The organism is Paraburkholderia sp. NPDC080076 (assembly GCF_050281145.1).
GTDB lineage: Bacteria > Pseudomonadota > Gammaproteobacteria > Burkholderiales > Burkholderiaceae > Paraburkholderia.
This window is the reverse complement of sequence record NZ_JBNNWQ010000018.1, coordinates 1-57,671: the sequence shown is the minus strand read 5'-3', so window position 1 is coordinate 57,671 and position 57,671 is coordinate 1. Positions and strand designations below refer to the sequence as shown.

At 60.9% G+C, this 57,671-nt stretch carries 49 protein-coding genes and 4 pseudogenes (1 of these 53 running past the window's edge); 8 read left to right on the top strand and 45 right to left on the bottom strand.

The genetic code is table 11. The features are described from left to right. The 6 genes and pseudogenes from ACQKRQ_RS40390 to ACQKRQ_RS40365 form a co-directional block, all read right to left on the bottom strand. Positions 1-213, bottom strand: the 5' portion of a protein-coding gene (locus ACQKRQ_RS40390; RefSeq protein WP_427483321.1) for a glycogen/starch/alpha-glucan phosphorylase. The gene continues 2,283 nt to the left of window position 1, outside the view; only the first 213 of its 2,496 coding nucleotides appear in the window; the start codon lies at positions 211-213; its stop codon lies beyond the left edge, outside the window. Between the two features lie 44 nt (positions 214-257). After that, positions 258-2,654: a phosphoketolase family protein gene (locus tag ACQKRQ_RS40385; RefSeq protein WP_427483319.1), complete on the bottom strand. Its 2,397-nt coding sequence runs from the start codon at positions 2,652-2,654 to the stop codon at positions 258-260. Positions 2,655-2,686: 32 nt separating this feature from the next. Beyond that, a pseudogene (locus tag ACQKRQ_RS40380) lies at positions 2,687-2,944 on the bottom strand (arginine deiminase family protein); the annotation flags it as partial. An 880-nt stretch (positions 2,945-3,824) separates the two neighbouring features. Continuing rightward, on the bottom strand, positions 3,825-6,215 hold the full coding sequence (locus tag ACQKRQ_RS40375; protein WP_427483317.1) for a mechanosensitive ion channel family protein: 2,391 nt from the start codon (positions 6,213-6,215) through the stop codon (positions 3,825-3,827). A 260-nt stretch (positions 6,216-6,475) separates the two neighbouring features. Next, positions 6,476-6,598: pseudogene (locus tag ACQKRQ_RS40370) on the bottom strand (IS6 family transposase); the annotation flags it as partial. Between the two features lie 123 nt (positions 6,599-6,721). Next, positions 6,722-6,934, bottom strand: coding sequence for a DUF2964 family protein (locus ACQKRQ_RS40365; protein WP_427483315.1), 213 nt, complete (start codon positions 6,932-6,934; stop codon positions 6,722-6,724). Positions 6,935-7,091: 157 nt separating this feature from the next. Here ACQKRQ_RS40365 and ACQKRQ_RS40360 point away from each other — a divergent pair. Next, positions 7,092-7,411 (top strand): annotated as a pseudogene (locus ACQKRQ_RS40360) (IS3 family transposase); the annotation flags it as partial. 349 nt (positions 7,412-7,760) lie between these two features. Here the strand turns inward: ACQKRQ_RS40360 and ACQKRQ_RS40355 are convergent. The 9 genes from ACQKRQ_RS40355 to ACQKRQ_RS40315 form a co-directional block, all read right to left on the bottom strand. Then, positions 7,761-8,129: a BON domain-containing protein gene (locus tag ACQKRQ_RS40355; RefSeq protein ID WP_427483313.1), complete on the bottom strand. Its 369-nt coding sequence runs from the start codon at positions 8,127-8,129 to the stop codon at positions 7,761-7,763. Positions 8,130-8,159: 30 nt separating this feature from the next. Further along, positions 8,160-9,305, bottom strand: a complete 1,146-nt coding sequence (locus tag ACQKRQ_RS40350; protein WP_132383181.1) for a porin — start codon at positions 9,303-9,305, stop codon at positions 8,160-8,162. Positions 9,306-9,349: 44 nt separating this feature from the next. After that, positions 9,350-11,026, bottom strand: coding sequence for a 3-(methylthio)propionyl-CoA ligase (locus ACQKRQ_RS40345; protein WP_427483311.1), 1,677 nt, complete (start codon positions 11,024-11,026; stop codon positions 9,350-9,352). Between the two features lie 41 nt (positions 11,027-11,067). Beyond that, entirely contained in the window at positions 11,068-11,424 is a 357-nt protein-coding gene (locus tag ACQKRQ_RS40340) for a Rieske (2Fe-2S) protein (protein ID WP_427483309.1), read from the bottom strand. A gap of 186 nt (positions 11,425-11,610) precedes the next feature. Beyond that, positions 11,611-12,171: an RBBP9/YdeN family alpha/beta hydrolase gene (locus tag ACQKRQ_RS40335; protein ID WP_132383175.1), complete on the bottom strand. Its 561-nt coding sequence runs from the start codon at positions 12,169-12,171 to the stop codon at positions 11,611-11,613. A gap of 7 nt (positions 12,172-12,178) precedes the next feature. Further along, positions 12,179-13,027 (bottom strand): TauD/TfdA dioxygenase family protein, encoded by an 849-nt coding sequence (locus ACQKRQ_RS40330; RefSeq protein ID WP_132383173.1) that lies wholly within the window; start codon positions 13,025-13,027, stop codon positions 12,179-12,181. A gap of 10 nt (positions 13,028-13,037) precedes the next feature. Beyond that, positions 13,038-14,018: a quinone oxidoreductase family protein gene (locus ACQKRQ_RS40325; RefSeq protein WP_427483307.1), complete on the bottom strand. Its 981-nt coding sequence runs from the start codon at positions 14,016-14,018 to the stop codon at positions 13,038-13,040. 113 nt (positions 14,019-14,131) lie between these two features. After that, complete coding sequence (locus tag ACQKRQ_RS40320) at positions 14,132-15,451, bottom strand: MFS transporter (RefSeq protein ID WP_427483306.1); 1,320 nt, start codon at positions 15,449-15,451, stop codon at positions 14,132-14,134. Positions 15,452-15,606: 155 nt separating this feature from the next. Next, positions 15,607-16,662, bottom strand: coding sequence for a 3-keto-5-aminohexanoate cleavage protein (locus ACQKRQ_RS40315; protein WP_132383167.1), 1,056 nt, complete (start codon positions 16,660-16,662; stop codon positions 15,607-15,609). Between the two features lie 254 nt (positions 16,663-16,916). Between ACQKRQ_RS40315 and ACQKRQ_RS40310 the strand changes: the two genes are divergently transcribed. After that, the gene (locus ACQKRQ_RS40310; RefSeq protein WP_132383165.1) at positions 16,917-17,918 is read left to right on the top strand and encodes an AraC family transcriptional regulator; all 1,002 of its coding nucleotides are present in this window, start codon (positions 16,917-16,919) and stop codon (positions 17,916-17,918) included. A gap of 103 nt (positions 17,919-18,021) precedes the next feature. On the opposite strand, the gene ACQKRQ_RS40305 is transcribed toward ACQKRQ_RS40310, so the two are convergent. The 5 genes from ACQKRQ_RS40305 to ACQKRQ_RS40285 all read right to left on the bottom strand — a co-directional run bounded on the left by ACQKRQ_RS40305 (position 18,022) and on the right by ACQKRQ_RS40285 (position 22,007). Then, the gene (locus ACQKRQ_RS40305; RefSeq protein ID WP_427483303.1) at positions 18,022-19,125 is read right to left on the bottom strand and encodes an AI-2E family transporter; all 1,104 of its coding nucleotides are present in this window, start codon (positions 19,123-19,125) and stop codon (positions 18,022-18,024) included. Between the two features lie 349 nt (positions 19,126-19,474). Then, entirely contained in the window at positions 19,475-20,062 is a 588-nt protein-coding gene (locus ACQKRQ_RS40300; protein ID WP_427483371.1) for a BPSL1445 family SYLF domain-containing lipoprotein, read from the bottom strand. 140 nt (positions 20,063-20,202) lie between these two features. After that, positions 20,203-20,394 (bottom strand): DUF2964 family protein, encoded by a 192-nt coding sequence (locus ACQKRQ_RS40295; RefSeq protein WP_132383159.1) that lies wholly within the window; start codon positions 20,392-20,394, stop codon positions 20,203-20,205. 862 nt (positions 20,395-21,256) lie between these two features. Beyond that, the gene (locus tag ACQKRQ_RS40290) at positions 21,257-21,655 is read right to left on the bottom strand and encodes an RT0821/Lpp0805 family surface protein (protein ID WP_427483301.1); all 399 of its coding nucleotides are present in this window, start codon (positions 21,653-21,655) and stop codon (positions 21,257-21,259) included. Between the two features lie 115 nt (positions 21,656-21,770). Next, positions 21,771-22,007 (bottom strand): hypothetical protein, encoded by a 237-nt coding sequence (locus ACQKRQ_RS40285; RefSeq protein WP_427483299.1) that lies wholly within the window; start codon positions 22,005-22,007, stop codon positions 21,771-21,773. A gap of 505 nt (positions 22,008-22,512) precedes the next feature. Between ACQKRQ_RS40285 and ACQKRQ_RS40280 the strand changes: the two genes are divergently transcribed. Continuing rightward, positions 22,513-22,986 (top strand): glycine zipper family protein, encoded by a 474-nt coding sequence (locus ACQKRQ_RS40280; RefSeq protein WP_132383155.1) that lies wholly within the window; start codon positions 22,513-22,515, stop codon positions 22,984-22,986. A 219-nt stretch (positions 22,987-23,205) separates the two neighbouring features. Here the strand turns inward: ACQKRQ_RS40280 and ACQKRQ_RS40275 are convergent, their stop codons facing one another. From ACQKRQ_RS40275 to ACQKRQ_RS40250, 6 genes are all read right to left on the bottom strand, one after another. Next, positions 23,206-24,225 (bottom strand): hypothetical protein, encoded by a 1,020-nt coding sequence (locus ACQKRQ_RS40275; RefSeq protein ID WP_427483297.1) that lies wholly within the window; start codon positions 24,223-24,225, stop codon positions 23,206-23,208. Positions 24,226-24,244: 19 nt separating this feature from the next. Next, the gene (locus ACQKRQ_RS40270; protein ID WP_132383151.1) at positions 24,245-24,502 is read right to left on the bottom strand and encodes an RNA-binding protein; all 258 of its coding nucleotides are present in this window, start codon (positions 24,500-24,502) and stop codon (positions 24,245-24,247) included. A gap of 24 nt (positions 24,503-24,526) precedes the next feature. Beyond that, on the bottom strand, positions 24,527-25,309 hold the full coding sequence (fabI, locus tag ACQKRQ_RS40265) for an enoyl-ACP reductase FabI (protein ID WP_427483295.1): 783 nt from the start codon (positions 25,307-25,309) through the stop codon (positions 24,527-24,529). 80 nt (positions 25,310-25,389) lie between these two features. Continuing rightward, the gene (locus tag ACQKRQ_RS40260; protein WP_427483293.1) at positions 25,390-26,577 is read right to left on the bottom strand and encodes an acetate/propionate family kinase; all 1,188 of its coding nucleotides are present in this window, start codon (positions 26,575-26,577) and stop codon (positions 25,390-25,392) included. Between the two features lie 4 nt (positions 26,578-26,581). Beyond that, the gene (locus ACQKRQ_RS40255; RefSeq protein WP_427483292.1) at positions 26,582-27,520 is read right to left on the bottom strand and encodes a phosphate acetyltransferase; all 939 of its coding nucleotides are present in this window, start codon (positions 27,518-27,520) and stop codon (positions 26,582-26,584) included. A 36-nt stretch (positions 27,521-27,556) separates the two neighbouring features. After that, positions 27,557-29,893, bottom strand: a complete 2,337-nt coding sequence (locus ACQKRQ_RS40250) for a DUF3141 domain-containing protein (RefSeq protein WP_427483290.1) — start codon at positions 29,891-29,893, stop codon at positions 27,557-27,559. Between the two features lie 360 nt (positions 29,894-30,253). On the opposite strand from ACQKRQ_RS40250, the gene ACQKRQ_RS40245 reads away from it, so the two are divergent. Continuing rightward, positions 30,254-31,201, top strand: a complete 948-nt coding sequence (locus tag ACQKRQ_RS40245) for a transporter (protein WP_427483288.1) — start codon at positions 30,254-30,256, stop codon at positions 31,199-31,201. 134 nt (positions 31,202-31,335) lie between these two features. Here ACQKRQ_RS40245 and ACQKRQ_RS40240 read toward each other — a convergent pair whose 3' ends face one another. From ACQKRQ_RS40240 to ACQKRQ_RS40180, 13 genes are all read right to left on the bottom strand, one after another. Then, positions 31,336-32,676, bottom strand: coding sequence for a TAXI family TRAP transporter solute-binding subunit (locus tag ACQKRQ_RS40240; RefSeq protein WP_427483286.1), 1,341 nt, complete (start codon positions 32,674-32,676; stop codon positions 31,336-31,338). A 119-nt stretch (positions 32,677-32,795) separates the two neighbouring features. Further along, positions 32,796-33,995, bottom strand: coding sequence for a sodium/glutamate symporter (gene gltS / locus ACQKRQ_RS40235; RefSeq protein WP_427483284.1), 1,200 nt, complete (start codon positions 33,993-33,995; stop codon positions 32,796-32,798). 120 nt (positions 33,996-34,115) lie between these two features. Further along, complete coding sequence (locus tag ACQKRQ_RS40230) at positions 34,116-34,709, bottom strand: PqiC family protein (protein WP_427483282.1); 594 nt, start codon at positions 34,707-34,709, stop codon at positions 34,116-34,118. Further along, complete coding sequence (locus ACQKRQ_RS40225) at positions 34,706-36,322, bottom strand: intermembrane transport protein PqiB (RefSeq protein ID WP_427483280.1); 1,617 nt, start codon at positions 36,320-36,322, stop codon at positions 34,706-34,708. Before ACQKRQ_RS40225 ends, ACQKRQ_RS40230 begins: the two co-directional genes overlap by 4 nt. Then, on the bottom strand, positions 36,315-37,580 hold the full coding sequence (locus ACQKRQ_RS40220; RefSeq protein ID WP_427483279.1) for a paraquat-inducible protein A: 1,266 nt from the start codon (positions 37,578-37,580) through the stop codon (positions 36,315-36,317). The genes ACQKRQ_RS40225 and ACQKRQ_RS40220 overlap by 8 nt, the downstream gene beginning before the upstream one ends. Next, positions 37,577-39,076, bottom strand: a complete 1,500-nt coding sequence (locus ACQKRQ_RS40215) for an efflux transporter outer membrane subunit (protein ID WP_427483277.1) — start codon at positions 39,074-39,076, stop codon at positions 37,577-37,579. The genes ACQKRQ_RS40220 and ACQKRQ_RS40215 overlap by 4 nt, the downstream gene beginning before the upstream one ends. A gap of 1 nt (position 39,077) precedes the next feature. Further along, positions 39,078-42,305, bottom strand: coding sequence for an efflux RND transporter permease subunit (locus ACQKRQ_RS40210; protein WP_132383131.1), 3,228 nt, complete (start codon positions 42,303-42,305; stop codon positions 39,078-39,080). Between the two features lie 13 nt (positions 42,306-42,318). Beyond that, positions 42,319-43,584 (bottom strand): efflux RND transporter periplasmic adaptor subunit, encoded by a 1,266-nt coding sequence (locus ACQKRQ_RS40205; protein WP_427483275.1) that lies wholly within the window; start codon positions 43,582-43,584, stop codon positions 42,319-42,321. 17 nt (positions 43,585-43,601) lie between these two features. Beyond that, the gene (locus tag ACQKRQ_RS40200; RefSeq protein WP_132383127.1) at positions 43,602-44,009 is read right to left on the bottom strand and encodes a hypothetical protein; all 408 of its coding nucleotides are present in this window, start codon (positions 44,007-44,009) and stop codon (positions 43,602-43,604) included. 393 nt (positions 44,010-44,402) lie between these two features. Then, positions 44,403-44,978, bottom strand: a complete 576-nt coding sequence (locus ACQKRQ_RS40195; protein ID WP_427483273.1) for a YSC84-related protein — start codon at positions 44,976-44,978, stop codon at positions 44,403-44,405. 152 nt (positions 44,979-45,130) lie between these two features. Further along, positions 45,131-45,517 carry a response regulator transcription factor gene (locus ACQKRQ_RS40190; protein ID WP_408183547.1) on the bottom strand — a complete coding sequence of 129 codons (387 nt, stop codon included), beginning with the start codon at positions 45,515-45,517 and terminating at the stop codon, positions 45,131-45,133. A 163-nt stretch (positions 45,518-45,680) separates the two neighbouring features. Next, positions 45,681-46,316 (bottom strand): response regulator transcription factor, encoded by a 636-nt coding sequence (locus ACQKRQ_RS40185; protein ID WP_132383119.1) that lies wholly within the window; start codon positions 46,314-46,316, stop codon positions 45,681-45,683. A gap of 5 nt (positions 46,317-46,321) precedes the next feature. Further along, positions 46,322-47,866 carry a sensor histidine kinase gene (locus tag ACQKRQ_RS40180; protein ID WP_427483270.1) on the bottom strand — a complete coding sequence of 515 codons (1,545 nt, stop codon included), beginning with the start codon at positions 47,864-47,866 and terminating at the stop codon, positions 46,322-46,324. A gap of 1,292 nt (positions 47,867-49,158) precedes the next feature. On the opposite strand from ACQKRQ_RS40180, the gene ACQKRQ_RS40175 reads away from it, so the two are divergent. Genes ACQKRQ_RS40175 through ACQKRQ_RS40165 form a run of 3 tightly spaced genes read left to right on the top strand, consistent with a single transcriptional unit; the run spans position 49,159 to position 51,177 of the window. Beyond that, positions 49,159-49,455: a hypothetical protein gene (locus tag ACQKRQ_RS40175; protein WP_132383115.1), complete on the top strand. Its 297-nt coding sequence runs from the start codon at positions 49,159-49,161 to the stop codon at positions 49,453-49,455. Between the two features lie 46 nt (positions 49,456-49,501). Beyond that, on the top strand, positions 49,502-50,374 hold the full coding sequence (locus tag ACQKRQ_RS40170) for a DUF2092 domain-containing protein (RefSeq protein WP_427483269.1): 873 nt from the start codon (positions 49,502-49,504) through the stop codon (positions 50,372-50,374). Between the two features lie 11 nt (positions 50,375-50,385). Further along, complete coding sequence (locus ACQKRQ_RS40165) at positions 50,386-51,177, top strand: hypothetical protein (protein WP_427483268.1); 792 nt, start codon at positions 50,386-50,388, stop codon at positions 51,175-51,177. A 176-nt stretch (positions 51,178-51,353) separates the two neighbouring features. On the opposite strand, the gene ACQKRQ_RS40160 is transcribed toward ACQKRQ_RS40165, so the two are convergent. From ACQKRQ_RS40160 to ACQKRQ_RS40135, 6 genes are all read right to left on the bottom strand, one after another. After that, complete coding sequence (locus ACQKRQ_RS40160) at positions 51,354-51,638, bottom strand: hypothetical protein (RefSeq protein WP_132383109.1); 285 nt, start codon at positions 51,636-51,638, stop codon at positions 51,354-51,356. Positions 51,639-51,887: 249 nt separating this feature from the next. Beyond that, positions 51,888-52,649, bottom strand: coding sequence for a hypothetical protein (locus ACQKRQ_RS40155; protein ID WP_427483266.1), 762 nt, complete (start codon positions 52,647-52,649; stop codon positions 51,888-51,890). A 318-nt stretch (positions 52,650-52,967) separates the two neighbouring features. Then, a complete protein-coding gene (locus ACQKRQ_RS40150) occupies positions 52,968-53,354 on the bottom strand; it encodes a response regulator transcription factor (protein ID WP_408181871.1) in 387 nt (128 codons plus the stop codon). A 165-nt stretch (positions 53,355-53,519) separates the two neighbouring features. Continuing rightward, positions 53,520-54,143, bottom strand: a complete 624-nt coding sequence (locus ACQKRQ_RS40145) for a response regulator transcription factor (RefSeq protein ID WP_342960743.1) — start codon at positions 54,141-54,143, stop codon at positions 53,520-53,522. Then, positions 54,140-55,597 (bottom strand): ATP-binding protein, encoded by a 1,458-nt coding sequence (locus tag ACQKRQ_RS40140; protein ID WP_427483264.1) that lies wholly within the window; start codon positions 55,595-55,597, stop codon positions 54,140-54,142. The genes ACQKRQ_RS40145 and ACQKRQ_RS40140 overlap by 4 nt, the downstream gene beginning before the upstream one ends. Positions 55,598-56,223: 626 nt before the next feature. Beyond that, a complete protein-coding gene (locus tag ACQKRQ_RS40135; protein ID WP_427483263.1) occupies positions 56,224-56,904 on the bottom strand; it encodes a hypothetical protein in 681 nt (226 codons plus the stop codon). Positions 56,905-57,174: 270 nt separating this feature from the next. Between ACQKRQ_RS40135 and ACQKRQ_RS40130 the strand changes: the two are divergent. Next, positions 57,175-57,671 (top strand): annotated as a pseudogene (locus tag ACQKRQ_RS40130) (hypothetical protein); the annotation flags it as partial.

The window sequence follows — 57,671 nt, the reverse complement described above, 5'->3', positions numbered from 1 at the left end:
GGCATAGGTCTGGAACGTCGCAGCCCAGCGCGCCAGCATGCGATCACGCACACTGTAGGCAAGGGCCATGTACCAGTCATGCGGGGTAGCGATGCCCGGCGGACGGGCCTGCAGGCAGATGAGATTGTCGAGTACGCCGCGCTTCAGCGCGTCGGCATCCAGCCCCGTTCGCGCGGAGCTGCGGATAGCGGTGGTGGTCGGGTCGGCAGCCATAATCGTTCCCTGCGGTTATCGGGGCTGGCAATCGGGGCTGGCGTTCACTCGGGCCATACCCAATCGGTGATCTCCGCGCGATCGATGCCATGCGTGTGCGCGTAGTCCAGGTTGCTGATGATCGCGTCCTTCATGTCTTCCCTCAAATGCGCTGTCCTGCCCTGCAATCGCGGCACGCGGTCGAGTACGTCGATCACCAGATTGAAGCGGTCGACCTGATTGAGAATCGCGAGTTCGAGGGGGGTGTTGATGTTGCCCTTCTCCTTGTAGCCGCGTACGTGCAGATGCTCGTGATTGCGAAAGCGATAGGCCAGTTTGTGGATCAGCCACGGGTAGCCGTGGAAGTTGAAGATCACCGGCTTGTTGACGGTAAAGAGGCTGTCGAACTCGCGTTCGGTCGAGCCATGCGGATGCTCGCTCGCGGGCTGCATCCTGAACAGGTCGACGACGTTCACGAAGCGCAGCTTCAGCTCCGGCAGCCGTTCGCGCAAGATGGCCGTGGCCGCCAGCGCCTCCTGGGTGGCAACGTCGCCGCACGCGGCCATGACAACATCCGGTTCCTCACCTTCGTCGTTGCTTGCGCGCCGCCAGACGCCCAAGCCTTTCGCGCAATGCACTATTGCCTCGTCGATGGTCGTGAATTGCAGGTGCTTCTGCTTGTCCGCGACGATGACGTTGATGCAGTCGGTCGAGCGCAGACACCCGTCGGCCACGGCCAGCAGCGTATTCGCGTCCGGTGGAAGGTAGACGCGCGTGACGGACGGGCTCTTGTTGGTTACGAGATCGATGAACCCCGGGTCCTGATGCGAAAAACCGTTGTGATCCTGCCGCCAAACAGTCGACGACAGCAGAATGTTCTCCGACGATACCGACGCACGCCACGGCACGTGATTCTTGCTGATGTCCAGCCATTTCGCATGCTGGTTGAACATCGAGTCCACCACGTGCGCGAATGCCTCATACGTGTGAAAGAAACCGTGCCGCCCGGAAAGCAGATAGCCTTCGAGCCAGCCCATCAACGTATGCTCGGACAGCATCTCCATCACCCGGCCGTCGCGCGCCAGTTCCCCGCCGTCCTCGTCTTCCGGCAGGAGATCGGCCATCCAGATCTTCTTGCTGACCTCGTAGATCGACTGAAGGCGGTTGGACGCCGTTTCGTCGGGGCCAAACACCCGGAAGGTGTTCATGTTTTCGCGCATCGTGTCGCGCAGGAATTCCCCGAGCGGCCGGGTATTCTCTTGCAGCACCTTGCCCGCCTGTGTCACGTCTACCGCATACGCGCGGAAATCGGGCAACTTCAATTCACGGCGCAGTATTCCGCCGTTGGTATGCGGATTGGCGCTGATGCGACGTCGTCCTTCGGGCGCGAGGGCTTTCAGTTCGGGAAGCAGTCGTCCGTCGGCATCGAACAGTTCTTCGGGCTTGTAGCTGCGCAGCCAACTATCCAGAAGCTCGAGATTCGCGGGATTGCCGCGCACGTCGGAGAACGGCACCTGATGCGAACGCCACGAGCCCTCGACCTTGTGTCCTTTGATCGTCTTCGGTCCCGTCCACCCTTTGGGCGTACGCAACACGATCATCGGCCAGCGCGGCCGCTCGACTTCGCCGCCAGCGCGCGCCTTATCATGGATCGCGCAAATCTCGGCGACGACCGCATCGAGCGTGTCCGCCATCTTTTGATGCATCTCGGCATGGTCCGAACCTTCGACGAAATACGGCTTGTAGCCATAGCCCACGAACAGCGCTTCCAGCTCTTCGTGGCTGATGCGTGAAAGCACGGTGGGGTTAGCGATCTTGTAACCATTCAGGTTAAGAATCGGCAATACGGTGCCGTCCCGCGCCGGATTGACGAACTTGTTCGAATGCCAGGCCGTGGCAAGCGGTCCCGTCTCCGCTTCGCCGTCCCCAACGACGCAGGCCACGATGAGCTCGGGGTTATCGAACGCGGCTCCGTACGCATGCGACAGGCTATAGCCAAGTTCGCCGCCTTCGTGGATCGAGCCAGGAGTTTCGGGCGTGACGTGCGAGCCGATGTGGCCTGGAAACGAGAACTGCTTGAAGAACTTCTGCATCCCCTCTGCGTCTTCGCTTTTGTCCGGATACACCTCCGAGTAAGTGCCTTCCAGATAAGCGGGGCCGAGTACGCCGGGAGCTCCGTGTCCGGGACCCGCCATGAAGATCACGTCCAGATCGTCGCGTTTGATCACGCGGTTCAGATGCGCCCAAACGAACGAAAGCGCTGGACTCGCGCCCCAATGCCCGAGGAGCCGCGGCTTGACGTGCTCCGCCTTGAGCGGCTCGCGCAGTAGCGGATTGTCCATTAGATAGATCATACCGACCGAGAGGTAGTTGCATGCGCGCCACCACGTATCGATCAGCCGAAGTTCATCGCTGCCAGGCCCAGTCTGCTCCGAAGCAGCCGTCGTAGGATGTGTGCCCATATCGATGTCTCCTGTCCTTGCGTATTGCCGTGTTCTGTATCCGGAACCTCTTCCACAAGCACGCCACCAATCAGGAATTCTGCGAGCCGGCGCGGTTCAAGGTTATCGAGCCAACTCCGTACTTCGCCGGCAAGGCCCACACCGGTCGTGTTCGGGCGGATCTTACGTTCGCCGATCCACGTTCGTGCCTCGGGGTTTTTGACTGCCTCGGTAAGCAGATGGTGCATCTCGACGACTTCAACGCCGCGTTCGCGCATCTTTGTCACAAAGAACAGACCATCACCTTGTGCAGCTTGCCGGCCTCGGAGTGAACTCCGAGGTTGAATGTCTCCGTGCTCACCATGCATGTCCTGAATTGCGAGTGTGACAAATCTCTTGCAGGTTTCAGGGGGCGGCAACAACTCTCCGTTCTACAAACCGGATGGCAGTTTTCTTTGCGTACGTGAATGCCGCCCGTGGAATCACGCCGGTGGCGATGACTAGCGGAGCCCAGAGCGTAGGAGTCGCACCGGATGCGACTCGGAGCCGAGCGCAATGGCATGCTGACCCCGGTAAACAAAGTGACTACGGTTACGATCGGCAGATCGACAAACGCGCGACGCAGCATGGTACAAACTAAAAAATAGCTTTGCTGACGCTTTGCCACAATAGGACTTTGGGTTTATTGGCCGGTCGATAACGCTGGCTGAAGTGCGTTTCAGTTCCGATCAGTTCGTAATCGACTCGGCAGAACGTTCCGCTTCGGTGATGGGCCGGCGACCGAGGGGCGACGGTATGGCTTCCTTCTGTCACACGGCTGACAAGATTTCTCCTGCAAGCTTCGCGCAGATCAAAGGTCGGTTTCGAGCCTGTTATGGGGTGCGGCGCGTGCGCCCGTCATCCGCCAAGATGACGGAGTACTGGAAGGAGCATGGCCGCTATGCCGACGGAGTGAGTTTGATGTCCCCGATGGGCGGCACCGCTTTGCCCTGCTGTCGGTCGGGGGCATGACGAGCTTCCCGACACACGTTCCGGCCGCTCGATCCTACGACATCGTCCGACAGATCGGTGCAAAGCAACCGGATCCGTGCTGGCATCGGAGAGAAACGAATTCATGCATGCGAGCAGATTGGGGTTATGCCGTCGACGCACTTGCGTTGGGGTATGGCACCCGCGGCACCAGTTACCGCTTCAACCGCGGCGCTGCCCTTCCCTCTCGTCCTGGCCACCATCGTCAGGCTGTGACCATGCTCTGGGTCCGCTCGGTGGGGTGTGAACCCGCATATGCGGCACCGGAATCTCAATGCCCGCCTCGTCCATCTTCCGTTTGAGCCGCGCATTAAAAGCGCGCACCACGCCCCACTGCTGCATCGGCCGCGTCTTGATCTGCCCTTTCACAACCATCCAGTTAGCTTCGAAACGCTCAAGCCCCCACACTTCGACGGGCGCAAGTATTTCGTTGCGCAGGCGAAAGTTTCCCTGCAGGTCTTCGCCCACTTCCACGATCATGCGTGTGACTTCATCAAGGTCAAGCGAGAACGGCACTCGTACCTCGAACACCGCATTGGCGAAGTCACGCGACAGGTTTTTAACGATTTTTATCTGCGAGAAGGGAATGGTGTGAACCGCGCCTTGTCCGTCACGTAACCGGACCGTGCGAATCGTCAGGTCCATGACGATGCCGGCGTGGCTGCCGTCAATCTCAATCCAGTCACCGACCGAGATCGTCTCCTCGACAATGATGAAGAGCCCCGTGATCAGGTCGGTGACGAGCGTCTTCGCACCGAAGCCGACTGCAAGACCGATCACCCCCGCGCCCGCAAGGAGAGGCGTAAGATTGACGCCCAGGGTGGCGGCGGCGACGATGGCGGCGAGGGTCGCAACCGCCACGAAAACAGCGTTGCGCACGAGCGGCAACATCGTGCGTGCGCGCATGCCGGGATCGAGAGCCTTGTTCCGCGAACTGCTCGGGCCCAGCGCGTTGAGAATCGCGGTGTCGCACAGTATCCAGATGAACCAGGCGCCAAAGACCGTCGCTATGACTGTAATCAGCGCGTGCTTGAAACTGGGTGTCATCGCACTGTGCTTGATCATTCGCGCGATCGGTCCGCTCCACAGGTCCAGTTCGAATTGAATGTACGCGAGCCACATCAGAAGGACGAGCAGCGTGCTCACGAAGCGCAAGAGTCGCATCAGGTGCGGCGCGCGGCGCTGGGCGCGCGTGTCCCTTCGACGCGTCACGTGCATCAGCAGCGCCGACACGAACAGCGTGAGCACGAGTAACAGCGCACTGAGAAGTGACGGTTGTAATACGTTCTCTTCCGAACCGCGCGCATCAACGATCGTAAAAACCGATGCGATCGCGATTAAAAGGACTGGGATGTTCCACAGCGATGCCAGGATATCGAGCGCTTCCGTGGCGAGTTTGTGATCACGCCGTTGCGCATACGGGCGATTGCGTATCAGATGCGTGACGGGCCGCCGGTAAGCGAGTGCGAAATAACCGATCAGCAGGGCCGCAGCCACATTTGCGGATGCCGATACGAGCCCGGCGAGATTCAAACCGAGCAGGTTTGTGACGTCTGGATTGGCCGTCGCGTCACCGAGCGCACCACATGCACCGATAGCGAAAAGCGGCCAGCGGCTTTGCGCGAGCAGTTGATGAACTGCGACACGCCGGTGTGCCGTGTTGAACGCCGAGAACACAATCAGGCAGATCGCCGAGAAGATCGAACCCGCGACTATGGCATAGACGATCACAAGCCCCAGCGTGCCGCCGAGCGCGTCAGGCATTCCCCGCATGAACAGCGCCACCGCCACGAATGCGGCGATCCATGGCGCCGTCCGCCAAAATGCAAAACTCAAGAGTTCGAACGAAGTTGGACCCGGTTCCAGCGCGAGCTTCCAGCCATAACGCGCACTGATGCGCCGCCGCAGATAGATCAACAGGCCAGCGCACGCGCCCCAACCCACAAACGTCGCGATCATGCCAAGCAGGACGTGGCCAAACGACTCCCCGCTTCCGCCGCTGAGAATAGTCGAAAGATCGTCGGCCGCCGCGCTCGAACGGGCCGCCCAGTAATGCAAGGGTGTGCGGCCTTCACTCAAATCCGTTTCGACAGACGCAATGCCTGACGCAATCGCGCCGAGCATATCGCTTTTGCCTTGTCCGGACGATGCCGGCGCAGCGGGTGCGGCACTTTGGGTACCTTCACGAAGCCCCTTCAGATGGGCTACCAGCGCTTTGCGTTGTGGATCGCTCTCGAGCGTGTCGATCAGGCTGTCCAGTGAGCGCGCCAGTTCGGCCTGACTCGCGGGCGTTGGTGCCGATGCAGCCTGCGCTGCGGAAGCTGGCGGCGCGGTGCCACCCGTCACATTGTTGAGGATGTTTTGCAACCCGGCGGGCAACGCGGCTGCCGCGGGATTGATAACCGCCGTCGACAGAACGAGGAAGCTGGTCACGGCCAGCCATAAGCAGGCGCACCCAATGGCACACCACACGCCTTCATATAATCCAGCGTGCGCCGGCAGTCTGGCGGAGACCATGGCATGACTGGATTCACACTGCATAGAGGGGGTCATGGAGATCCCTTCCGAGAGGTCACCTCTGTGAGAGCTGGATCGCCCCGGGCTAACGCTATTACGAAAGCCTTGGCGCACCCGAACTGCGCTTCGTGCGGTTAAAGCATACATCACCATAAACCGATGTCCGCTCGGGGTGTTGTTGCAGTAAGGCTCGCAGCCGAAAGGTGATCGATATGGGAAGCACTGCTTATATTGCCAGTTCGTGGAATCGATCTGCGCCTGCCGGATGGGTTCCGCGAGCGCACTTCATCTGTTCTTTTGGCGATCGTATGCATCACTTCGATGCCGCCAGGAAGAATCCGGGCGCAGCGAAAAGTCTTGAACTCCAGCATGGGTCGGGTGCGCCGCTTGATCGCCCGATGGTCTTGCTCGACGAGGTTGACACGCGGCGGGCAGCGCAGAAAGACGCGTGAAGCGAAGAGCGATACGCGCGATCAGACGAAAAAGAAAAACGAAACCACGCCTGCGCCGGCATTCGGTGCGCAGTGAGCACGCTGCTATTGCTAGATCTGCTTTTTCTTGCGCGGCAAGCCGGGAATCGAGATCAGGTTCAGCGCAATGACCGCGATCGCCACACCAACGAAAATGGCGAGCGCGCCGTACCGGTATTCCATGCTGCGGTCATAGACCAGTCCGGTAATGGCGAAATAGAGACCACTGAGCCAGATGGCGATGCCCACTAATGCAATCGCAACCCGTCTTTCAGATTTCTTCATCGGGACCTCCAACATTTGCGACCGGTTTCCCAAAACATATTAGTTCGCTATTGCGGCCTTTGCCTGCCTTTGTCCTGCGACCCGGGCCACAAGCGTCGTTATCGTGTCGTGACGGACTCGAAACACAAGCTGCATGTCACGCAGAATCTGCTGGAGGTTTCAGCGTCGGCCTGAACCCGGCGCGCGGTATCGTTCGGACGGAGGCACCCAATTTGCTAGCCTCGACTTCCAGCGGATGCGCTGCTCGATGAGCGGCAAGGGTAATTGTTGGAAATGTACTGATGAAGAGCTTCTTTAACAGCCTAAAGAACGAACGGGTGCCTGCTAACGCACTATCGCACCCATCGGGAAGTCGCTGCGGACCAGTTCGAATACACGCGAGTGTTTTATTAGCGCAGTCGACGTCATTTGTCACTCGGCTTCGTACCGTCAGTTCAGTTCCTGCATGGCTGGATCAAAGCTCGGCAGATCAAGGATCCCCGCTTTCAGTGGCGCAGCTTATTTGTGCGAGACGAGCGAGCAGATTCACCGCGACGCCCATTCTTTTCGCTAGAGACGTGAAAACAAGGCATGGCAGGATAGGCTTCCGCCGGTTCTGGACGCCATGTGCAACGCATTTCTACTCGACAAACAGGGTCGCGTCGAGCGTCAAAAAAATCGAACCGTGCCTTTGCCTCTCGGACGAAGTCCTTGCAAATACGATCATCTCGCAAGGACGCAAGGGCTGCGCGAAGCCGCCTGATCCGGTGTCGCCCTATATGTGGGTGGAACCCGGCGCGGCCAGTTGTCTTCGGCCTCGCCGTACTCCATGCCTGGCTATTGCAGCTTACATGCCGCCAAGCGGCTTCCTCACCGTCAGCTTGTTGGTCACCGACGTCACTCCGGAAACGCCCCTCGCGATCGCCTCGGCCTTGCCGATCTGGGCAGCTTCGGTGACCGTGCCATTCAGCGTCACCGCGCCGTCTTTCGCGATGACACTGATGTCTCCGGCGCTGATCTCCTTGTCCTTGCCGAAGGCGGCATAAATCCTGCGGCGCAGGGCACGGTCCGCTTTCCTGCCCGCGGGAGCCACGGAGCCCGATGCCGCCGTCGCGGACGCACCTTGCGCACTGGCTGCTTCACCGGTCTGGGACCACGCCGTCGTGGATACCGCAACGAATGCGGCGGCCACCAGCGCGAGTGTGATTGCTTTCATAGATTACTCCGGTTCATGAGGGTGACGGGATCAGAAGCTATGGCGAATGCCGACCATGGCCGCAGTGGTGGAGACACCCGGCGCAACCGGATTCCCATAGATGATCGTCTGGTTCATCGTCCCCTTGTTGTCGACATAGCCGACTTGCGCGTACGCCTTGGTCCTTTGGGACAGGTTGTATTCGGCACCCACTGCGAATTCGCTCGAGTGATTCGCTGAATTGTTCCGGTCCTTCAGGTAGTAGTAGCCGGACGTGATCTTGAAGCGCGGATTGAACTGGTAGCCGAGGCCGCCCGACGCCATTTCGAAGTCGACGGTATTGCTCTTCGCGGGGTTTTTGCCGATGGCGTACGAGGCGGATAATGAAAACCCGCTGATCGTATACATCGCACCGAAATAATAGAAACGGTTGTTGCTCTCGCCTGTCGCAGGCACAGCCGGAGCCGCCGGAAAGTTCTGCGGAAACGGATTGGTGTCATGTCCGTTGTAATACACAGCGGACAGGTTCAGACCGTAATTCGAATACTTGAGTACAGCCGACTCACGCGTGCCGCCCTGGAACTGTCCCGCGACGCCACCCGGCGCGTACTCGAGCGCAAGCGACGCACCATAGAATTTCGGCGAATTGTAGACCAGCGCGTTGCTGTCATAGAGGGCGCCGATTGGAGCGTTCGTGCTGGTGCCGGGCCAGCCGGCTGCCTGATTGACGCCCAGCCACGCGGTCAGAATACTGCCGAAATACTGCGCGCCGCGTACATCGGTTTCCGCCATGGCGTAAATCATCGGGATGATCTGGCGGCCGGCGTCGAACGTGCCAAACGGCCCGGTCGCGCCGATTGTCGCAAACTGGTTGAAAATCGCGGTCGTGCCCGGCGTATCGGACAGCCCGAACTTGCCGTTCGTGGTGTTGAACGTGCCTTGCAGCTTGAACGTGATCTTGTAGCCGGCGCCGATGTCCTCGCTTCCCTTCAGGCCCCAGAAGCTGGAATAGATTCCGCCGTCCTTGAGCTGATAGACATGCCCCAGGTTACGCGCGTTCGGCAGAAAGGTTGCGGCCGAGGTGCTCTGATACAGAAGTCCCGTATCGAGTACGCCATAGAGCGTAACCGACGACTGGGAATGGGCCGCTGCGGAAAACACTAGCAGCACTGCCGAGCTATACGATTTTAATTTCATTGCGTCTCCTCCGAGTGTGGGGCGCGCCGGGTAGACCCGGCAATTTATGACTTGTTGTTCGAATGAAACTGTGTTGTTGCCAAGTCGGTATCCGAGGCCGGCAGGTAGTAGTCGCCGAACTGATCCCGCAGGCGGTTCTTGAGCACCTTGCCCGTGGCACCGAGCGGAACCGAGTCGACGAACAACACGGCGTCCGGCTTCCACCACTTCGCAACCCGATCGTCAAAGAACGTGAGCAGTTCGTCCGCGGCGAGCGTGCTGCCCGGCTTCCTCACGATCAGCAGCAGCGGCCGCTCGTCCCACTTCGGATGCCGCGCGGCGATGCATACCGCCGTCGTGACTTCGGGGTGCAGGTACGCGACGTTTTCGATGTCGGTCGAACTGATCCATTCGCCGCCGGACTTGATGACGTCCTTGCTGCGATCCGTAATCTGCATGAAGCCGTCGGGATCGATCCTGGCGACGTCACCGGTCGGGAACCAGCCGTCGCGCAGCGCCGGCGTGTCGTCACTGCCGAAATACTCCCGCGTGACCCAATGACCGCGCACGAGAAGATCGCCAGTCGCGGTGTCGTCCCACGGCAACGCGTTGCCTTGCAGGTCGACGATTTTCATGTCGATGCCGAACACCGGACGCCCCTGCTTCGCCTGAAGCGCGTAGCGTTGCGCCGCGGGCAGAGACACCTGATGTGCCTTGAAACTGCAGACGGTGCCAACCGGGCTCAATTCCGTCATACCCCATGCATGCACGACGTCGACGTGATGGCGCTCCTGGAACGCCGCCGTCATCGCTGTCGGGCAGGGAGCGCCGCCGATAATCGTGCGCTTCATCGACGAGAACGAAGCCTTGATCGCGTCGACATGCGCAAGCAGTCCCTGCCAGACTGTCGGTACGCCGGCCGAAAGCGTGACCTGTTCGTCCTCGATCAGTTCATGGAGCGATTGGCCGTCCAGCGCCGGCCCGGGAAACACCAGCTTCGCACCCACCATGCAGGCGATATACGGCAGTCCCCACGCGTTGACATGGAACATCGGCACGACCGGGAGGATCGCGTCGCGCGCCGAACAGTTCAGCGCATCCGGCAGCGCCGCCGCGTAGGTGTGCAGCAGGGTCGAGCGATGGCTGTATAGCACCCCCTTCGGATTGCCGGTCGTCCCGGACGTGTAGCACAGCGATGACGCGCTGTTTTCGTCCAGCAGAGGCCAGTCGAAAACGTCGCTTTGACCGTTGACGAGATCCTCGTAGCACAGCAGCCTCGCCGGCAGCTCATGGTCTCGCGGCATGTGCGCGCGATCGGTCATGGCAACGAAGACCTTCGGACTCTTGACCCGCGGCGCGACGCTCTCGATCAGCGGCAGAAACGTCAGGTCAAAGAACACAACGCGATCTTCCGCATGTTCGATGATGTACGCGAGCTGGTCGACGTGGAGCCGGGGGTTGAGCGTATGCAACACGGACCCCGCCCCGGACACGGCGAAATAAAGCTCCATGTGCCGGTAGCCGTTCCACGCCAGCGTCCCTACCCGCTCGCCCGGCTCGATGCCGAGGCTCGCGAGGGCATTTGCCATGCGGCGCGCGCGTTGCGCAAAATCCCGGTACCGATACCGGTGAATGTCGCCTTCGACCCGTCGTGACACGATCTCCTGGTCGCCGTGATGGCGTTCCGCGTGCATGAGCAGCGAAGCAACCAGCAGCGGTTGCTGCATCATCAAACCTTGCATTCTGTTCCCCTAAATAGCTGTATGTTCCCGCACTGCCCGGATCACGGCGCCGAATTGCCCACCGGTGCCGGCGCGGGACCGGCGGCCGGGTCATCGAGCCTCACGACCAGCTTCCCGTCGACGGCCCGAACCGGGAAAGTCGTCAGGCTCAACCCGCCTACGCCCGGCATGCAGCCGGTGCGCACGTCGAAGCGCAGACCGTGCGCCGGGCAGCGCAGCACGCACCCGTCGAGCTGACCGCTTGCGATCGACGCCCCGTTGTGGGGACATGCGTTGTCGATGGCGTGGATCGTGCCGTCGATGTTGAACAGGACAATGCCGCGGCCATCGGCGAAGGCCAGTTTGCGCTGGCCTGGCGCGAGTTCATCGACCACTCCAACCGGTATCTGACGTGACATTCCCTGTTCCTTTAGCTTTGGACTGCAAACACCATGACTGCCAGCATCGCTGCGAGCGGGACACGGCCTCATCCGGATTGCGCTTGCCGATAAGGCACCGCGGGCAGATGAAGTCGAAGAAGGTTTCGCTCACCAGGAAGGCCCGCTCGCTCGCGTCCCGATCTGGCTGTGCAGGTCCGGTTCTGATCAGACAAGCTCATTGATCAGTGTCTGCGCCATCGCCCATTCACCAAACCCTGCAGCCGGATTCAGGTGACCGACTTCGCCGAGGTCGACGAGACGACTGCCCCAGTTTTTCGCCATCGTCGCGACACGTTCGAACTGCGCGAGCGGATCGTTGCGGCTCGCGCCGACGATGCTCGGGAACGGCAGCGGCTTGCGTGGAACCGGATGCCAGCCGTTCTGGGCCAGTTCATCGATGGCCGGATAGCCCGCCGGCAGCGGCGTCTCCAGGTCGGCAGGAGCGGCGAGCAGCGCGCCGTGAATCCTGCGGCTGTGTTGCTGGGCCCAGTGCGCCGTGATCATCACGCCCGCGCTATGCGCGACGAGGATCACCGGGCCATGGATTTTCGCGAGCGCGGCATCGAGCGCTGCGACGCGCGCCGCGCAACTGAGCTTGTCGCGCTCGAGCGGCGGCACTGAGGCGGCCTTGGGCAGCATCCGCTCCAGCAGTGTTTGCCAATGCTCCGCGACGTGGTCGCGCAAGCCCGGCACCATCAGGATGGTTGGTGTCATATCGAGAGTCATGATGCGATCAGTACGGCCGGTCACCAACAATTCCGGCGCGCTCCATCTTGCGGTGACACGGCGGGTAATCCATCACGGCATAGTGCTGTGTGCTGCGGTTATCCCAGATCGCGATGCTGTTGGGTTTCCAGCGCCAGCGGACCTGGTACTCGGGGATGTACGCCTGGCTGATGAGATAGCGCAGCAGGTCACCCGCGCCCGGATTGGCGTCCTGCCCGAAGCGCACGCGCGCCGGCGTGTGGTAATTGGTGAAATGGGTGGTGAAGGCGCTCACGAACAACACCTCCTCGCCGGTCTCCGGGTGCGTGCGCACAACTGGATGCTCCGCATCCGGAAATTGCGCCTTAAGAGCGAGACGTTTTTCGATCGGCATCGCGGCACCAAAGCTCGCCTCGATGCTGTGGCGGGCGCGCAGATCTGCAATCTGGGCCTTGATGTGGTCCGGCAAGTTCTCGTAGGCGAGCACCATGTTTGCCCACATCGTGTCGCCGCCGACGGGCGGGCACTCCACGCAGCGCAGGACAGCGCCGAACTGCGGCGCCTCGCGCCAGGTGGCATCCGCATGCCACGCGTTTTCATACCGGTCGTTAGGCTGATCCGGGTTCTTGTAGATGCGTACGAGGCCCGGATGCTCCGGGTCGCTGCCGGCGACGGGATGGTCCTCCAGTTCGCCGAAACGGCGCGCAAACGCAAGATGCTCGGCGCGCGAGATGTCCTGGTCGCGCAGAAACAGCACCCGGTGTTCGAGCAGCGCCGCACGGATCTCCGCAAACAGGCCGTCATCGTCGACGGCGTCGGCAAGATTCACGCCGACCAGTTCGGCGCCGATGGCGCATGTCAATTGTTCGACTCGCATGGTGTTCTCCTCAGATGACGAAGACTGACGAGCCAGTCGTCTTGCGCGATTCAAGATCGCGGTGGGCCTGCGCCGCGTCCTCCAGCGCGTAACGCTGGTTGAGTTCGATCTTGATGCGGCCTGCGGCGACATGCCCGAAGAGTTCGCCGGCGAGTTCGTCCTTTTCCGCGGGGTCGGCGATATAGTCCGCCAGCGCGGGGCGCGTCAGGTAGAGCGAGCCCTTCATCGCCAGAAGCTGGGGATTGAACGGCGGGATTGGCCCCGACGCCGTGCCGACGCAGACCATCAGGCCACGGCGCCTGAGCGAATCGAGCGACGCCTCGAAGGTATCCTTGCCGACGCTGTCGAACACGACGTTCACGCCGACGCCGTTGGTCAGTTCGCGCACGCGCTTCGCGACGTCCTCCCGTCCGTAGTAGACGATGTGGTCGCAGCCATGCGCACGGGCCATCTCGCCCTTGGCCTCATTCGAAACCGTGCCGATCACGGTGAGACCCAGCAGCTTCGCCCATTGCGACACAATCAGGCCGACACCGCCGGCGGCGGCATGCAGCAGGATGGTGTCGCCCGCCTTGAAATCGTGAATGCGGCGCATCAGGTACGACGAGGTCAGACCTCGCATCGTCATGCCGGCAGCCGTTTCGCAGGAGATCGCATCCGGCAGCTTGATGAGCGGCGCCGCCGGGACGAGGCGTTCAGTGCTGTACGCGCCGAGTGTGTTGACAAAGCCCGTGTAGGTCACGCGATCGCCGACTGCGACGTTGGTCACGTCGGGGCCGATTGCCTCGACCACACCGGCAGCCTCGACACCCATGCCCGCAGGGAGCGGCACGGGGTACAAGCCGCTGCGGAAGTAGGTGTCGGCGAAATTCAGGCCCACTGCCTCATGGCGCAAGCGGACCTGTCCGCGGCCGGGGTCGCCCACTTCAACGTTTTCATAGCGCAAGACTTCGGGACCACCGGTTTCATGGAAACGCACTGCTTTTGCCATATCGAATCTCCTATCCTTTACTCGAACTGCAAATTTATTTGGCCTGTGATGGGGCTGCCCGTCCTGCTCTCAGGCGCACCCGCCAGGTTTAAAGCTCGCGGAGGACCGTCGGGTCAGCCCCCGGCCTGTTCACGCAGGGCACTCACGCGATCGACATCGGCGCCATAGGTCCGCTTGCCGATGTAGAAAGCGACCGCCGCGACAAGGGGTGCAAACGGCACGAGTTGCAACGCGCCGACGAGCCCGATCCGGTCGGCCACGATGCCCGTCAGGATGGCAGCGGGTGCCAGCCCCAGCAGATTGTTCGCCAACGTCAGGGTGGCAAACGCCGACGCATGGATCGACGGTGGGGTGAGATTCGCAACCATCGCCCCCGAGGGGCCGGTCGCGCCTGCGCAAAAAAACATGCCGGCGCCGATCACGATGAGTTGCGCCGGACCCGGCGGCATCCGGAATCCGACCATCAGCAGCACGAAGCAGAGCAGGCAGAAGGCGATGGCCGCGCTCCACTTCCTTTCCCGCCCATGCTTGCTGAGCCGGTCGGTCAGATTTCCGCACACCACCATGCCGAAAGCGGTGGCCAGCACGAACGCGGACGCGCTCATGGCCGCCTTGCCGGTGGACATGCCGTAGTAGCGGTTCAGGAAGCTGGGCATCCACGCCCATACGGCCGCCGGAACCAGCAGATGGATGCCGCTGCCGACGTAGGCGCACACGACCGAGTTGGTCGAAAAGAGCCCCTGCATCAAGCTGCGCAAGCTCAAGCGCATACCGGCGCCCTGTGTCTGACGGCGCGCGTTTGCCGGCTGCAGCGGCGCGAGCCGCTCTTCGGTGATGGCAAACCGGTAGATGACGACCAGTATGATCCCCAAGGCCGCCATCGCGCCGAACGCCGCGCGCCAGCCCAGGTGAGCCGCGACTGCCCCGCCCAGCGCCATGCCCAGCACTGAACCGAGAGCGCCGCCGGCCATGAACGCTGCGGTGAGCGTGGAGCGCAGCCGTGCCGGAAAGATGCTCAGGACGACCGCGATGCCGACACTGCCATAGGCGGCTTCACCGATCCCAACGAAGGCGCGCGCAAGCAGCATCTCGCCATAATTCGTCGAAAGCGCGCAGCCGAGCGTCGCGAGACTCCAGATCGCCGCCATCAGGACAATGCTCTTCACGCGGCCCCAGCGGTCGGCGAGCACCGACAGCGGAAACGTGAGCACGCCGACCATCAGCGCGACCACACTGCTCAGCGAACCGAGCCGCGTGTCGGACAGGTGCCACGTGGCCTTGAGCATCGGAAACACCGCATTCAGGACCTGTCGCGACATATAGTCGGAGAGCAGCAACCCGACCGTCAAAACAAATACCACCCATGCATACGCGCGCACGTCTTTTTGCGCCGTCGAAATATTGCCAGTCGTAGGCTCGGCATGCGTGAACATGAGTCGTCTCCTTCGTGTTCAACTCGTTGGTGACCGCCTTTGCCCAGCAGGACAAAGGCGGCCTTTATGGATACCGCGCGGCCCTCACCGGCATGCCGGCGGGCCCTACCTTCCAAAACGCGGCATCCGCGAAACGTCTGCCGCGCTCCAATCCCTTACGCCGCGCGCAGCGGCAGGTTCTTCACGCCTGCCTTGCGATTCGGTGTCATGCCGTTGGCCGCGAGTGTCTCGTCGGCCGTTTCGTATTGCACGCCGATGCGGTAGATGTCGCGCGCTTCCTTGCCGGAGGCGATCTCGCGGCCCAGTTCGCGCGCTACACGCACGCACTGTTCGATCTGCTGCACCGACGTCATCCGGTTGCCGTGCGCGTCGATGATCGTGTCTTCGATCCCGCAGCGAGGATGCAGGCCCATGGCCATCGCCATCATGTTGAACGGCAACACGTTCTTGAGCAGCGACTCGGCCGTGAGCGTGCAGCCATCCGGCGCGCGGTGCACGAAGTTGAAGAAGTTGAACGGGTTCGGGCCGTCGAAGCCGCCGCCGATACCGATCCACGTCAGGTTCAGCGGCCCCTTGTAGATGCCCTTGCGCACCAGGCGATCGAGTGTCTCGAGCGCATGGATGCCCGTGAGCTGGAAGTGCGGCTGGATACCCGAAGCCTGCAGGCGGCGCAGGTGCTCCTCGACCCATGCCGGGCCGGCGGGAACCGTCATCTCGCTATAAGCGGCCATGAACGCAGGGTTGGACAACGAGGTGCCTTCCAGGTACTCCGGATAGAGCAGCTCCATGATGTTCATCTGCGTGGTGTTGATCGCGACGGTCACCTGATCGGGCTTCGGGTCGAGATCGGCCAGCATGTGACGCGTGTCGTCGGAAAGCCACTTCGCCGCCTGGCCATCGTCTTCCGGTGCAAACGAGATCGAGCCGCCCACCTGGATGATCATGTCCGGCACAGCCGCTCGCACGCCGGCGATGAGTTCGTTGAATTTCGACAGGCGCTTCGAGCCTTTGCCATCCAGTTCGCGCACGTGCAGGTGCAGGACGGTCGCGCCGGCGTTGTAGCAGTCGACGGCCTTCTGGATCTGCTCTTCCATCGTCACCGGAATGTCTTCCGGAAAGTCCTCCGGCATCCATTCCGGGCCGTACGGAGCGGTCGTGATCACAACCTTGTCCTGGTTCTCGGGGTGCAGCGAATCGTCGAGGAATTGCATCGTGTTCTCCAATAGGGTGACGGGTATTCCGACGCTCGCGACACGGCTGGCCGCATGACAACTGGTCGGAACATGATGAACCGTTGAGATGCACGATACGGCAATCCTGCGCTACACTTTTGCGATACGGCGCCATTCTTTTCGGAATTCATGCCACTACGCGTTAACACCGGTACGTGCGGCAGGCATCTGATCAGCAGACATGGACACAGGCACAGGGACGCTGCCGGCGACAGGTGAGCGGAGACATAGCGATGGAAACGATGTTGCGCGCGGTAGCCATGAGCGGCTATTTCGATGTGACGCGGCGGGTCGGTCTGAACCCGGTCGAGCTGGCGAAGCAGGTCGGGATCGATACCGCGGCGCTTGCGAATCCGGACGATCGCATTCCGGCAGCAGCCGCGTGCCGGCTGCTGGAACTGACGGCCGAAAAGGCGTCGTGCCCGACTTTCGCGCTGCAGATGGCCGGGACGCGGCAAAAGTTCGGTACTGGTGTGATCAATGTCCTGCTCGCGCATAAGCGCACGCTTCGCGAGGTGTTGCTGGCCGCGGCCCAATACCGGCATCTGCTGAACGAAGCCCTCGCCATGCACGTCGAGGACGCCGGTGAATCGGTCACCATCCGGGAAGAACTGGTGGTCGAACCGGGCACTCCGACGAAACAGGCGATCGAACTCGCGGTCGGCGTGCTCGGGCGCCACTCCAGCGCCCTGCTCGGCAATCACTGGAAACCGCGTTCGGTCCATTTCGTTCACCAAGGGCCGGCAGACCTGACGTTTCATCGACGGTTCTTCGGCTGCGCGTTGGAGTTCGGAAGCGATTTCAACGGTTTCGTGTGTGCGGCCGCCGATCTCGACTACCCGAATCCCTCCGCTGACCCGGAACTGGTGCGCTATGCCGAGAGCCTCGCCGACTCGCTCAACGTGGCGGGTGCCGATTCGACCGCGCTGGAAGTGCGCAAGGCGATCTACCTGCTGCTGCCCCTTGAGCAGGCCACGGTCGAACTGGTTGCCCGCCATTTGCGTCTGAGCGTTCGCACCATGCAGCGCCAGCTCGAACTGGCGCATACCAGCTTCTCGAGTCTGGTGGACGAGGTCCGGGGCGAACTTGCCGTGCGCTACATGAGCAACCCGCGCTATCCGATTGGGCGGGTTTCGGCGTTGCTCGGATATTCACAGCAGGGCTCCTTCACGTACTGGTTCAATTCACGCTTCGGCGTGACCCCGCGCAACTGGCGCAACAGCCATCTGAAATGATGGCGCCGCCGACCGTCGCTCTGTCGTACCCGCGGGTAGCGGCCGGCAACCGCGATTCCCAATTCAGCACGTGCCTCACGTACACCGATCGGCCCAGGCAGCATCAGGCCTGCCGCTCTTCTTTCGGCTGCTCGGCACCGGATTGGTCTTTCACCCATCGCCAGAACAGTCGATACCCGACCGCAAGCATCACGGGACCGATGAACAGGCCGATGACGCCGCCCGATACCATGCCGCCGAGCGCGCCGATCAACACGACAGGCATCGGCATGGCGACGCCGCGCCCCAGTAGCAATGGCTTGAGCACGTTGTCGACGAGTCCCGCGACGAACACGTAGACCGCGAAGATGATCGTCGTGGTACTGACACCCTCGGTGACGATGACAAAGACGATCACAGGCGCCGTGATCAGCGTGGCCGGCAACTGCATGACGCCGATCAGCAGCACGGCGAGCGCCAGCAGGCCCGCACCGGGAATGCCCATCATCACGAAGCCGATGCCAATCAACAACATCTGGATAAACGCGATCCCCACCACGCCTTGTGCCACAGCGCGAATCGTGGCCGTACAGAGCTCCGTGATCTGCGGGCCGGTCTCGGGACCGGAGATGCGCGCAGCGATCTGCGCCGCGCTTTTATGACCTGTCTCGCCGTGAGCCATCAGAATCCCCGCGACGATCAGCGCGACGAAAAAGATCAGCAGTCCCGCCGACAGGCCGGTGACCGTGGCGAGCAATGCAAGTCCGGCTTCCTTGAGCTGAGGTGCGAACCGGTGCGCGAGACCGGTGAGGTCCGTCGAGGCCTGCTGCCAGAAGTCGTGCACCTTCTGCCCCACCAGCGGCCAACTGGCAACCGAATCGGCCGGCGCAGGAATGCGAAAGCTGCCGCTCTTGATGACGGCCACCACACTCTCCAACGAGTCGGCCACCGCGACGCCCAACATATAGGTCGGCACGAGAATGACGGCAAACGCAACCAGAATGATCAGCGTGGCGATCAGACCGTCCTTGTTGGCAAGCGTACGCCTGAGTCTGACCTGGAGCGGATACAGCGTGATCGCGAGGACGAGAGCCCAGACCATGAGGTTGAGGAACGGGGCGAAGATCCGGAAACAGAAAACAGCCAGAACGGCAATGAGTCCGGCACGGATCAGAACATCGAGCAATTGCCTGGACAACACCCGTTCGGTAATCGGTGTGAGCAACATAACTTGTCTCCCGGCAGGTCGCCTCGATGATCTGCTGGCGACAATCCAGGGCACGCCCATAACCATGGTAGTCGGAACAGAACCATGCCGCTGCACCCATCTCTCTGAAAGATCGTCGATTCATCGCCAGCGAGTTGTTCATGCTGGGCGTGACGGATATCGCGACCGCTCCCGTGCGAGTAGATGCGCCGCCGGCTACGTCCGCGTGGCGGGCTGATCGACGACCGGGCCCGCGGCGCATTCGCACGCCCGAACGTCGTCCGCACCGACGCGCGGCGCTCCGCCAGCCCCGCGCCCGTCACTACGGGTCAGGCAAGCTGGCGTATCTGGGGCAGGCCGCGTTTCACTTTCACAGATTCAGCCGTGTCACCTTGGCGCCGTTGAGCGAAGCGTCCGCCATCAGCCCGGTATTGGTCAATACGAGAGCCACGACCTGCGAGGAGGCCGATGTCGTGTCGATTGTGCCGTTCGCACCCACTTTCACGATTGACACCGCCACGTCGCCGCCAACCGACCACCCAGCCGCATTGCGGAACTTGTCGAGCGCGTCCCGCGTCATGAACATGATAATGACTGCCGTCGACTGGGCACCGGCCTGGAATCCAAATGAAGCAGCCGCTGTGCTGTAGTAGCCCGCTGTCGTGCCACCCACACGCAATGCGCCTTCGCCATACTCTGCCCCAGCAATGAAGGCCGCTTTCTTCACATCCGGGAACACAAGGATGCCTTGGGCTTTCGCTGCGAGTTCGTGCGAGCCTTTGATCGTCGCGAAAAGCCGGCTCAACGTACCGTCAACACTCGCGTCGATCGCCTGGCGCTTCGATGCATCGGTTTCAGGGCTTTTGCCGCTGCCCGGCGTCACGGAGCAGCCCGCGAGCGTCAAACTCGCCGCAGCGCTGACAGCCGCTACTTTTAGTACAAAATTCCGTCTGTTCATCATCGACCTCCATTGTGTTTCCGAGGCAAATCCCCGGTGCGTGAGTCTCGCCGCTCCATCCTTCGATCCGTTCGATCCGGCGCTCTGACAACCGGGCGCGACGCGCCAGGCCGTACGGGCCGACACTAGGTCCTCTCGCCTTACTTGCCGGCTCCCTTACCCGGACGGAGCAGCAGCACGAAGCAGGCGACGCCGAGCACCATCGCATACGCCCCGATATGAACAAGAGCCGGGCTCTCGTAAAGCAAGCCTCGGATCGACGACGCAATTCCACCCAGCGCTACGAATACAGCAATCACCGCCAGGACGATCCTGCTTTCTGCGCGCGCCATAGTGAATTCTCCCGGCTGCATCGTTTGCCATCCTCAGCATTTGGTGGGCGCCGCCGTTCCCGAGGGATGTGCGTGCAGCGTCGGCGGTGGAGCGTTTCCGCCATTTTTCTCGAGGTATTTGCAGGCACTGGTGATGTCGCCGGCGAGTAGTTCCGCCACGTTGCGACTGATGTGCGGCCGCACCACAACCCGGTCAGGCGAAAACACTCTGGATGCGATAGTGCTGTAACGTTGCAGCTAGCCATGCCATGGTAGCCCTCGTCTGCCGTTCACCCATTAACACCGATGTGCGAGCGGGTACATTGATAAAGGAATCGTGGTCGCCATCTTGATTGAGAAATATTCCCGTCTCTCAAATCTGTATCTCCTGCACTACAATGATTCCTCTCGCGATACGAAACAATAAGACCTTGGTCCCACAGACATACCCCTTCCTGGATTTTCGAATACTCCAGTTCTTTACGAGAATGGAGCGATGGGAAATGACAAAAAGAAGTCCCCCGGATATCGCCTGACGCACGGGAACGGCAGTCCGAATGAACGAATAGCGCGCTGGGCATCATCGCAATGGAGGACGAGTCCATTGATTGCGGTCTGGATCGGCTGTTCAGGCGAGACGCCGTGCAGGTGGATTTACCAGGACGAAAAGAAGCATCGGGTGCGGCTCGACTTCACCTCAGGTTCCTGCTTGTTCGGCATAGCAGTTGCCGACTTCGACGGCGAGTTCGTGACTTGGCAGTCGCACCCGTTTCATTGAACTCCCCGCGCCGGGCAGATGAATACTGGAGAGCACTGTGGACGTCGCCCTCGGCGTGGGACCCTGGTGCCGCTTCAGTTATACGGGACGCTTCCGCCAGGCCACTCATTGCCTCAGTATCTTCCAGGGGCCGTTGCCGTGCTTACAGACGGTGGGCATCCAGCTTTGCGTCTGGCCCTTTGCGATAGCCACGAGCGTCGTCGTCCGACAGGTTCGATCGCCCTTGTGCGAGGTATCGTGCGGAGTCACCGTGCCCTTGATGGATACGGGATTGCCGGTGCCCGCGTTGTTCCATTCCAACGTTGCACCATCCTTCTTTGTTTCAAGCGCGGTCTGCGCGGCGTCGTTAAGTGCTTTCCGGTCAGCTTCCCTCATGTAACTGATCGGCGTATCTTTCAGGAAGTTCAGGTTTCCAGCGTAGCCGACAGTCGCTCCGGCCAGCAGAGCCGCACCTATCAACCAGTGCGGTAGAACGTGTATCGCAACGCGAGATTGGGCGGACATCGGTGTATCTCCCTCAATAGCGGATCCGGAAAGCAATAGCATTGCCCTCGGCGCTGGCACGACAAAAACAGCGATAGCGTCGTGCAGGTGCGCTGAGAGCCACGGCCTCGCGGCCTCATCCAACCGCTGCCGGCGCTATCCGTTGATGTGAGCGGCTGCATCGGTTCCGTCGGTCATACTTTTCGTGAATGGAATTCATCGACGGGTCCGCGACCGGGTTGCGCCGATCGATGAGGCCGAGGCGATCTTCGAGACCCTCGGCGCGAAGCATATCTCGCACGTCTCCGTGCGCGGCGACCACTTTCATCTCTATTGCGGCTGTCTGAAGTGCTTCATGCAACGTCTTGAGCATTCGCGCGCCCGCCAGATCAACAACGGGCGACGCGGACAGGTAAAGATCAGGAGTCTGACCGGCTCAGCGGTGGAGCGGATCTTCAGCCAGACTATCTCTCGCACGTGCCTCGCTGGTGAAATCGACCAATGAACTGAGACGCAGCAACCACGCAATGAGGCACATGCCAGCTATCAGCACGGCCGTTAGTGCGGCGATCGAGGCCCAGCGCGCCGAATCGCCAACCGCTATTGCAGCTTATAGGTGGGCCAGTGCGATACCAATCGGACCTTGGTCTTAGATCATCGATCTCAGAGACTGACGAGGCGCCGGACGGCAAAAATACGACCTTAGTCCGATTGCGCGCGGTATGACGGGAACGCAATGATGAAAGCCAACCTGCCGTTGCTGCACACACATCGCCCAGCGCGAGATCCCGGCAGAATTGCCATGACGGTGTCGGTTACGGGCTCGCATTCAGGTGACCGGTGACCTGCATTAGCGTGGGCTCAAGCAAGGAGCTGCCGTGAATACGTTAACGAAGTACTGCGTTTTTGCCACTTTAGCCGCATTGATATCAGTTGACGTCGCCGCGCAGGGAAAGCCGATCGCTTATCCCGCCAAGGGTCAAAGCCAGCAAAAACAGCAGCAGGACGACGGAGCATGTTATTCGTGGGCCAAGACTAACACCGGAGTCGATCCAACTGCCGTGGCCAACGCCCCGCCGCCGCCTTCTGGACCGGCAGTGGGCGGAGGCGAACGCGTTCAAGGCGCGGCGCGTGGCGCGGCCGGCGGAGCGGTGATCGGAGCCATAGCCGGTGACGCAGGAAAAGGCGCGGCAATCGGCGCCACGGCCGGAACGATGGTCGGCGGCTCGCGCGCCCGGCAAAACCGGCGCGCTGCGTCGGCATCGGCGCAGTCGCAGTCGCAAGGCGCCATGGACACCTTCAACCGTGCCTACGCTGCTTGCATGGAAGGTCGTGGCTACACGATCAAGTGAGCGGCATCGTAAGGGCAGCGCGACGCCCGTCCGTCATGAAGGAAAAGGCGGCCAATCAGGCCGCAAAACACGGTGCGCGTATGCGTCAAAGGACAGCAGCATGAGAGACAGCAAGCTCATCTTCGTGGCGACGCTCGTGGCTCTCAGCAATGCGGGGTTCGCACAGACGGAGCCACCCTCTGTGCCAGGTACCCGGCACGGTGCGTGAGAGGCCTGCCGTCAAATCAGCAACCGTCCGGCTTCCGTCAACATGCTGCGGACCGGCAGAAGGTTGCTACGCTGAAAGCGCACCATCGCGTAGGCGCGCATCGTCTCCGGACTCGCAGGCAAACGGGCTATCCGAAACTCTATTTCTTCTGCCGGGCGGACGCCCACTTCCTCCACGATGACGTTCAACCGGTCCAGCCGGAATGTCTTCTTCAAGATGTAGAAATGCGAGTCCGGTGACGACAGCACGCCGCAAATCACATCCAGTTCTCGCTCCAGCGCTTCGGTCTTCAGGCCGAGACTCGCCAGAGCCTGATTGTTCTCTTCGATGCGCGCCTGCAGGCGCATGGCTTCCGCTGGGTTGCACGACGCTTCGCTGCCCAGCAGCGAGCGCACCCCGGCCCCCTGCCGTTCAAGAAGTGCAAGGCGTGTCCTGAGCAGCGCCCGCTCCTGTTCGAGCGAATCACGCCGTGACTCGTCCGCCTCGATTTTGCTGATTCCCTCGAGCGCAAGCTGGTCGACGACCCGCAGCACGATTTCCCGCCGAAGCGCTGCTTCCGACACACCGCAAACGCGCACCTGATGATCGCTAAAGCTGACCGTCGTCTGCACGACGTCGGTCCGGATCGTTGTCCCATGTTGCGCCACGCCGAGAATGCTCTTTTCCATGATGGCCATTCCGAGCACGGCGAAGGCTTCCTCCGCCTCAGGATGATCGCGGAAGTAGGCGCGCACTGCCTCCGAGTGGCTAAAGACCGCGCAAACATCATCAGGCGCGGCAAAAAAAGCGTGAATGTACGGATCCGTCGTCCAGGCAGCCGCGCTTGCTTCACACGCGGGGGGCACCTCTTCCGCGAGGCGCGTCAGATAATCGATCGCTTTGCGCACTGCGGGCGCCATACGCGCCTCGTAGTCACGCGCGAGACGCAATTGCGGACTGAGCCTGACGATCCGATCAACGATTTCCTTCGTCTGCTGGACATCGCCTTCTTCAGGTGTGCGTTTTCCGGTCAACCACGACAGCAGACCCATGTTCCGCTCCAGCCGATATCTATGATTCGTCACGCTCAGGAAGAAGCAGCGCGGTGATCGTGCGGTTCTTCCAGTACATGTTGTGGACACGCGTCTGCAGTTTTCGCAGCCCGTCGGCAGTCACATCGTTGAAGATCACCAACGCCGCCGGCCGCGAGCCCGCACCGGCTATACGACGGATCTCACTGCACTGAGGAAATCCGTACCTTATCAAGAACTCGCTGATCTCCTCATCAGAGACGGTTTCTTCCACATTTCCAAGCAGCAGTTCAGCCATGATGGTCGCTCCTTGCCAGTTGCCCTAGGCCATGATGTTCAGTCCGCCGTCGATATACAACGTGGAGCCGGAGAGCCGTCGCGCATACGGCGTGGCCAGAAACGCGCAGGTGTAGCCCACGTCCATGATGTCGACCACTTCGCCCAGCGGCGCACGATGTACGGCCTCGTTGAGCAGCAACTCGAAATCCTTCAACCCCGAAGCTGCGCGTGTCTTGAGCGGGCCGGGAGAAATGGTATGCACCCGTATGCCCTTTGGCCCCAGCTCAAATGCCAGATATCGCGTACAGGCTTCGAGGGCCGCCTTGACCGGCCCCATCACGCTGTAGTTCGGCACGACTTTGTTCGCGCCGTAGTAGCTCATGGTCAGCATGGTTCCGCCGTCTTTCATTAACGGCGCGGCAAGGCGCGCCATGCGTACGAACGAATGGCAGGAAATGTCCATTGCGCTCAGGAAGCCATCGCGCGAGGATTGCAGCAGTCCGCCATGCAAGTCCTTTTGCGGCGCCCATGCAACGGCGTGAACGAGGATATCCAGATTCCCCCACACCTTCTCGACCTGCTCGAAGACGGCCTCCAGTTCGCCGTCATGCGTCACGTCGAGCGGCATGAAAATCTCTGCGTTGAGCGCCTGTGCAAGCGGTTCCACGTAAGGCCTGGCCTTGTCGTTCGCGTAGGTGAGCGCAAGACTGGCCCCGAGCTCATGAAATGCCTTTGCACAACCGTACGCAATCGAATGCTCGTTGGCGACGCCCGTGACCAGCGCTCTCGCCTCCTTCAGGATCAACCGCGGTTGTTCGATCGGCATGATGGAACTCCTTCATAGAAAGCCTGCGATGGACAATGTTCGCGATGCTTGCGCGGGTTTCCGTGGTCCGCCAGTTAGCCTCAGAACGCCGAAGCACCGGTAACAGACTGCGTATGCCGGGCGATCATGAGTTCCTCGTTGGTTGGAATGACCCACACCGATACCTTGCTCGAAGGACGGCTGATCAACGGGCCGCCGGCCTGATTGGCCGCGTCGTCCAGTTCGGCTCCTAGCCACGCCGCGTCACGCACCACCCGTTCCCGAATCGCCGCCGCGTGCTCGCCGACGCCGGCCGTGAACACAAGGCCGTCGATACCCTGCATAGCCGCGGCAAGGCTGCCGAGTTCGCGCCCAATCCGGTACGTGTAGACGTCGAGCGCAAAGCGCGCATGCGGATCGGTGCTCGCCAACAACGTGCGCATGTCGCTCGACACCCCCGACATGCCGAGCAGACCTGAGCGCTTGTATATCAGGTCTGCAATTTCCTGCGAATCCATCTTCAGTTCGTCGAGCAGATACAGGATGACGCCAGGGTCGAGGCTTCCGCAACGCGTGCCCATGGGCAGCCCATCCACGGCCGTGAATCCCATCGTGCTGGCAACGCTCTTTCCCGCGACCATTGCGCACATGCTGGCACCGTTGCCGAGATGCGCCACGACGATACGCCCGCCCGCAGCGGCGGGCGCGACCTCCGGCAGCACGCTGGCGATGTATTCGTACGATAGCCCGTGAAAACCGTACCGGCGCACGCCCCGCTCCGCAATCGACGCAGGCAGTGCGTATGCCTTCGAGGTTTCCGTCTGCGTGTTGTGAAACATGGTGTCGAAGCAGGCAACTTGCGGAATCTCGGGGCGCAATTGCGCGATGATCCGAACCGGTTTCAGGTTGTGCGTCTGATGCAGCGGTGCAAGCGGGCTGAGGCATTCCAGTTCGTCGGTCACGTCGGGCGTCGCCATGACCGCCCTGGAAAACCGCTGGCCGCCGTGCACGACCCGATGACCGACCGCAATCAGGCGATGCCCCTCGCCATGGCTGCGCAGAAAACCTGCGAGATACTCGATTGCGCCAAGATGACCCAGTTGGTAGTCGGTGCCCCATTCCTCGGTATCCACCTCGCCGTCTCTACCCGTCGAGCAAAAACGAGGGTTCGTGTACAGCGCTTCGAGCTGACCGTGCAGGACCAGGTCGAGGCGAGGCGTTTGCGCGTCGAATGCACTGAACTTCAGGCTGGACGAGCCCGCATTCAAGACCAGGATCACATCGGCCATATCGTCACCCGATTACCTTGCCGGCCTCGCGCCGCGCTTTCGCCACCAGCGCGGCAACCGCACACGACGCGAGACGTGTGGTGACGGAGTCGGCGCGGCTGGTCAGAATGATCGGTACGCGCGCACCGAGGACGATGCCCGCCGCATCTGCTCCAGCAAGAAAGGACAGGCTTTTCGCGAGCATATTGCCGGACTCGAGGTCCGGCACCATTAGCACGTTGGCCCGGCCGGCGACCGGTGAATCGATCTGTTTGATTCGCATGGCTTCGACGTTGATCGCGTTATCGAGCGCGAGCGGGCCGTCGACCAGCGCGCCGGTAATCTGGCGCCGGTCCACCATTTTGCAAAGCGCCGCCGCTTCGACCGTCGACGGGATTTTTGGATTGACCGATTCGGTTGCGGACAGGATCGCTACACGCACCTCTTCAAACAGCAACGCGTGTCCAAGATCGATTGCGTTCTGCAGAATATCGACCTTCTCCTCCAGCGTCGGCGCGATATTGATAGCGGCGTCGGTGATGATCAGCGCATGTTCGTACTCCGGCACGTCCATGACGAAACAGTGACTGATGCGTCGCGCGCTGCGCATGCCGGCATCGCGCCGGATCACCTCCGCCATCAACTCGTCTGTGTGCAGACTGCCTTTCATCAATGCCTCTGCCTTGCCTTCCCGCACGAGTTGCACCGCTGCGGCGGCCGCGGCATGGCTATGCGGCGCATCGACGATTGTAAATTCGGATATCTTGATGCCATGCTCCTCGGCGAGCGACTCGAGACGCGCGCGCGGTCCGACCAGCAGCGGCGCTATCAAGCCCATTCCGGCCGCCTCCACGGCGCCTGCGAGCGAGCTGTGGTCGCACGGATGCACCACTGCGGTCGGCAGTGGCGGCAAGCTCCCGCAGTACTCGATCAGGCGCTCATACTTCGCATGTCTGGGTTCCATCGACGTTCCCCTCGTGGTTCTGCATTGCAACACGGGTCATGTGCGAACCCGGTCGGGCAAGGACCCCTGACGCTTGCGACCGACACGCGATACGAGCACGGCGCGGATGCGTTCGAGCGCCGCCAGTTGTTCGTCGTCGGGCGCCGGATTCAACACGCGTTCGTCCGCCATGAGCTTTCCAAGCAGTTCCAGGAAGCGCTCACGGTCCTCGACGCGGGTGAGCAACGTCGGCAGTGTCACAATGGCCGCTTCGGGTTCGTAACGCGCGATGATCTCCTGGACACCTCGTATGCGCCGCCATTGGTCCGCACTGATGTCCGGCAGATAGTCCGCATAGATTTCAGCCAGTTCCTTGCGCATCTCCAGTCGCGCGAGCGGCAAAGACGCACCCTTGCGTGCGAGAAGGAACGCCGCGCGCGCCAGCGCCTCCGTGTAGCCGCCTTCGCTGATCGACTGCAACGCTGCCTGTACGAACGGCGTGTCGCGAGGACCGGTTGTGAGCGTTTCCACACTGGCGCCGTCGGGTGAACGGTCGGCAAGAAACATTGAATACATGTTCGCGTAGATGCCGAAGAAACCGGCCTCGGTCGCCGCATCGCGCATCGCACGGTAGTAGTCGAGCGACGCGCCGATGATTTCCGATCCGGTCTCTTCAAGCTTGCGCCAAGGGTTGTCCGCGGCGGCCGGTTGGCGACTCTCTCTGACCGCCTGCGCGGCCGGATGCAACCATCCGAGCCAGGGATTCATTCCAGACAACGCCCAGCGCTGAAGCCGCAGTGGATGAAACTCGCGCAACATGCGGGCGCTCGTCTCGTTGGACATCGCCTGCACCACGGGTTGCCCGACAAGTTCGTAGACTCGCTGATTCAACTCCGACAGCGCGGCCACCGCCTCGAACGGCTTCTCGTCCACGCGCCCGAATCGGTTGAAATGCGCGGAGATGTCCTCGAGCCGGCATTCACGGAATTCGACTTCGTATTCCGTCTCGCCGGACCCGCCTTTGACTTCGTTGATCGACATGCCGTAGAGGCCCGGCGGAAACGTTTCGATCGTCTCCAGCACGGAAACGATCTGCTTATGCTCTTTCTTTGCGACCCTTCCGGAGACGAAGATGCCGAGATGGCCAATATCCTCGTGCATCAGGCCAACGATCACCTGCCCTCGCGACTTGATCTCTTCGGTGCTTTTGTAGAGGTCCACGACCCAGTTGAACGCTTGTTGAGGGGGCGTGATGTTATCGCCCATCGAAGCGAACAGCACGATCGGCGAACGGATCTTGCGCAGATCGAACGGCTCGCCGTGACCGCTGCTTACTCCCCCCGACCAGAGCTTGTTGCCGACGAACAGATTGCGCGTGATCCACTCGATCTCCTCGCGATTCATCAGGTAATAGCTTCCCCACCAACGCTCGAATTCCAGAAAACGCGCCGGCTCGGTATCGATATTCGCGAACAGGTGGTAATACTTTTCCCAGAACGTGTTGGCTGGGTTCAGATTCTCGAAGTTCTGCACCAGATGGGCGCCGTCGAATTTGCCGTTGCCCAGATCCGCCGCATACGATGCGAGCCACGAGCCCCCGAGAAGGCCGCCGGCGTAGCGCATCGGATTGTCGCCCTCGCCTTCGCTCCAGGCGCCGCTCCAGTACGACATCGGTGCGCCGTTGATGACGATGGGACCGGTCTCGTCCGGATCGGAACTCGCAAGCATCATTGCCGCCCAGCCTCCCTGGCAGTTACCGATGACCGCCGGCTTTGGACTCTCCGGATGCAGCGAGCGAACCTTTCTGACGAACTGCTGCTCGGCGCTGCAAACGTCGAGCATCGTCTGGCCTGGCTCCGGATCGCGAAAGAACACCACGAAAAAAACAGGGTGTCCCGCGCGAAGCGCGACGCCGGCCTGCGAGTCGTCCTTGAAACCGCCGATGCCGGGACCGTGTCCGGCACGTGGATCAATGATCAAATAGGGACGCTTCTTCACGTCGATATCCACGCCTGCGGGCGGACGAAGTTGCAGCAACGCATAGTTGACCGGTCGCTTGAACTTGCGACCGTCGAGCACGATGTCATACTCGAAATGCAGCACCGGCGTCGGACTACCGGCACTTCGTTCGACGAACTCGGTTCCGCGCTGGTATAGCGTGTCCCAGAAGAGAAGCGAGCGCTGCGCGACGTCGGTGACGTATTGCCACGTATGCAGTGGATCAAATGATGCCGGAATAGCACCGTGCGAGCGAATGTCATCCTGATCGCGGCCAAGCGCATCGCCTAGTCGTTCATTCAAATTCTCCTGCGCGACCTGGGTACGCCTTTGCAGCACGCGGGAGATTTTCGCGGCAATGTCCTGACTGCGGGACAACTGCGTTCTTGCGTCCATTCGGCGACTCCTGAAAGGTGCACGAGGCGAGCACAGCCCCATGGCAACGACCGCGCGGTTCGCGCGCTCTTTTCGCGCCGCCGCCAACATGCTTCCCGACAGTCGGGTTGTGCGCTTTTTCGCGCACGCAAACAGGTTTTGGCGCAACGGCGGAGCACTCGCCGCAGCCTTTGCCGCAATGCCACATGGGAGCGCGATTGCATCAAGCCGCACTATCCGATTTTTGTTTTCATGGTGTGGCGACTTCCGATATCTGCCAATCGGACCAAGGTCCTATTCCTCCGTCGGAGGGCGACAGGTAGGCTCGTTGCCTATGCTCTCTCATATACTTCAGGTGCGGGCGCGCGTTCATTTCCACGCGTGATCGCGAGCCCAGGGTCGACAATGAGACGTCGTCCATGCCGGTGGGCGCCAATCCAATACAGCGCACTCGGACTTCTGTTTTCAGTCACCACCACGTGCGCTCAGGAACTCGAACCACGCACCTATTCTCCGTCGCCCATCGGCACCCATTTCCTGGTCGCAACCTGGGCCTATCTTTCAGGCGACGTGCTGACCGATTCTTCGTTACCGATCTCAGGCGTGCAGGCTCGGTTCAACATCTACTCGCTTGGTTATGTCTCGACTTTTAGCCTCGTGGGGCACACCGCGTCGTTCGGAATCGCGGCGCCCTTTGCGCGCGGCAATGTCAGTGGAAATGTGATCGATGCACCGACGCAAGTGCATCGCGCCGGCCTTGGCGACATCCGGCTGCGCTTCGCCTTCAATCTTTTCGGTAATCCGCCTTTGCCCGTCGAGGCGTTCATCAAGCCACAGTCGACCACTTCGGTCGGCACGAGCCTCACGATAGTCGTGCCCAGCGGCCAATACGTCGGCTCCCGGCTCGTGAATGTCGGCGCGAACCGGTACTCGTTCAAACCTGAAATCGGCGTATCTCAGCCTTTGGGCGACTGGTTTGTCGATGGGTCCGCGGGAGTGTGGTTCTTCACAAGCAACAATAACTTCTTCGGCGGCAATCAGCGCTCTCAAGCCCCCTTGATGGCGTTCCAATTGCACAGCGGCTATACCTTCCGCCCCGGACTCTGGATCGCAGCCGACTTCGGATACGCCGCTGGAGGCCGAACGTCGGTCAACGATGTGCCGGGTGAGGATCGCCAGGCCAACGTGCGTTACGGTGTCACCTTTTCCTTGCCGATCGCCCGAGGCTGGTCGACGAAGCTCGCGTATTCGCACGGTCTTGTCACGCGCGCCGGGGGCAACTTCACGTCCATCGCCTTGACGCTGCAGTACCGCTGGTTCGACCGCTGAAGAGGCCGCGGCGCCTGCGAGTGCAACACGGCCTTGCCAATGGCACGTCGCGCCATTTGGCTTCGGCCAGATACGAGAGGACTCCACGGCATTGCCGGGTAGACACCGAGTGCCTGCTAGAGGCAAGTTGGCTATTACTTGATGTTTCCTGCAATTCGGGAAATCCGATCCCTGACGACACTGATCGCCTGTTTGAGCGCGTACACATCCTGAAAATAGCGCTGCGGTATCCGTATTTGACTGGCGTGTGCATCGATGTCCTCGATTTCATCGCGCCATTGCGTAATCTGGTCCCGGGTCGGTTGCCTGTTTTTCCATATTTCATCTTCCAGCGCTTTGATTTCGCGGTACCAAACCGCGAGCCGTCTCTTGATCCGCCCCTCCACCATGCGCGGCAACGCCTGTAGCAAGCCGAGCATTACGGCTATGAACGGTACCAGTATCAGCAGACGCCTTTCGACAAAGCTGGCCAGCCAGAACGGAAGGTAGCGCTGCAGGAACGGACGACCGGATTTGAAGTAGCGCGTGCTTTCGTCCGAAATGGGAAATTCGTCGGTGTTCAGGTTGGGAAACGCGCCGTGCGGCGTAAAGTAATCTTCGGCGCCGTGCACGGTTCTGGCCGCGTCTAGCAGCAGGTAGACCAGTGCGGGATGCATGGTGTCTTTCGACACGAGCAGAGCGGTGGCGGCCAACAGGGTGACGTCGGCTTGCGGAAGGTCATCCACTATGCTGATCGAGGCGCGGGAAAAAACGATCTTGGAGAGAGACGGGAATTTTTGCACCAGCGCGTCGGCCTGGGCAAAACCCATCAGTTTCAGATTGCTGTTGAGTAGCGTGTGCTGCATCGGAGCGTCGGGCCTGCCTATAAAAAAAGCAGCGTCCAGCTTGCCGTCTTCAAGGCCTTGATATGCCGTGACGGCATCCATTTGCATCAGCGAAGTATTGTCCCGAGTGACGCCGCTATAGGAGAGCAATACCTGGGCGACGTTGAGCAGCCCGCTGCCGGAGACGCCGATGGCGATCCTTTTGCCGCGCAGTTGCACGAGCCGGTTGACGGTGATGTCGCCACGATAGAACACCCAGATCGGTTCATATGAGACGGCAGCGATGGTCTGCAGATGATCGGTTTCTTTCGGGCTGGTGGTGCCTGATTGAATAAAACCCACCTCGTATTCGCTATCCGGATTCTTCAGCCGTTCATAGTTTTCGACCGAACCGGAAGAACTGCGGATAACCAGAGTAATGCCGTCGCGTTTCAGGATGGGCGCATAGCGATCCGCAAAACCGCGATAGATGCCGTTGTCCGCCCCGGTTGTAATGACGATCGTGCGTTGGATGGCGGGCTTGATGAGCGTCGCAAGCGCCCAACCCAGCGCGGCCAGCAGCAAGATTGCGCCAATGAACAGAAGCCGCCGGCGCCCGGGTGTTATGGGAGCTTTGCTGCTACGCTGAAGCACTGGGTTGTGCCTGGTCATTGTTCGGCATCTCCCGTCTGGCCTGTTCCGCGCGAGGTGGACTCGGCGAGCCTCTGTGCGGCACCGTTGCCGGCAGTCGCGAATGACCCGGGGAGTTTGTCACCTGCAGGTGTCCGCCGTCAGCCATAGAGCGGCAGCAACAAAAACAACTTGATGACGATCGCATTCGCGATGTCGATAAAAAACGCCCCCACCATAGGTACTACCAGAAAGGCCAGATGGGAGGGACCGAACTGTCCTGTGATCGCCTGCATGTTGGCTATCGCGGTCGGTGTCGCCCCGAGGCCGAATCCACAGTGACCCGCTGCGAGCACTGCCGCGTCATAGTTGCGCCCCATCACCCGAAACGTGACGACAATGGCGTAAGCCGCCATCGCGATCGCCTGCACCACCAGAATGACGAACAGCGGCAAAGCGAGCGATGCGAGATCCCCCAGCCGCAGACTCATCAACGCTATAGCAAGAAAGAGACCGAGGCTAACGTTGCCGAGTACCGACACCGCGTCTTCGAACACGCGATACCAGCCGCGCACCGCGAGCCCGTTGCGCAGTACGACACCGACGAACAGGACGCACACGAACGCCGGCAACTCGAAAGCCGTACCGTTCAGCAATACCGCGATCGCCGAACCCACGGCAAGACAAACCGCAATCAGCGCGACGGTTTCGATGACGGCCTCCGCGGTGATCGGCCGTACCGTATTGGGCTCCTCGAAACCGGTCGAGGTTGCACCTTCCGTCTCCGGATTCGGGGCAAGCCGATAGCGGGTGATCAGAAAGCGCGCGACCGGCCCGCCGATCAATCCCCCGAGTATCAGACCGAAGGTGGCACAGGCAATCGCAATTTCGGTCGCCGATGCGAGGCCGTGGCGCTCGGCAAACACCTTGGCCCATGCCGCACCCGTGCCGTGGCCACCCGATAGCGTGATGGACGCCCCAAGCAGGCCGAGCAACCGCTCCTGGCCCAGTGCCCAGGCGAGTCCGATACCGAGCGCATCCTGCATCACGAGCAGGCCGACCACGACACCCAGAAAGGCCATCAGCGAGCGCCCGCCCGCTTTCAGTCGCGCGAGGTCTGCATTCAGGCCGATGGTGGCGAAGAACGTCAGCATCAGCGGCACTTGAAGCGTGGTATCGAAACGGACGTCGATCTGCAGGGCGCGGTTCAACGCAAACACCAGCAGCGATACAAGCAGGCCGCCGACAACCGGTTCGGGGATGCTGTACGTACGCAGAAGTCTGACCCGGGCAAGAATCTGTCGTCCAAGGAGAAGAACGAGCGACGCGGCCATCAGCACTTCCAGCGTATCGAGGCTCACGGTCTTCTTCTCCAGTCCAGCGATCGATCAGTGACCCCGGAAACGAGGTATCCTGGTTTCAGCCGACGCGAACCTCGGCGACATATGACCGCTAATAGACCTCCGTTCTCCGTTCCGGCGTCAGTCGACGGTCGTCGGCGGACGGATGCCGGCCGCGATCGCGCGGCTCACGGTGGCAAGCGCCTTGCTCCAGGCCACCACCGCCGCTTCGTAGCCCGCGCCCGCGCAGGGCTCGCTCGCGATGGTCCGGCCAGTGATCGGCGGCGCTTTACCGGGTGGCAACACCGACCACAAGACATCGACAGTCACGGCATCGCCGAGCAAGGCGTCGAAGCGCTGGACGTCGATCCGCACTCGCCAGGCCGCCGCCACGTCGCCGCCGATCGGCAAAGTCGACACGCGAGGGCTGTTCAGCAGCTGCGAGAGATCGGCGACGAACACGCGCGGAATCTGGCTCTTCAGCGGCTCAGCCCAGCGGGCGAATTCGTCGATCGTCACATGGTTCGTGCCGGCGCGAACAACGATCTGCGGCCGGTCGACCAGTTCGGGCACGGTGACCGCGCCGATCACGACGATCATGGGCGGCCCATGATTGACGCTTTCGCGCGGCGCCTCCGCACTCAACGTGTAGAAGTCCGACTTGGGCGAGCTGGCACAACCGGCGAGCACGACCGTGGTCAGCGCAACGGCAAGGCATAGCGATGGGCGCTTCACTTTTTATCCTCCACCTTGCCGCGGATGAGTGCCTCCGGATGGCGTTCGAGATAGTCCGCCAGCGTGCGGAAAGCGGCCGCTGTGCGCGCCAGTTCGTTCATGGCGTCCGTCGTGTTCTGCGCCAGTGGGGAGTCGGGCTGTAGCGTGCTGTTCGCGGAATTCAGCGTCGTCTGTGCAGCGGCGAGCGTGTCCCGTGCCTGAGGCACCACATCGGTCCGCAACTGCTTGAGAAGGCTATCGGCATCGGCCAGCGTCTTTTGCGCGCCCTTCCCGATCCCGCCAAATGGAATCTGGTTGAGCTTGGCGAGGAGACTCGTCACCGAATTCTGCATGGACTGCAGGCCGCCAGGTATGGTTGGTATCTCGGGCGGCGTGACGGTCCAATCGACCTTCGCCTTCGGCGCGTTCGGGAAAAAGTCGAGTGCAATATAGAGTTGCCCGGTCAGCAGGTTTCCGGTGCGCAATTGCGCACGTAAGCCATGGTCGACCAGCGTTTGCGCAAGTCGCTGAGGGTCGTCGGTGATCCTTCCTTTGCCTCCCTTCATATAGCGCGACGTGAAGCGCTCTGGAAAGAGACGTATCTCGACCGGAATGCTGAACTGTTTGGTAACGGGATCAAACCGCGTATTGATCGCCGCGACTTCGCCGACCACGATACCGAAAAAATCGACCGGTGCGCCGACCACCAGCCCCCGCACCGACTCCCTGAAAACCAGCGCATAGGTATCGACGATCCGATCGTGCTGCTTCATCGCCTCGGCGCGATCGTGGTACAGCGCGAACTCGGCGTTCGGGGCGGCCTCGGCTCCATCGGCCGTTTGGTCCGGCGTCTGGAATGCGAGTCCGCCGATCAGGATGGCCACCAGCGATTCGGTGTTGACCTTGACGCCCGTCGTATCGAGTGACACGTCGATCCCGCTCGCCTGCCAGAAGCGCGTATCGGACCTCACGTATTTCTCGTAAGGGGCGTTGACGAAGACACGCATCGTCACGCCCTTCCCGTCCGGGTCCAACTGGTACGAAACGATCTGACCGACCTGCAGCCGCCGGTAGAAAATGGGCGAACCGACATCGAGCGAGCCCATGTCGGCGCCTTTCAGTACAAACTCTCGGCCCGGCACGCCGATAGCGAACACGGGCGGTGACTCCAGGCCTGTGTAATCGCGCCTCGGCTTCGTCGAAGTGCCCACGTCCATGCCGACGAACGAGCCCGACAGCAGCGTGCCGATGCCGGATACGGTGCCGCCGGAAATGCGTGGACGCACGACCCAGAACCGCGTGTCGTCCACCAGCAGGTTGGTGGCATCTTTGGACAGCTCGGCCGTGGCGACCACGCGGCGGTGATCGCCCGACAGCGTGACACTCTTGACCACACCGATGTCGACGTTCTTGAACTTGATCTTGGTCTTGCCCGCTTCGAGGCCCTCGCCGGTCTCGAAGCTGATCGTCACCGCCGGTCCCTGCTCCATGATCGCCTTCACCGCCAGCCATCCGCCGATGAGCACTGCGATCAGCGGCACCAGCCACACGATCTGCATCCGCCAGCGCGAGCGCGGAGTGGCAATAGCTTCAGGAACGTCCGGCGACCCCGGTTGACCGGGAGGTTTAGCCATGATCGTGCTCCGTTGCGTCCCAGATCAGGCGCGGATCGAATGACATGGCGGCGAACATCGTCAGCACGACTACCGCGCCGAAAGCCACGGCGGCCGGACCTGCCTGGATGGTTGCGAGTGCATTGAACTGGACGAGTGCGACGAGAATCGTGATCACATAGATATCGAGCATCGACCAGCGCCCGACCAGTTCCACCACGCGGTAGACGCGCGTCCTCTGCTGCAGCATCGCGAGCGAGCGCCGCTGCGTCGAGATAACGAGGAACATGATCGCGATGATCTTGAGCATCGGGACGGCGATGCTCGCAATGAACACGATGATGGCTAAAGGCCAGGAGCCGGATGTCCAGAGGTACACCACGCCGCTCATAATCGTGTCTTTCGCCGAGCCGAACAGCGAACTGGTGTTCATCACGGGCAGCATGTTCGCCGGGATGTACAGCACCATCGCCGCGATCAGGAACGCCCACGTGCGCGCGATGCTCGCCGGTTTGCGTTCGTGAAGATGCGCGCCGCAGCGCGGACAGCTCGCGTCGTGCACGTGTGGCGCCGCTTTTGTCAGCAACCCGCAATCGTGGCAGGTCATCAGCCCGCTGGCCATTGCCGTGCGTGCGGCCGGTTCGGCGAGTTCTTCCGGGCCCGGCGCGGCGCGGTAGTGGCCGCCTATTCGCTGCCAGAGATCGTGCGGATCGAACGCGGCACTGGCCGCCGCGAGTATCAGCATCAACGCACCGAAGGTCCAGAGCGCGACGCCCGGCACGACGCTGGCGATATGCGCCAGCTTGACCAGCGCGACCAGCATCCCGAGAATCAGGACCTCCGTCATGCCCCACGGCCGCGCCAGATGCAGCACGCGAAACACGATGTCGGGCCGGTATGGCAGGCGCCGACGCCACAGCGGAAACAGCAGATACGCCATCGCGGACATCTGCATGAGCGGCATGAGGAATGTCGTCACGAACACCAGCCCCGCGATGGGCCACATGCCGTCCCCGTACAGCACGCGCACCGCGCCCAGCAAGGTGGTCTCGACAAGATCGCCATTCACCGACAGCCCGACGATCGGAAACGCATTGCCGATCACGAACAGCACGATCGCCGTGACTGTGAAAGCGAGCGCACGATCGAGACTGTCCGGATGGTTCCGGTACAGCTCCGCGCCGCAACGGCAGCAGCGCAGCACGCTCTCGCCCGTCAACGGCGCTTCCCGTTGCAGCAGGTCGCATTCGTGGCAGGCAATGAGGCGCTCGGCGGTCATTGCGCTTGCTCCGTAGCGGGCTGCCCGGTCGTGGCCGCAGCGGGCCCGTGCTGCATGACCTGCCCCGTCATGCGCTCGGCTTCGACAACCCAGCCACCGCCCATTGCCTTATACAAACCGATCAGCGAACTGAACACGAGTCCGTTGGTTTGCGTGTAGCTCAGTTGCGCGTTAAAGAGGCTACGCTCGGCATCGAGTACCTCGATGTAGCTCGTATAGCCGCCTTCATAGCGCAAGCGCGCAAGCCGTGAATAGGTTCGCAACGCTTCGACCTGACGGCCCTGCACAACGAGTTGCTCGCGCGACTTCTGCAGTGCGATCAGTGAGTCGTCGACCTCCTGGAAGGCCACCTGGATCGACTGCTGGTACTGGAACAGCGCCTGTTGCTGTTGCGCTTCCGCCTGGCTCACCTGGCCGCTGATGCTGCCCGCGGTAAAGATCGGCACGGTCAGCGAGCCTGCGTACGACCAGATCCGTGCCGGCCCGGTGAACAGTTTCGAGAACTGGCCGCTCGCCGTTCCGAACAGGCCCGTCAGTGAAATGGACGGAAAGTAAAGCGCGCGCGCGGCGCCGATCAATGCGTTTGCGGCGATAAGGTTCTGCTCGGCCTGACGCAGATCGGGACGACGCTGAAGCAGATCGGAAGGCAGGCCTGCCGGCACCGGCGGCACCTCGAGCTCCGTGAGTTCGCGGCCACGCAGAATCGGACCGGGATTGCGACCGAGCAGCACGGACAACGCGTCTTCCTGCTGGGCGATTTGCGTCTCGATCTGCGGGATTGTCGCGAGAGAGGCTTCGTATTCCGACTCGCTCTGTGCGAGCTCCATCTGCGACACGTCGCCGCCTGAAAACCGTGCCTGAAATACTTTCACCGAGCCGGCACGGCTTTCGGTCGTTGCCTTCGCGATCGAGAGTTGCTGGTCGAGGTCGCGCAAATTGATGTACGACGACGCCACCGACGCCACCAGCGACAGGATCGTTGCGCGCCGGCCTTCTTCAGTTGCCAGCAGGCTTGCTCGCGCGGACTCGGTCTGACGTCTCACCTTGCCGAAGAAATCGATCTCCCATGCGGCCGAGAGCGGCGCCTGAAATTCGTTGAATACGGGGTTGACGCCGGGTGGCAGCGTCGGCAGCCCAGCAATCGATGAGCGTTGACGCGATGCTTCAAAGCCCGCGTTGACCTGCGGAAACAGGGCCGAGCGCGTCGTCACGAACTGGCCAAGAAACTGGTCGACCCGTGCCGCAGCGATTTTCACGTCCTTGTTGTCGGCCAGCGCGGCGGCAATCAGATCGTTCAGCACGGGATCCCCGAATTGCTCCCACCACATCGCGTTGGCAACTTCGGCCGCCTCGCTTCCTTCGAAGCGGAACGTCGCCGGCGTAGGCACCGTGGGTCGCACGTAGTCGGGGCCGAGCAGACAACCGCCCAGGCCGAGACTCAGCCCCGCGAGCAGCAGGGCTGGCACCAAACGCATGATGAACGCGGAGCCGCGCATGTCAGTCGTCCTCGCGCCGGGCAGAGGGTTTAGCGGTCGGAGCGCCCGAGCCAGGCGGCGCGATAGGCGGCGTGCCGTCGCCCGCTGCTCCGCCGCTCGGATCTTTCTTCTTGCTGCTCCGTTCCGACATCGTTTCAAGCACGTAGAAGAACATCGGAATGAAGAACACGGCGATCACCGTCGCGCCGAGCATGCCGCCGATCACGCCCGTGCCGATCGAATGCCGGCTGTTGGCCGACGCGCCCGTGGCAATGGCAAGCGGCACGCAGCCGAGAATGAACGCGAGCGACGTCATCACGATCGGCCGCAACCGTTCGGTCGCCGCCGTGACGGCGGAGTCGTACACCGACTCGCCGCCTTCGCGGTTCAGCACCGCGAACTCGAAGATCAGGATCGCGTTCTTCGCCGCGAGTGCGACCAGCATCGTCAGGCCGATCTGGAAGTACACATCGTTTTCGAGGCCGCGCAACAGGATGGCCAGCAGCGCGCCGAAGAGCGCGAACGGCACTGCCATCAATACGCCGAACGGCAGGCTCCATTTCTCGTATTGCGCCGCGAGAATCAGGAACACCATGATGAGACCGAACACGAACACGAGGCTCGACGTGCCCCCCGCCTGCTTCGCCTCGTATGCCTCACCGCTCCAGCCGATGCCGTAATCCGACGTCGTCACTTCACCCGCGACCTCTTCCAGCGTGGAGATGACCTGCCCCGAGCTGTAGCCCGGCGCGCCGTTGGCCGTAATCTTGACAGCGGGAAAGTTGTTGAAGCGCGTGATGAGATCGGGGCCCGTCACGTACTGGGAGGTCACGACAGCCTTGAGCGGCACCATGCTGTTGGTCTTGCTGCGCACATAGATCTGGTTCAGATCCTGCGGCGTCAACCGGTACGCCGGTTCAGCCTGGAGGATGACCTGCCACAGGCGGCTCGACCGGTTGAACTGCGAGACGTATAGCGAGCCGAACATGGTCTGCATCGCGCTATACACTTCCTCGACCGGAACGCCGAGCGTTTCTGACTTGTCCCGGTCGACGTTGACGAGCAATTGCTGCGACGACGCATTGAAGGTCGATGTCACGCGCGCCAGTTCGGGTCGTTTCTTTGCCTTCTCCAGAAATTTGTCCACCACGTCCGCGAGCTGCGCGATCGTGCCGTCGCCCTTGCTCTGAATCCACATCTCGGTGCCGCCCGTCGTGCCGAGCCCCGGTATCGACGGCGGATTGACCGGCAGGATGATGCCCTCCTTTATTTTCGACAGGTTCTCGTACGCGCCGATCAGCACCGCCCGGGCGTTCTGCGTGCGGATGTTGGCCCATTTGTAGCGTTCGTCGAAACTCTTGAAGCCGATGAAGAACGTACTCGCGTTGTTCTTGTTCTGGCTGTCGAGCAGGCTGTAACCGTCGACGATCGTCACGCTCCCCACGGCATCCTGCTTCATGAAGTAGTCGGTGACGTGCTGCGATACGTCGCCCGTGCGATCGAGGCTTGCTGCGTCTGGCATGATGATCGCGCCGAGCAGATAGCCCTGGTCTTCCGGCGGCAGAAACGAAGTCGGTATCGAACGCATCATGACGACCGCGAGCGCGATCATCCCCCCAAACAGCAACAGTGCCACGACGAACCGTTTGATGACCAGCTTGACCGCACGCGTATAGCTGTTCGTCATCCTTTCGAAGTTCCTGTCGAACCACTTGAAGAAGCCGCGCTTTTCGTGATGGCCGGGCTTGAGCAGCAATGCGGCCAGCGCCGGCGACAGCGTCAGTGCAACCAGGCCCGAGAACACCACCGAGATCGCAATCGTGATCGCGAACTGCTTGTACAGCTGGCCCGTGATGCCGCCGAGGAATGCCACCGGCACGAACACCGCGCACAGCACCAGCACGATAGCAATGACCGGGCCGGAGACTTCGTCCATTGCCCGCTTGGCGGCGTCTTTTGGACTCAGCTTGTGCACGTTCATGTTGCGCTCGACGTTCTCGATCACGACAATCGCGTCGTCCACGACGATGCCGATTGCGAGCACCATGCCGAACAGCGTCAGCATGTTGATCGAGAAACCGAGCGCCAGCATCCCCATGAAGGTGCCGACAATCGATACGGGAACCGCCAGCACCGGAATCAGCGTCGCACGCAGGCTCTGCAGGAACGCGAACACGACGATCACGACCAGCACCAGCGCTTCGAAGAAGGTATGCACGACATCCGAAATGGATGCGCGGGTGAACTCGGTTGTGTCCATCGCGACGCTGTATTCGAGCCCCTCCGGAAACGTCTTCTTCATCTCGGCGAGCGTCGCGCGCACCTGTTTCGACACGTCAAGCGCGTTCGCGCCAGGTTGCTGGTACACGGCCATGACTGTCGCCGGTTTGCCCTGATAGCGGCTGCGGATCGAATAGTCCTTCTGCCCGAGCGCCGCGCGGCCGATGTCCTTCAGGCGCACGATCGCCGCGCCGCCGCTGGCCGCGCGAATGATGATGTTTTCGAACTCGGCGGGGTCGGCGAGCCGGCCCGTGGTCGTGACCGCGAACGACTGTTCAACGGGCGAGCCCGTCGGCGACTGCCCAAGGCGGCCGACAGCAAACTGCTGGTTCTGGTTGGCGACGGCTTTCTGCACGTCGCCGGCCGTGATGCCCAGTTGCGCCATGCGATCGGGCTTCAGCCATATTCGCATCGCGTAGTCGGGCGTGCCGAAGATGGCCGACTGATTGGCGCCGGGAATGCGTTTTAACGCATCGAGCACGTAAATGTTGGCGTAGTTGGCGATGTAGGTCGCGTCGTAGCGCTCGCTCGGCGAATAGATCGCGATCACCATCATGAACGCCGACGACTTCTTCTGTACCTGGATGCCTTGCGCCTGCACCGATTGCGGCAACTGCGGCAACGCGAGGTTCACACGGTTTTGCACATCGACCTGCGCGAGTTCCGGGTTGGTGCCGATCTGGAAGTACGCATTGACGGTCAGGTTGCCGGTCGATGAGCTCGACGAGCTCATGTAGATCATGTTGTCCGCGCCGTTCACCTGCTGCTCGATCGGCGCGGCCACATTGTTGGCGACCACGTCGGCGCTCGCACCTGGATAGGTCGCGGAGATCGTGATCTGCGGCGGCGTGATGTCCGGGTACTGCGCGATCGGCAGATTGACCATCGCGACGGCGCCACCAAGCGTGATGACAATCGATATCACCGACGCAAAGATCGGACGGTCGATGCAGAAGTGGGACAGGTTCATATCGCTCGCCCGTTTATTTTGCCGCGACCGTACTGGATGGGCGCGCCTTCGAACCGGTGCTTCCCTCCTCTGGCGCGTCGGCTGCCGCGGCGGGTGGGGGCGATGCCACTATCTTCAGCGGTGTATCGGCGGTAACGCGGAGCGCGCCGTCGACGACGACCCGCTCGCCGGCCTTCAATCCCTGCGTGATGAACCAGTCGTCGCCATGCCATTCGCCGACTTCGACGACACGCTGATGAGCTTTCGAGTCGTTGTCGACGACCCATACAAAGTGACTCTTCGAGCCTTGCAATACCGCGCGCTGCGGCACGAGAATCGCGTTCGGGCGCACCGCACCGGCCACGCGAGCACGCACGAACTGTCCGGGCCGCAGCGTGCCTTGAGCATTCGCAAACGACGCACGAACCAGGAACGTGCCCGTTTCCGTGCTGAACGCAGGATTGGTGAAGTTAATATGGCCCTGATCGGGAAACTGGCTGCCGTCGGCCAGCAAGACAGTCACGATGAAGTCGTTATCAGCCGGAAACCGAAGGGCGCCCTTGGTGATCTCGTCGCGGTATCTGAGCAACTCGTTCTCGGAGATGCTGAAGTTCACCCACATCGGATCGAGCTGGTAGACATACGTCAGCAAGCCGGCCTGTCCGGCCGTCACATAGCTGCCGTCCTGCTGTCTCGCGAAGCTCGACAGACCGTTGAGCGGCGATTTGATGGTTGTATAGCTGAGGTTGAGCTCCGCCGTCTGCACCTGCCCCTTGGCGGCGATCACGGCCGCTTCCGCGCTCTTCTCGTTGCCGGTTGCGTCGTCCAGATCCTTCTTGCTCAAGGCGTTCTGCGCGGCGAGCGGGATCACGCGCGCGAGATTGGCCTTCGTCACATAGAGCCGCGCCTCCTGCTGCGCGAGTTGGCCCTTGGCCGTCTGCAGCGCGGCCTCGAATGGTTTCGGGTCCATCAGGAAGAGCGTCTGCCCGGCATGGACCAGTTGACCCTCGGTATAGACCCGCTTATCGAGAAAGCCGTCCACGCGGGCGCGAATCTCCACTTCGCGTGAGCTCTGCGTCTGCGCGGTGAACTCGAACTCGACCGGCGTATCGTGCGGCTCGACCTGCATCACGGTCACTTCGGCCGCGCCGGCCTGCGGCGGCGGAGCCGGCTTGTGGCACGCAGCGCACAGCGCCAGCGTTGCGTAGATCAGCAACCGCGCAGGCGAGCGCGCGCGCTGCCGTCGCGAATCGCGCGACGGCAGCCTGTGCAGGAAGAAATCAGGCGTTGCTTGTTTCATGAGATCACCCGTCGCGACTACATGGCGGTGCAAGCACCGAACAGCACCAAGGCGTCTTCACGGTTGACGAGCGTCACGCCGATCGTGCCGTCCACCCTGTCGAGCACGATCGTCCATGCGAAGCTGAATTCAGTTCCCTGGAGAACAATCTGACTCTCATCGGTTTGCATGAAGCGGATCGGTGCCACGCGTTGGGGACCGGTAATGGTCTTTTTCGCAAAGTCGATGCGCATGAATTGCGGTGCGCCCAAGTCCGACGGCAGGGCGCGCAAACAGGTTTCTCCTGGATCGCAGGCGTGCGCATCGATGGTGGCGCATAGCAGCGGCTTGCTGCCGTCGAATTCGGCAGCGCACAACGTGGCCGAACAGAGCCCACTCAACACCGCTATAGCCGCCAGCGGAAGACGTACGCATTTTCTGTTCATGGGTCCCTCTCATGCTGCTTGCGATCTTTACTACACCGTGTACCCACGGCCAGCCATGCACGCAGCCGTCGCGCGGTGATACGTGGCCAACTGCCGGGACACCTGAGCCCCGGAAGCCTGCCGCGCGAGCACAACGGGATCGACACCCGTGGTCTGCTTCGCCCCTAACCGGCAATCGGCGGTGTCGCTCTGTTGACACTGGGGGCTTTGGCCTTTAGCCGGGTCAATGATGGGTTGCCGGGCTGCCACTGAGCATCCCAGCGCCGACATCACAAGCCCGGGTGAAACTCGCATCAGGGGTTGCATGGCGAAACGCCTCCTGGACAATCCAGTTCCGGCACCGACTCACGGCACTCCGACGCCGATATCAGAAAGCGCCGTAAAGTCGCGGACTCATGGCTTGATCTTGGTGATCTTCTGTCCTTGCACGCCGAGGCCCGCCATCAGGCCTTCCTGGCCATAGATGAATGCGTAGACATCGGATTGCAACGTGGTCGTTGTCATCGACTTCGCCTTGCCTTCGTCGACGACAACGACACTCGGTCCCATGCCGACGGACCAGCCGTCGCTGCTGTTCAGATAACTGAGCGCCGCCGGTGTCATCAGGAACATCGCCTGATGGAAGCTCTGTGCCCCAGCCTGCAGGCCGTATGACAATGCCGTGGCGTTGTAATAGCCCAGCACCTTGCCGTCCGGGCCGAACATCACGCCGTCGCCTCCCTGCGCTCCGACAAGAAACCCCGCCTTCAGGATGTCCGGAAACACGAGGACGGCAGTGGCCTTGGTCGCCAGTTCCCCCGCCTTTGGCGTTGTTGCAACCAGTGACCGATATGCATCACGCGCTTTCTGATCCAGCTCAGGACGTGATGACCCGGACGCCGACGCAGACGTGGATGAGTTCATGCTCGAGCAGGCGACCGCCGCGAGCAGAACCGGAATCATTGCCATCAGGCGGACAAGCTTGAACATGATAGGACGCTCCATTCAAAAAGAGTCACTGCGTGACCGGGTCCCAGAACGGCGTGCACCGCGCCCTTCAGGTACCGGTAGTATTGGTAGCAGATCTGTCCGATGGCAATTGAACTTTGGTCCAATACGGGGCGAATCCGCACGTGTTCAGACTACGGCGGCTGTCCTCCTTCGAGGGCCGCGCGTACGGTCCTGATGAACAGATCATCGTTGAACGGCTTGAGAATGTAGGCGACCGCACCGCCTGCGAAGGCTTGTTCGCGCACGCTGATGTTGTCGTGGGCGGTGATGAAAATGACAGGCGTGCCACTGCCTGAAAGACGCTGCTGGACCTCGAGTCCATTGAGCCCCGGCATCTGCACATCGAGAATGACGCAGGCAGGACGATATGACGGCATGGATGACAGCACGTCGAGAAAGGCGTCGCCGCTTGCGAAGGTTTCGGCAGCGATACCGACTGAGCGCAGAAGTCTCTTGATCGCTCGGCACACCGATTCATCGTCATCGACGACGACAACGAATGATTTGAGTTTTCCCATTGCACATAGTCCGGTGTCCGGGAATGCACGGGGCAGTGCACTCCCCCAAACCATAGACTATGAGTCAGGCGCAAATGCCGATAGTGGACCTTGGTGCAATGTGGACGCCGAAAGGCCTCATGGCATCCCCGGACGACACGCCGGTCAGGCCGCTTGCAGCCGCTCAGCGATCCGCGTGTGAATGCGCGACGCCAGAAAGGCCGACCTTGTCCGCGATGCGAATGAGTTGGGCCAGCGATGTGACTTCCATCTTGGCCATCACGCGCCTGCGATGAACCTTGATCGTCTGTTCGACCGTTCCGAGTTCGCTTGCCACCTGCTTGTTCAGAAGGCCGATCACGACGAGCGACATCACTTCGCGCTCGCGCGGCGTCAACCGCTCGACGCGATCACGAAGCGAGTCGAACTCAAGCCGGGTCGCTCGCATTCGCACCGCACACGCGAGCGCCTGATCAATCGCTCGCAGCAGGTCAGTATCGGACACCGGTTTGGGCAGAAAATCGGTTGCCCCCGCTTTCATCGCGCCGACACCCATCGCGATGTCACCATGCCCCGTGATGAAAATGATCGGCAGCGCCGCATTGAGTTCGCGCGCCAGTTCCAGTCCGCTCAGATCCGGCAACTCGATATCCAGCACGAGGCACGCGGGACAGGCATCGACCGGCATCCTGTCGAGAAATGCGCGTGCCGAACCGAATGTCTCCACCCGATAGCCCGCTGACCGAATCAGACGCGCCAGCGCGCCGCACACGGAGTCGTCGTCGTCGACGACGAATACAAGCGAAGCAGAATCTGTCATGGTTTCTATCGCGACTCATCCTGCTCCGTCGCATTCCCAACAGGCAATGTGACAAAGAATGTCGCGCCTCGGTCAATGTTGTTTTCAGCCCAGAGTCGTCCGTGGTGCATGTCGATGATGGTGCGGCTAATCGACAATCCCAACCCGAGACCCTGGGGTTTTGACGTAAAGAATGGCTTAAAGATCTTGTCCAGCTTGTCGACAGTCAGTCCATGGCCGCGATCCCTGATGGCGATGCAAATCGTATTGCTGCTCTCGCGCATGAGCGTCACCGACACTACGCGGTCGACGGGCGGAAGATCGTTCATCGCGTCGAACGCATTGAGCAGGAGATTGAGCATGACTTGCTGCAACTGCACCTTGTCGCCACGCACGGGCGGCAGATCGTCCTCGACGTCGAGCGTCACGCGCGTGCCACGCACGATCGCGTCGCCGCGTACCAGTAGGACCACGTCGCGAATGATGCCCGCGAGATCGAGTGACACGACTTCCAGATCGCCCTTCTTGACGACCGCGCGAATGCGCCGGATCACCTCGCTCGCGCGATAGTCAGCCTGTACGATGTCGTTCAGGATCTCTCGCACTTCATCCAGATCGATGGGGTCCGCCGTGAGAAAGCGCTGCGCGGCCTGCACGTTGCTCAGGATCGCCGTCAGCGGCTGGTTCAGTTCATGGGCCAGAGATGCCGTAAGCTGGCCCACTGTGGACACGCGCGTCAGATGCGCGAGATCCCGCCGGTTGCGCTCCAGCTCGTATCGCTCGGTTCTGTCGACGATGATTGCGAGCGTTACGCTGCCGTCGTCGAAGCGAAACGCATTCAGACTGATCTCCACCTGAAATTCCGTGCCATTGTTGCGCCGCGCAGACAACTCGCGCAATGGCGTCCTTTCATGAGATTCCGGCAATGCGAACAAGTCGGCTCTGAGCGGAACATCGGTGTCGGCACGCAAAGCGGGCACGAGCAGCCCAACTGGCTTGCCTATCAACTGGTCGCATTCATATCCAAACAGCCGGGCGGTTTGCGGATTGACCATCAAAATCCGGCCACGCTCGTCGAGCATCAGAATCGAAATAGGCAACAGCGCGAGCGCCTCGCGAAAGTACGCTTCGCCGCTTCCTTTTTCCATCACGAGCACGTGAGAATCGTTCAACCCTGCGGATCGTCCGCCACTTTCATGAGACTGGCGCCGAACCGGTCGTGCGGAAGCCGCGGCATGGTCCCTCTCCGTTATCGGACGCCCCGCGCGTGCACGCTGACCTGCTTCCGGTGAATTCGCTTCTTCCGCCATTTGATGCTGCTCCACGCGCCTCTCTGCTGACGAACCGGTTCGTGATACGACGTCGCGCGAACCGGCACCAGCGGACATTGTGAAAACCTGCGGACGCATCGCAGCCAGACACGCCATCGCGCGCTCGACATAATCCGCAAGATTTGGCGGTTTAAGACTACGACTTGTTAGCGCAATTCGCCGGCGACTGGCAAACACCATCAACAGCCACAGAATGATGGCGGTTTCCAGAACAATGATCGCTGGCATGACGATGCTCATGACCGGGATTCCTCTCAAGAGCTTGCGCCGAGAGATGGGCTGACGGAAAAGCTCGCTCTGGATTTCGACGAGAGATAACGCGCCTGACCCGAAGGCTGATTTCGCCGCCACGTAAAAATGTGCAGCAGGCCGGAAAGTCAGGATCGTGATTCGCTCGCCAACGAGTTTTTTCAGGCAGCGTGTTCGCCAGATTGCGGTCCGTCACTTCTATAGCAGGTCGCTTGCGACGATTCGGTGAAATCGGCCAGCGCAGGAGACAACGCACGCATGGCCAGCCGTATGACTAGCCAGGTAACTACTACACACGACATAGAACTGGCCGGTAAATCAATCGTAGTCCTGATGCAAGCATTAGTAAATGTCGAGTTCGTGCATTCTTCAATCGATGCAATAAAATGCCGATTCGCTAACGCTGAAACAACACCTGGATTGAACCAAAGGGCAGTTGTTCACGCGCGGCGTCGCTTGTAATCTGAATGACGTGAGATTCGAATCAGCAAGGACCTGTGTTGCCCCGGCATCCGCACGTTACTGGTAAACCTGCATACGTCGGAATGGGAAAAGAAAACAATTAGATTCAGCATTGATGTTATGTGCAGCGACGAGGTCCCGCTAGCGGCGATTGCATCCGCACGGAGAACAGCTTGATAAAGGCACGCCGTGCAGGACGAAGCGGGTCGTGCTCCGTTGCTCTATGGCTGATTGCGAATCAGTCTGCTCGCGCATGCCCGATGCCGTACGGTTGCTACAAGGTATTCCCGCCTTGGGACAGTCATGACGAAGGCCCACCCTGTTATACCTCGACGTCCCCGTCAACGATGCCGAAGTAAGTGGCTAGCGAGTATGACGAGCCGGTGACAACGCTGCGCGTCCGCCAGTCGAACCTGGCAGCGCAGTGGCGCGCATGTTCAAGCGCCTCAAAACCAATGAGTCGTGCCTGCGTGAATTGGGCATCGTGCGATTCGACGTCGGCATGCATTGCTGCGAAGCGAGTGACATCCCGATGTTTCCCCTGGCAACGCCGGCTTCACCGAACGCACCGACCCGATCGGTCACGTTCGGGCACGTTCGGGCACGTGTGACGAGGCAGCGGATTGCGCACACACGTTAGACCAAGGTTCAATATCGGTGTCCGCACGGGTCCCCTATTCTGTCTCTTGGGCACGCGCGTTTGATTGCCCTTTCCAGAGCTCGGCCTGCGGAAATCAGGAACCAGGTCAGTGTTACGAAAGCGGTGGTCGCGACACTTTTCCTCGCTGATAACCGTTTGATGGCTATGTGAGGGCGATGTCATGAACAAGCGTCTCTTATGCTTTGCGATCGCACCGGCGCTGCTGTTCGCGGGTACCGCAGCTGCGCAATACCCGGTTCTGGATATGGTTGCCGGCAAACTCGTTCAAAAATATCAGCAATCGTCATGCGAGCAGTTGTGGCAGGAAAAGGCCCAGCAAAAAGGCCGGCCCAAGCCGGAGAAGGAACAACAGGCCGTAGAACTGCTCCGCAGCGATCCGCAGATGCGCGCCGCGTTCATCGACAAGGTGGCTGCGCCGATTGCCAGCAAGATGTTCGAGTGCGGCATGATCCCGTGATCATCGCCGGGTATGCCGCTGAACTGGACTACTCATCGAGGCCACGATGACCTACGCGAAATTCCTGTGCTGCGTGACCGTCGCCGCGCTTGGCCTGGGCATGATCGCGAACGGCCACACCCAGCAGCCACAGAAAACGCAGCACACCGCTAAGGCAGCGGCCAGGCCCGCGAAGGCTGCCGCTCCGGCGTTCCAGACAGGACTCGAACCACGCGCGATCGAGGTGCTCAAAGCGGCGTGCGCCCGCCTGGCCGCCGCCCGATCGATGGCATTCACGGCCGTCGTCTCCTATGAGAGTCCGAGCCGCCTTGGTCCTCCCCTCGTCTATTCGACCAGATCGGAGGTGACACTGCAGCGGCCGGACAAGCTCAAGGTCATCACCCTCGGCGACGGGCCGCCCTCGGAGTTCTATTACGACGGCAAGGCGATGATGGCGTTCGAGCCGGCGGAAAACCTGGTTGCCGTCGCCGACGCGCCACCGACGATCGACGCCGCGCTACAGCTCGCCTACGATTCCGCCGCGATTTATTTCCCGTTTACCGATGTGGTCGTCGCGGATCCCTATAAGGACATTGCCGACGGACTGAAGGTCGCTTTCTATATTGGTCAATCGCGCGTGGTCGGCGATACGACGACAGACATGGTCGCGTATATCACCGGGGATGTGTTCGTGCAGATCTGGATCGGCACGCAGGACAAACTGCCGCGGCGCATCTATGCCGTCTACCTTAACGACCGGACCAGGCTGCGTCACGTGCTGGAACTGTCCAACTGGCAACTCGATGTGACCGTCCCCGCGGATGCCTTTGCTTCGGCCAAAGCGACCGGTGCGGCGCGCATCGCGTTCGCGCGCCCGGACGAGACCGACGCCCCAGGAATGAAGCCGCCGCCAAAGACGAAGCCGCCGGGGCCCCAATAAGGACACGCATCATGAAGACCGTCGTCATCCGTCTCCTGAGTGTGCTCGTTGCGGCGCTCGTCACCGATCCAGCCGGCGCGTGGTCGCATGCGAACTATCGCGGAGGTAGCACATCGCACGCGCCCGGCTCGGATTCCACAACCCGCAGCAATGCCTGGGGTGGCAGCGAAACGCACACCTACGGGCAAGGCACGACCGCAACCGGCCGCTATGGCGGTACTGCGACCCACCAGGAAGGGTCGGGGCAAACGACCGCTACCAATCGTTACGGCGGGACCGCAACCCATACATATGGTCAGGGCACCACCGCGACCAGCGCTTACGGCGGCACGGCAACCCACGCTACGGGATCCGGTTACACGACATACACGAGTTCATCGGGCGCGACGGCCTATCACAGTCCCTACTACGGTGCGACGTATCCTGCGTACCATCCGCCGGTCGTCGTGAATAACTACGGGTCCGGCTGCTACAACTGCGGCGGCTGGTCCACAGCAGGCGCAGCCGCCGCGGGCGCAGTAGTCGGTGTAGCAGCCGGCGCCGCCATTGCTTCGGCCAACACGGCAGCCGCGACATCTAACGCATACAACGCCGGTGTCGCAGCCGGCAGCGCCAATGCGTACAACACCGCTGCGGTTGCCAGCACACAGTTCGCGATGGGTTCGGTCTACGCAGCGCTGCCAGCGGGCTGTATCTCCCCAAAGGTTCAGGGTGGCACTTACTATTTGTGCGGCAATACGTGGTTCCAACCGTCCTATGGTGCGAATGGCGTCTACTACCGAGTGATACCGCCGCCCTCATAAACTGCCGCCGCTGACCCGGTGCACTCGCTCTCGCGAAGCATCCGGATACCCTGCGCCGCTGCGGCTGTGTGTGCAGAATCGGGGAACCGGCATGCTGGTGCGCAGCGGCGCCCATAGCATTTGCAGCCGCGTCCGTTGCGATGAGCCGCTCCGCATTCGCATCCCATTTTCTATTTTTAATTGCAACCCTGACTGTTGGCGCTGCGATAGCATGTTTTTCCACTCGGGCTCTTGTAGACACCTTTGCCGTTCTTCGTCCTGGCCTCTCCACCCTTGCTGGTTTGCGTCGTCGTCACGCCGTTCTGATTCTTTTGCGCCTTCCACGCGTTGCCCGTATTTGCGTTATAGCCGCCGGCCGCTTGTGCGTTGTTGCACGCTGTCACGCCACGAGCGTTGGTGACGCACTCCGCGAACGCAGTCGAAGACGCCACTACACATATCAACATGAACAGAATCTTCATACTCACCTCCTGATGTGACCAGCGTGAGATTCTTGCGATCTCCTCCCGACGGGACGATGCGTCCGGACTGATGCATATTCCAGTTTAGTCGCATTCACTCCCGCGCATATTGCACTTCGACTCCTCAAGTCCTATTGCGAGCAGCGATGATTCAGCCCCCTTATACGTCAACTCGCACATCACACTGGTTCAATCGCTGGTGGGTCTTGAGCAGGTGACCAGCGAACAAATACCTCCGCGATCGAGCGGTTACTGCCCGATTATGGTGAGCGCGGCGCGCATGGGTCCAAGGGAGACTCTGACTACCCCATCGAGCGGTGTGTTCATTTCCATGATCATGAAAATTGCGCCGGCCGCCGACACCGCGCCCATCACCAGGACGGTGATCGTTGTACCGTTGCGAGGGGCGAACAGGCCAAATGTGCCGAAAATGATGGCCAGCCACACCACCAGAACAACCAGTAGCGGCGTGGGGATGGAGGCTTTCTCCTGGAGCAATGCCAGCCAGCGCGTGGTGTAAACTTCATCGACAATCTGCAGCGCCTTGGTTTGCAATTGACTTTGCGCCGCGTTGTGCGGCGAGAGGGTTTCCACCTGGCGTTGAAACTCTTCTGTCCTGGCTATTGCCTCCGGGCCAGTCATTCGCACGACTTGTGCCGCATCACCGTCAGCGAGTAACGCGATCGACGCAGCGGTGATGTGTTTAAGCTGGGCGCGGATATCGCGTGTCTCCGGTCCATATCTGGCCAGCACGCGATCAAGACGGACGATGTTGACGGCGCTATGTACAAGCTCCCCGTTCGTCGTGTCGAAAGAGCCTTTCGCCGATGATATGAGCAGACCAAGGACTAACGCGGCAAGAGTAGCGAGAAGGCCGGTCGTCAGCTTCACCATACTGATCGATTCGTCGCTTAAGTGGTGTTGCGGCAGCACGTCGCGCAGGTAGGAACATGCTAGCGCGCTGCCGAGAACAACGATGAATACAATCAGTGCGACGACGAGGTGGCTCATCCTGCAATCCTCCGTCCCGGATAATAGGGGTAAACGCCCCGATCTTCGAAGCGACGCGCTTGCCGCGCCCGTGCTGCCGTGGGCCGACGTTCCTCGTGTTTCATGAAAGCGCACGACTGACGAAGCTCGGCCACACCCACCCCCAATCCGCATCTTGCGCGCAGCACCGCAGTATGCAATTGAACCAAGGTCCAATAGCATACTGCGGTGGCGCGCCTATCTTTCTAGATCTGCGTCACTGTTATGGATGACCTGAAAAGCGGATGGGCGGAAACGAAAACGTTGCTCGCCAAGATGTCAAAGGTTCATGAAAATGCTTCAGGTCAGCGGCGTACCGCCTACCGCCATTTCCACGGCCTTGATCAGGATGGCGCCGTTCAATGGTTTACGCAGATACGCGACAGCACCCGACACAAGCGCGGTCTGCCGAGCGGAAAGCTCGTCGTGTGCGGTAATCATGATGATAGGCAGTCCGATCGGCGCAAGCTGACGCTGGACCTCCAGGCCGCTGATTCCCGGCATCTGGATATCCAGAACCACACAAGAAGGCCGATATGACGGAATCGCCGAAAGCGTGTCCAAAAACTCTTCACCACTGGAGAACGTTTCTGCCTCTATACCGACAGACTGCAGTAAACGCCTGATGGCGCGGCAAACCGATTCGTCATCGTCGACCACAGCAACGATTTGGTTGGGATTGACCATATTACGATGCGACCACGCAATCGCTCTCGCTAGTAGATTTTTGCAGCTTCAGCCTACCGGGAGATAGCAAAATGAGATATAGGGCTTTGGTCCACTAGCAGCGTCGACCACAGTGGTTGAGGCCGAGCAGGCATCGTATGAGGTGTCGATCAGACCGCGCGGAGATCACTCGTCGTCGGCCGCGTGCACCCCGGCCTTTTCCGCGAGCCGAACGAGTTCGACAATCGATCTCGCCTTCATCTTCTCCATCACGCGGGCCCGATGAATCTTGATCGTCTTTTCGGCTGCGCCCAGATCGCTGGCAACCTGTTTGTTCAATCGACCTGTCAATACGAGCGCCATGACTTCGCGCTCGCGGCGCGTGAGATGATTAACCCGTTCCTCGATCTCCGCCCTTTGGGTTCTTTTCGCAAACTCTATACATGCGCGCTTAAGCGCACGATCTATCGCAGCGAGCATGAGCGATTCGCTTACCGGCTTGGTTAGAAAGTCGAATGCGCCGGCTTTCATCGCATCCACACTCGAGACGACGTCGCCGTGCCCCGTCAGAAACACGATGGGGAGGAGCTGGTCGAGCTTGTGCTGCACCTCCAGCCCCGTCATGCCGGGCATCTGCAAATCGAGAACGAGGCAAGCGGGTGTGCTCGCCAGATCGGTTCTATCCAGAAAGGCTTCCGGACTGTCAAAGCATTCGACGTGATAGCCCGAGGCGCGCAGCAATCGGGTGAGTGCGCATCCTACCCGTTCGTCGTCGTCCACGACGAAAACACGGGTTGTGGGCTGGCTCATGGTGACTGTGGGCCGCAGCCCTGTCGTAAGCCGGTTCCCTGGGGCAGCGTTACGTGGAACGATGCTCCCTTGCCATTGTTGTTCTCCGCCCATATTCTGCCTCCGTGACCGGTGATGATCGTGCGGCTGATGGAAAGACCCAGCCCGAGCCCTTGAAGTTTGGTAGTGAAAAAAGCCCTGAAAATCTTGTCCATCTTGTCGACGGTCAGGCCCAGCCCGTTGTCTTTCACCGTAATCCGCACTCCTCCATCCGGTTCTTCCCGCACGGTTGTCTCGACCACACGTTCCGCGGGAGCACACTCCTTGACCGCATCGAAAGCGTTCAACAGCAGGTTCAGTACGACCTGCTGAAGTTGAACCCTGTCACCCCAAACCATCGCCAGATTTTCGGAAATGTCGAAGCGGGTGCGAACGCCGCGAGTCAGGGCGTCGCTATGCACAAGAACAGCGATGTCGCGTACGACGTCGCCGACGTCCAGCGGTTGCAATTCAATATCGCCTTTCCGCGCCAATGTCCGGATCTTCTGGATGACTTCGCTCGCCCGACGGTTATCCGTGACAATATCTTCCAGCGCGCCACGGAGTTCCGCTTTGTCGGCAGTCTCCGACTCCATGTATTTCTGTGCCGCTTGCGCGTTGAACAAAATGGCGGTGAGTGGCTGCTTCAACTCGTGTGCAAGCGATCCGGCCAGCTCCCCCAGAGACGAAACGCGCGCCAGATGTACGAGTTCCTTCCGGTTTCGATCCACTTCCTGGGAGGCACTGCGATCCGATATCGCGATGATGCGCAGTACCTGGTCGTGAACCGTGTATTTCGTGGTATTGGTTTCCGCGGGAAAACCGACGCCATCACGCCGTCGCGCGACCAGCACCTGTGTCGTTGAAACGCCGGCATTTTGGCTTGCGTCGCCACGCTCTTCGACTTCCAAATGGTCGCCACCCACGCCACGAATCGGGAACAGCATCTCCGTCGGTGCGCCGGCCAGCTGTTCCCTCGTGTAGCCGAACAGTTCTATCGTTCGAGCGTTCGCAAAGGTGATCTGATTCCGATGGTCGACGGTGACGATCGGGACCGGCATCATTTCAAGCGCCTCCCGCAAAGGAATCCTTGCGTTGAGCATCCGGCGCGTACCGCGGCCGCCTCCCAGTAACCACGACACGCATGTGACAACACGCCCTCTCCATCCCGGCGCCGAATCGGGATCCTCAAGGGGGTCGGCCGTGGCCTGCATGCTCGACACGCCAATGTCACAGTGAAGGGATGGGAGTAAGACCTGCGTCGACGTCGTTGAATGAGAATCGTGTCGTTCGCGAATCGTGGCGCCACTAGTTAGGAAAGCATGTATGTCGGGGGAAAAGCTTTGAAGAAAATAGCGTTGTTGTGCGAACCAGGCTATTGACGTTGTAACTACGTCTATCACCCGGTCTCTCCCCTGCATGATCGGATTGATCATCGGTATCTCCGTACCCAGTTCGCGCTGATTCAGCCAATATGGCTGCGGCGCCTGATCTACTGGATTCAACGACCTAGTTGACTTCGCGAAAGTTGCCGCGAACATCCGGCAAGGTAATAGCTGTAATTTAGTATAGGCCGCCGCAAATTATTTACCGGGGACTTTGCGTCATTTTTCCCGATCGGCAGGATCACTATAGGCCAAGGTGTCCTGCATTTTCTGACATAGATCAGCAAATAGGGTAGACCCGAATAGTTTCATTTCGTACCCAGTTAATTATCACGATGTCATCCAGGTGGGTCGATGGCGCAAGCGCCGGTGTCGCGGGATCGACAAACTTCAAATATCGACGACGCTCGCGCGCAACCGTTTTTTTTCCATAGCGAACAGAGGTCTCGCAGGTTACATCGCACCGCAATCACCAGCCGCCCACACAGGCCACAGGTGAAGCGCGGATGAATGAGCGCAAAGCCGAGGCAGTTTCTTGATCCCGATGCGTTTGCCTGTCGATGCATTCGTGCACCCTGGCTTCTATATGTGCATGCAGGGTACCGTTCATTGTCGATCAACGCTCAACTCGTGCGGATCAGGCGGGAGCTGGGCAATCCGGCGGAGCCGACCACGCATCACCCACCCAATGCAATGATTGCCATGGTCAGTGCGATGCCGAGCGCAACCATCGCGCATCCTGTTTTCCATCCGCCGTAGCCGGCGTGGCGGCCTAGCGCCACGCCACTGGCAAATAACATGGCAAGGGTGAGTGCACGCGACACGATCAAGGCAGTCGGGACATCCCTGAACAGGATGAACGGCAATGCAACCGGAAACGTCGAGAAGACCACGATCAAGAAAATGCCCACCGCGCCGATGAAGTCATTGCGCACGAGGCGCGGGCGGTGCGGCAAAGCAGTGACGGCAGCGAGGCGCGCGCGGATGAGTTCCAGTTCCGTATCGGCGATCAAGGGTTTGATCCATCTTGGCAACGCGTCGCGAAGGGCGCGAACCCCGGCGGCCGCGTCCGGCTCGCTTTTTACCGTCGACGCGAGTGTGAGCCGTCTGGCGCGATTGGTCACCGTGCGTATGAGAAACATCACAGCATCCGCGAGTCCCCACGCGAGGTTGCAGCCAAGTGCCGTGTAGAACATTTTTCGCCCAGCGTCTTCGCCTGCTGTCACGGCCGACACGGCGCCGACGAACGTCAGCGCCATAAACAGACCAAAACACAGTTCCGACACCCGGTCGACGGTATCCAGAACCGGCTCGCGCGCTTCGACGTCTTCGTCATCCGTCGGACCAGTAGCGTACATGAACTCTCCGATTGCGGTTAGCGCGTGATCGTACTCTGATCGTACTCACTACCCTGCCGAATCGGCACGTGGCGTTCGACACCTCGCGCCGAGCGAATGCCGTTGAGCGAGGAGGCCTCCTCTCGCGAATTGAAAACGCGCCATGCGGCGTAGCGAACGGGGAGCGCGGATATTCACGCTTCATCTGACTGTCGGATGCGTGACGCTTGTACAGGTTCATCAGGATCGGATGACCACCCCGCCCTGCGGCATTCCGCGCGCGTGGCACGAATGTGGTTCCTCACCGGCCTTCATCAGTTGACCACGAGCGCAGACTTGCAGCATACGGCGTTCGACGTGGCGACGATATTGGACCAAGGTTGTATGGCATTGCTTTACGCCGAGACCTACATTGGTAAGGGATCTTCGGAAAATTACTCAGGTCAACGTGCGCATGGAGACATGGTAATGGCGAAGAAAGAAGCGAAAAAAGACCCGTCCGGGGCGGACAAAACGCTCTCCTACAAGGAGTATCGGAAGGCGTTGTTCCAGTTGCATGTCGAACTGGTCAGGCTCCAGGAATGGGTGATTCAAACAGGCAGCAAGATCTGCATCGTTTTCGAAGGACGCGATGGCGCGGGCAAGGGCGGCACCATCAAGGCAATCACCGAGCGTGTGAGTCCGCGCATATTTCGCGTCGTCGCGCTGCCCGCGCCGAGCGAGCGCGAAAAGAGCCAGATGTACGTGCAACGCTACCTGCCCTACCTGCCCGCCGCTGGAGAAGTCGT

What these genes read in the sequence shown, in the direction of transcription:
- ACQKRQ_RS40385 (WP_427483319.1), bottom strand. Translation starts at nt 2,654, where the DNA reads ATGGGCACACATCCTACGACGGCTGCTTCGGAGCAGACTGGGCCTGGC.
- ACQKRQ_RS40375 (WP_427483317.1), bottom strand. Translation starts at nt 6,215, where the DNA reads ATGACCCCCTCTATGCAGTGTGAATCCAGTCATGCCATGGTCTCCGCC.
- ACQKRQ_RS40365 (WP_427483315.1), bottom strand. Translation starts at nt 6,934, where the DNA reads ATGAAGAAATCTGAAAGACGGGTTGCGATTGCATTAGTGGGCATCGCC.
- ACQKRQ_RS40355 (WP_427483313.1), bottom strand. Translation starts at nt 8,129, where the DNA reads ATGAAAGCAATCACACTCGCGCTGGTGGCCGCCGCATTCGTTGCGGTA.
- ACQKRQ_RS40350 (WP_132383181.1), bottom strand. Translation starts at nt 9,305, where the DNA reads ATGAAATTAAAATCGTATAGCTCGGCAGTGCTGCTAGTGTTTTCCGCA.
- ACQKRQ_RS40345 (WP_427483311.1), bottom strand. Translation starts at nt 11,026, where the DNA reads ATGCAAGGTTTGATGATGCAGCAACCGCTGCTGGTTGCTTCGCTGCTC.
- ACQKRQ_RS40340 (WP_427483309.1), bottom strand. Translation starts at nt 11,424, where the DNA reads ATGTCACGTCAGATACCGGTTGGAGTGGTCGATGAACTCGCGCCAGGC.
- ACQKRQ_RS40335 (WP_132383175.1), bottom strand. Translation starts at nt 12,171, where the DNA reads ATGACTCTCGATATGACACCAACCATCCTGATGGTGCCGGGCTTGCGC.
- ACQKRQ_RS40330 (WP_132383173.1), bottom strand. Translation starts at nt 13,027, where the DNA reads ATGCGAGTCGAACAATTGACATGCGCCATCGGCGCCGAACTGGTCGGC.
- ACQKRQ_RS40325 (WP_427483307.1), bottom strand. Translation starts at nt 14,018, where the DNA reads ATGGCAAAAGCAGTGCGTTTCCATGAAACCGGTGGTCCCGAAGTCTTG.
- ACQKRQ_RS40320 (WP_427483306.1), bottom strand. Translation starts at nt 15,451, where the DNA reads ATGTTCACGCATGCCGAGCCTACGACTGGCAATATTTCGACGGCGCAA.
- ACQKRQ_RS40315 (WP_132383167.1), bottom strand. Translation starts at nt 16,662, where the DNA reads ATGCAATTCCTCGACGATTCGCTGCACCCCGAGAACCAGGACAAGGTT.
- ACQKRQ_RS40310 (WP_132383165.1), top strand. Translation starts at nt 16,917, where the DNA reads ATGGAAACGATGTTGCGCGCGGTAGCCATGAGCGGCTATTTCGATGTG.
- ACQKRQ_RS40305 (WP_427483303.1), bottom strand. Translation starts at nt 19,125, where the DNA reads ATGTTGCTCACACCGATTACCGAACGGGTGTTGTCCAGGCAATTGCTC.
- ACQKRQ_RS40300 (WP_427483371.1), bottom strand. Translation starts at nt 20,062, where the DNA reads ATGAACAGACGGAATTTTGTACTAAAAGTAGCGGCTGTCAGCGCTGCG.
- ACQKRQ_RS40295 (WP_132383159.1), bottom strand. Translation starts at nt 20,394, where the DNA reads ATGGCGCGCGCAGAAAGCAGGATCGTCCTGGCGGTGATTGCTGTATTC.
- ACQKRQ_RS40290 (WP_427483301.1), bottom strand. Translation starts at nt 21,655, where the DNA reads ATGTCCGCCCAATCTCGCGTTGCGATACACGTTCTACCGCACTGGTTG.
- ACQKRQ_RS40285 (WP_427483299.1), bottom strand. Translation starts at nt 22,007, where the DNA reads ATGCTCAAGACGTTGCATGAAGCACTTCAGACAGCCGCAATAGAGATG.
- ACQKRQ_RS40275 (WP_427483297.1), bottom strand. Translation starts at nt 24,225, where the DNA reads ATGGGTCTGCTGTCGTGGTTGACCGGAAAACGCACACCTGAAGAAGGC.
- ACQKRQ_RS40270 (WP_132383151.1), bottom strand. Translation starts at nt 24,502, where the DNA reads ATGGCTGAACTGCTGCTTGGAAATGTGGAAGAAACCGTCTCTGATGAG.
- fabI (WP_427483295.1), bottom strand. Translation starts at nt 25,309, where the DNA reads ATGCCGATCGAACAACCGCGGTTGATCCTGAAGGAGGCGAGAGCGCTG.
- ACQKRQ_RS40260 (WP_427483293.1), bottom strand. Translation starts at nt 26,577, where the DNA reads ATGGCCGATGTGATCCTGGTCTTGAATGCGGGCTCGTCCAGCCTGAAG.
- ACQKRQ_RS40255 (WP_427483292.1), bottom strand. Translation starts at nt 27,520, where the DNA reads ATGGAACCCAGACATGCGAAGTATGAGCGCCTGATCGAGTACTGCGGG.
- ACQKRQ_RS40250 (WP_427483290.1), bottom strand. Translation starts at nt 29,893, where the DNA reads ATGGACGCAAGAACGCAGTTGTCCCGCAGTCAGGACATTGCCGCGAAA.
- ACQKRQ_RS40240 (WP_427483286.1), bottom strand. Translation starts at nt 32,676, where the DNA reads ATGACCAGGCACAACCCAGTGCTTCAGCGTAGCAGCAAAGCTCCCATA.
- ACQKRQ_RS40225 (WP_427483280.1), bottom strand. Translation starts at nt 36,322, where the DNA reads ATGGCTAAACCTCCCGGTCAACCGGGGTCGCCGGACGTTCCTGAAGCT.
- ACQKRQ_RS40220 (WP_427483279.1), bottom strand. Translation starts at nt 37,580, where the DNA reads ATGACCGCCGAGCGCCTCATTGCCTGCCACGAATGCGACCTGCTGCAA.
- ACQKRQ_RS40215 (WP_427483277.1), bottom strand. Translation starts at nt 39,076, where the DNA reads ATGCGCGGCTCCGCGTTCATCATGCGTTTGGTGCCAGCCCTGCTGCTC.
- ACQKRQ_RS40210 (WP_132383131.1), bottom strand. Translation starts at nt 42,305, where the DNA reads ATGAACCTGTCCCACTTCTGCATCGACCGTCCGATCTTTGCGTCGGTG.
- ACQKRQ_RS40205 (WP_427483275.1), bottom strand. Translation starts at nt 43,584, where the DNA reads ATGAAACAAGCAACGCCTGATTTCTTCCTGCACAGGCTGCCGTCGCGC.
- ACQKRQ_RS40200 (WP_132383127.1), bottom strand. Translation starts at nt 44,009, where the DNA reads ATGAACAGAAAATGCGTACGTCTTCCGCTGGCGGCTATAGCGGTGTTG.
- ACQKRQ_RS40195 (WP_427483273.1), bottom strand. Translation starts at nt 44,978, where the DNA reads ATGTTCAAGCTTGTCCGCCTGATGGCAATGATTCCGGTTCTGCTCGCG.
- ACQKRQ_RS40190 (WP_408183547.1), bottom strand. Translation starts at nt 45,517, where the DNA reads ATGGGAAAACTCAAATCATTCGTTGTCGTCGTCGATGACGATGAATCG.
- ACQKRQ_RS40185 (WP_132383119.1), bottom strand. Translation starts at nt 46,316, where the DNA reads ATGACAGATTCTGCTTCGCTTGTATTCGTCGTCGACGACGACGACTCC.
- ACQKRQ_RS40180 (WP_427483270.1), bottom strand. Translation starts at nt 47,866, where the DNA reads ATGAGCATCGTCATGCCAGCGATCATTGTTCTGGAAACCGCCATCATT.
- ACQKRQ_RS40175 (WP_132383115.1), top strand. Translation starts at nt 49,159, where the DNA reads ATGAACAAGCGTCTCTTATGCTTTGCGATCGCACCGGCGCTGCTGTTC.
- ACQKRQ_RS40170 (WP_427483269.1), top strand. Translation starts at nt 49,502, where the DNA reads ATGACCTACGCGAAATTCCTGTGCTGCGTGACCGTCGCCGCGCTTGGC.
- ACQKRQ_RS40165 (WP_427483268.1), top strand. Translation starts at nt 50,386, where the DNA reads ATGAAGACCGTCGTCATCCGTCTCCTGAGTGTGCTCGTTGCGGCGCTC.
- ACQKRQ_RS40160 (WP_132383109.1), bottom strand. Translation starts at nt 51,638, where the DNA reads ATGAAGATTCTGTTCATGTTGATATGTGTAGTGGCGTCTTCGACTGCG.
- ACQKRQ_RS40155 (WP_427483266.1), bottom strand. Translation starts at nt 52,649, where the DNA reads ATGAGCCACCTCGTCGTCGCACTGATTGTATTCATCGTTGTTCTCGGC.
- ACQKRQ_RS40150 (WP_408181871.1), bottom strand. Translation starts at nt 53,354, where the DNA reads ATGGTCAATCCCAACCAAATCGTTGCTGTGGTCGACGATGACGAATCG.
- ACQKRQ_RS40145 (WP_342960743.1), bottom strand. Translation starts at nt 54,143, where the DNA reads ATGAGCCAGCCCACAACCCGTGTTTTCGTCGTGGACGACGACGAACGG.
- ACQKRQ_RS40140 (WP_427483264.1), bottom strand. Translation starts at nt 55,597, where the DNA reads ATGATCAATCCGATCATGCAGGGGAGAGACCGGGTGATAGACGTAGTT.
- ACQKRQ_RS40135 (WP_427483263.1), bottom strand. Translation starts at nt 56,904, where the DNA reads ATGTACGCTACTGGTCCGACGGATGACGAAGACGTCGAAGCGCGCGAG.